Genomic DNA, 56186 nt, shown 5'->3' on the forward strand with positions numbered 1-56186 from the left:
CGAAACGGAGGTCACGGCGAACCTTTCGGGGCAGGAAATTCCGGAACTTATGACATCATACGTCCTATACTGGGGGCGATCCCCAGTTTTCGCATTCAATTTTCTCTTGGGAGCTGCCCATGATTGGCCGCATTGTCACGCCCGAGCGGGTCATTCCGCACGGGCGACTCGTTGTTGAAGACCGCACCATCGAGGCGGTCGAAGAGCTCGATGGTCCCGCCCCGGAGGGTGCCTCGACCTTCGTGCCCGGGTTTGTGGACCTGCACAACCACGGCGGAGATCGGGGAGCGTTCCCTACCGGTAGCGAGGAGGACTGCCGGCGCGCAGCGGCCTTCCACCTGCGCCACGGCAGCACCACCTTGCTGGCCAGCCTGGTCTCGGCCACCGAGGAAGAGATCACCCGTCAGGTGCGGGTACTGCGACCACTCGTGGAGGATGCCACTATTGCGGGAATCCACCTGGAGGGGCCTTTTATTAATGCGTGCCGGTGTGGGGCACAGGCTCCCGACCGTATTCAGCCCGGCGACCCAGAAATGTTCGCGCGGATACTCGAGGTAGCCGAAGGGACCGTGCGGCAAATGACTCTGGCGCCGGAGACCGACCATGTGGATGAGCTGGTTCGTCTGTGCGTGGAGCACAACGTGGTGGTGTCCTTTGGGCATTCCGACGCGGACGCGGAGACTGCTCGACTGGCCGTCCAGCGCGCGGTCGAGGCTGGCGCCACGGTCACTGCCACCCACCTCTTTAATGGCATGCCCCCGGTGCATCACCGCAAGCCCGGAGTGGCCGCAGCGATGCTCACGGCGGCAGCCAGTGGCCAGGCCTGGGCCGAGGTCATCGCCGACGGCGTGCATCTGGCGGACGACACCGTGGACATGGTCGTGGCCTCCGCGCCCGGTCATAGTTTTGCCATTACCGATGCCATGGAGGCGGCCGGCATGCCGGATGGGGACTACCGCCTCGGCCCGCTCGAGGTTGCGGTGGTCGACCGCGTCGCCCGATTGGTCGAGGGTGGGGCAATCGCCGGGGGTACCAGCACGTTGCACGATCAGTACCTGCGCTTTTCCTCCCGTCACGGGGAGGTGGCGGCGGCCAAGTTCGTGGCCACCACTGCGGCCGAGGTGCTCGGTCTGAGCCACGTGGGCCGGTTGGAGCCGGGGGCGGTGGCAGACGTCGTCGAGCTTGCGCCCACCGGGGAGATTCGCAGCGTTATTCGCCAGGGGCAGAAAGTTTCTTAAGGAGTAATCATGGACGTTTTGATTAGGGACACGGCCGACGAGGTGGCCATCACAGCCGCCGACATCATGACCGAGCACGTTCGCAAGGGTGACGTGTTGGGTCTGGCGACGGGATCGACTCCGGTGAAGATGTACCAGGAGCTCATCCGTCGCCACCGCGAGGAGGGGCTGAGTTTTGCCGACTCGCAGGCCTTCTTGCTCGACGAGTACGTGGGACTGGCTCACGATCACGAGCAGAGCTACTACCGCTTTATCCGCGAGAACTTCACTGCGCACGTGGACTTTGTGGACTCACGGGTGTGTAGCCCGAACGGGGCAGCCGAGGACCCGGCCGCGGAGGCGGCGGCGTATGAAGCGCGCATTGAGGCCGCCGGGGGAGTGGGTATCCAGATCTTGGGCATTGGCACCAATGGGCACATCGGGTTCAACGAGCCTGGTTCGTCGCTGCGTTCGCATACGCGGGTGCAGGCGCTGCATCACCAGACGGTGCGAGATAACGCGCGCTTTTTCGATTCGCTTGACGACGTCCCCACGCACGCCTTGACCCAAGGCCTGGCCACGATCTCCTCCTCCCGGCACCCGGTGTTGTTGGCAACCGGTGCGCAGAAAGCGCAGGCGGTGGCGCGCATGGTGGAGGGGCCGTTGAGCGCTTCGTGCCCGGCAAGCGTGTTGCAGCTGCACCCGCGGGTGACCGTCATCGTGGATGCGGAGGCTGCTGCGGATCTGGTTGAGGTCGAGCACTACCGTTATCTGGAGTCCGTGTCCCCCGTAAGGGGGTAACCAAGCTCCCACGACCTGGACATTGTGATTCAGGTTAATTGAATATCTAAAACGCCTGTGAGTCACAAATCCCTGGGGATATGATGTCTGACAAGAGCACATGGGACGTCTGATCTCTGTGCTGTCGGATAGAAAGGGACCTCAGATGCGACGCATAGCAGCAACCATCGCCGTGGCCGCACTCACCCTGACCGGGTGCGCCACCGGCGAGGACAGTGGAGCAAGCGACGGCACCATCAACGCGGCCGTGGCCTACGCCACCACCAACTACGACCCCTCCGCCACCTCATCTGCCCTGGCGCTGGGCACCAACTGGCACGTCATGGAGGGCCTCTACGAGCTCAACATGGCCGACTACTCGGTGTACAAGGGCCTCGCCGCCGAGGACGAGCCCACCAAGGTGTCCGACACCGAGTACACGGTTTCCCTCCGCGAGGGTGCGAAGTTCTCCGACGGCACCGACGTGACCTCCGCCGACGTCGTCCACTCCTTCGAGCGCGCCATGAAGGAGGGAAACCTGTACGCCAGCATGCTCAACTTCATCGACTCGGTGGAGGCCAAGGACGAGCGCACCGTGACCATCAAGCTCAAGAAGCCGTTCTCCTTGCTTCAGGAGCGCCTGGCCGTGGTCAAGATCGTTCCTAAGGACGCCACCGAGGAGCAGCTGACCTCCAAGCCGGTGGGCACCGGCCCCTACAAGTACGAGTCGATCGACGACGCCCGCATCAAGGCCGTCAAGAACGAGAACTACAACGGCACCAAGCCCGCCGGCTCTGATGCCATCGAGTGGGAAGTGCTCATCGACGACACCGCCCGCACCACCGCCCTGCAGTCTGGCTCCGTCGACGTGATGGAGAACGTGCCGGCCGACAACCGCTCCCAGCTCGAGAGCGCCGGCATGACCGTGGAGTCCAAGAAGGGCTTCAACCAGCCCTTCCTCATCTTCAACACCCAGAAGGCGCCGTTCAACGACAAGCGCGTGCGCCAGGCCCTGCACTACGCCATCAACACCCAGCAGCTGGTGGACAACAACATGTCCGGCACCGCCACCCCAGCTTCCTCGTTCCTGCCGGAGAACCACCCGAACTACCACAAGGCAGCCACCCAGTACGAGTACGACCCGGAGAAGGCGAAGAAGCTGCTGGCAGAGGCGGGTGTCGATAAGCTCAACATCACCCTTCTAACCACCGATCACACCTGGATCGAGAACCTAAGCCCCCAGATCAAGAACGACCTCGAGGCCGTGGGCATCGGTGTCACCCTGCAGGCCCAGGCATCTGCCTCGCTTTACGCGGACAACCTCGACCAGGAGAACTCCAACTACGACGTCGCCCTGGCCCCCGGTGACCCCTCCGTCTTCGGCCAGGACCCCGCGCTGCTGATCGACTGGTGGTACGGCAACAACGTCTGGACGCAGAAGCGCTCCTTCCTGCAAGAGTCCGACCCCGCCACCTACCAGGCCATCCGCGCCGCAGTCGACGAGGGCGTGACCCTCGAGGGCGACGCTCAGCAGCAGAAGTGGAACGAGGCGCTCGACATCATCGCCGACAACGCCGTGACCTACCCGTTGTTCCACCGCGAAATGATCACCGCCTACAACGACGAGAAGGTCAGCGACTTCGCGCCGATCTCCACCACCGGCCTGTCCTTCCTGGGAACTAAGACGAACTGACATGAACACACTGATACGACTCATCGGGCGTCGCCTGATCATGCTCCCGGTGATGGTGCTGGGCGTGACCTTCCTGGTTCACGTCATCATGGCCCTGTCACCCGTTGATCCGGCGTACGCAGCGCTAGGCGAAAGCGCCAGCCCCCAAGCCCTCGAGGCCTACCGTGAGCAGCACGGCCTCAACGACCCCTGGTTCGTGCAATTCGGCAGCTACGTTGCCGGCATGCTGCACGGAGACCTGGGCGTGTACGGGCAAGGCAACATGTCAGTGGCAGACAAAGTTTTCACCGCCTTGCCCGTCACTCTCCAGCTCACCCTTTTTGGACTCATCATCGCCGTGGCCGTGGCCTTCCCGCTGGGAATCGTCTCCGCGCTCTACCGTGACCGCCTGCCCGATCACATCATTCGCCTGATCTCGGTGCTGTGCATCGCCACCCCGAGCTTCTGGCTGGCGATCCTGCTGGTCCTGGCCTTCATCGGGAAGCTCCCGGTGGCCGGGCCGCTGCCCTCCGACCCCGCCGGGTGGATGCTGCGCATGCTGCTTCCGGCGTTCGCGCTCGCGGTGCCGGTGATCGGCCAGATGACCCGCATCGTGCGCACCTCCATGGTCGAGGAAATGGATGCCGACTACGTGCGCACCGCCCTGGGCGCCGGCGTCCCGCGCCGGGTGGTCATCTCCCGCAACGTCCTACGTAACGCCCTGATCACGCCCGTCACCGTTCTCGGTTTGCGCGTCGGCTACCTCATGGGAGGCGCCGTGGTCATCGAGATCATCTTCAACTTGCAGGGCATGGGTCGTGTGCTTATCGACGGAATCACCAACTCCTGGGTCACCGTCGTCCAAGGCGCGACCCTGGTGGTGGCGATCACCTTCATCCTGGTCAACATCATCGTCGATCTGCTGTACGTACTCATCAATCCCCGCATTAGGTCGGTGTAACCATGCCTAAATTCACGTGGTGGCGCTCCATGAGCGTCAGCTCCCGGGTTTCCCTCATCGTTTTGGCCCTGGTGGCGCTCAGCGCCCTGCTCGCGCCAGTGCTGGCCCCGTATGACCCCAACGCCATTTCCATGAAAGGCCAGCCGCCGAGCGGCGAGCACCTCTTCGGCACCGACCACTTGGGCCGCGATGTGTTCTCTCGCCTGCTCTACGGTGGCCGCTACTCCCTGACCGTCGGACTGGCCGCCACCGGCCTGGCGCTGATCCTCGGTGCGATCATCGGCTCCGTGGCCGCGGTTTCTGGCCGCCTGGTCAGCGAGACGATTATGCGCATCATGGACATCATCATGTCCGTGCCGGCCATTGCCCTGGCCGCTGTTGCCGTCGTGGTGTTCCGCGACCCGGAGCGCCCCGGTTTCATGCTGCTGGTTATTGTCTGCGCGATCGGTTTCGTCTACACCCCGCAGCTAACCCGCATCGTGCGCGCCAACGTCATGAGCGAGTATGGCGAGGACTACGTCAACGCCGCCGTCGTTTCCGGCGCCCGCGCCCCCTGGATCCTGGTGCGCCACGTGGCGCGCAACTGCGCAGCCCCCATCATGGTGTTTGCCACCTTGCTCGTCGCCGACGCCATCATCCTCGAGGCATCGCTGACCTTCATCGGTGCGGGCCTGCAAGAGCCTGTGGCCACCTGGGGCAACATCCTGTCCTCGGCGCAGCCTGGCGTGCTGCGTGGCGAATGGTGGCAGGCCCTGTTCCCCGGCATCATGATCATGCTGACCGTGCTGTGCCTGAACATCGTCTCCGAGGGCATCACCGACGCCATGGTCGCCGCCCCCAAGGGCAAAGTGGCCACCCAGGCCACCGGCATGCTCGCTGACCCCGTTGCCGCACACCGTGCCCAGGAGCCGGCCCTGCGCCAGCGCCTTACCGACCTGCGCACCACCGAGGCCACCCGCACCGACCGCTTCGTGTCCGACCCCAGCAAGCCCGTCGTGCTCGAGGTCAAGGACCTGTGCATCTCCTTCCCGCGCCACGGCGACGTCAACGTTGTTGACCACGTCAGCTACTCCGTGCGCGCCGGAGAAACCCTGGGTGTCGTCGGCGAGTCCGGCTGCGGCAAGTCCATCACCGCCCTGGCGATCATGGGCCTGTTGGACCCGCGTGCCAAGGTTTCTGGTGAGATCCTCTACCAGGGCCGCGACCTGCTGAAGATGTCGGCCAAGGAGCGCCAAGGATTGCTGGGCCACGAGATGGCCATGATCTACCAGGATGCTCTGAGCGCACTGAACCCGTCGATGCTGATTCGCTCCCAGATGCAGCAGCTGACCTCGCGCGGTGGCACCCGCTCCGCCGAGGAGCTGCTGGAACTCGTTGGCCTGGACCCCAAGCGCACCCTGGAGTCCTACCCGCACGAGCTGTCCGGTGGCCAGCGCCAGCGCGTTCTCATCGCCATGGCCCTGACCCGCGATCCCAAGCTGATCATCGCCGACGAGCCCACCACGGCCCTCGACGTGACCGTGCAAAAGCAAGTCATCAACCTGCTCAACGAGCTGCGCGAAAAGCTCGGTTTCTCCATGATCTTTGTGTCCCACGATCTCGCCCTGGTGGCTGAGGTCGCGCACAGCATCACCGTGATGTACGCCGGCCAGGTCGTCGAGCAAGGCCCGACCACCGAGCTGCTGACCAACCCCCAGCACGAGTACGCGCGCGGACTGCTCGGCTCCGTCCTCTCCATCGAGTCCGGCTCCGGTCGCCTCCACCAGATCCCTGGTGTGGTGCCCTCGCCGCAGGACTTCCCGGCCGGTGACCGCTTCGCGCCGCGTTCCTCGCACCCCGGCTACGGCGAGGACATCCGGCCCGTGCTTACCCCCGTGAGCGAAGGACATTTCTACGCCGCCCTGCCACCTCAGGAGGAACAGCGATGAGCGAACCCATTATCGAGCTGCGCGATGTCTACGTGGAGTTCACATCCCGCACCGGTGGGCTGTTCCGGCCCAACAAGGTCAAGGCCGTCAACGGGGTTTCCCTGGCGGTAGGCCCGGGGGAAACCATAGGTATCGTCGGCGAGTCCGGCTGCGGCAAGTCGACCACCGCCAACGTCATGTGTGGCCTCCAGCAGGTTTCCCAGGGCCAGGTCCTGTTCAAGGGGCGCGACGTTACCAAGCGCACCGCCGCGGATCGCCGTGAGATTGGCCGCGTGGTTTCCGTCGTGTTCCAGGATCCGGCGACCGCCCTCAACGCCCGCATGAGCGTCGAAGAACAACTCACCGACCCCATGCGCGTACACAAGCTGGACGTGTCCCCAGATCGCATCCGTGAGCTGATCACCCGCGTAGGCCTGCCAGAGTCGGTGCTGCACGCGATGCCCGGGCAGCTGTCCGGCGGCCAGCGTCAGCGCGTCGCCATCGCCCGAGCGCTCGCCCTCAACCCCGACGTCATCATCGCCGACGAGCCCACCTCAGCCCTGGACGTGTCGGTGCGCGCGCAGATCCTCAATCTGCTCACCGACCTCAAGAACGACCTCGGCCTGTCGATGGTGTTCATCTCCCATGACATCCAAACCGTGCGCTACGTTTCCGACCGCATTGTCGTCATGAACGGCGGCCGCATCATCGAGCAGGGCTCCGCCGCTGAGCTGCTGTCTAACCCCACGGACGACTACACCCGTAAGCTCCTGGCCGCTGCCCCCTCTCTGCTTCACCCGAAAGGCTAGAAATTCCCATGAGTGCACCCATTCGCGGCGTTGTACCTCCCGTTACCGTCCCGCTTCTCGACGACCGCTCGCTCGACCTGGTTTCCTACCAGCGTCAGATCGACCGCCTCATTGACGCCGGCGTCGACGGCCTCTTCATCCTGGGCTCCACGGGTGAGGTCGCCTTCTCCACCGTCGAGCGTCGCCGCGAGATCATCGCGGCCTCGGTTGATGCCATTGCGGGCCGCGTTCCCTGCCTGGTGGGAGTCGTCGATACGCAAACCGATCGCGTCATCGAGCACATCAAGACCGCCGAGGAGTTCGACATCGCCGGCGTCGTCGCCACCGCGCCGTTCTACGCGCTGGGCGGTATCCCCCAGATTGAGCAGCACTTCCGCCTCCTGCGCGCGGCCACCGAGCTGCCGATCTACGCCTACGACATCCCGGTCTGTGTCCACACCAAGCTGCCCGTCGACCTGCTGATCTCGCTCGCCCTCGACGGCGTGCTGCAGGGCGTCAAGGACTCTTCCGGTGACGATGTCGCGTTCCGGTATCTCTCCCTCGCTAATCGACGCGCCGGCAAGCCCCTATCCCTACTCACCGGCCACGAAGTGTGCGTCGACGCGGCCTACATGGCAGGAGCCGATGGTTGCGTGCCCGGCCTGGGCAACGTCGACCCGGACGCCTACGTTCGCCAATGGCGCGCCTACCAGGAGGGCGACTGGGAAACCGTGCGTACCGAGCAGGACCGCCTGGCCGAGCTCATGCGCGTGGCCATGGTGGCGCGTTCGGCTACCGGTTTCGGGGCTGGCGTGGGTGGCTTCAAGACCGCCCTGGCCTGCATGGGCATCTTCGCCACCAACCAGATGCCGGAGCCGGTTTCCCGTCTCCAGGGCGAGGACGTTCAGCGCGTCGAGGACATCCTCGCCGAGCTTGGTATGGTCTAACGTCAGATGAATTGGGAAGGGGTACGTCTATGACGTTGCCAACGCCGCGACGCCGGCCGCAATCGGTGACCGCAGCCGCCGTGGAAGACATCAAGCGCTACATCCGCGAGCAGCATTTGCGCACGGGTGATCCCCTTCCCACCGAGTCTGAGATCTGCGAGCGCCTGGGATATTCGCGATCGTCCGTGCGCGAGGCGATTCGCATCCTTTCCACGCTGGACATCGTGACGGTGCGCCACGGCCATGGCACCTATGTGTCTGGCATGTCGTTGGAGCCGTTGGTCAACGGGCTAGTGTTCCGCACCGTTCTCGAGGCTGACGACTCCCTTGGTTTCCTAGGCAATGTCGTCGATGCCCGCGAGGCGTTGGATCTTTCGCTCGGTGCTGAGCTGGCGCGATCCGTCGACGGGGAAACCGTGGAGCAGCTCAACGCGCTGGTGGAGAAGATGCGCGAGCGTATCGCCCACGGTGAGCACTTCGCCGAAGAGGACCAGGCCTTCCACCGGCTCCTGGTTTCCCGCACCGCCAACCCCTTGGTGCGCGAGCTGTCTGACGCCTTTTGGCAGGTCCACGACGAGGTCATGCCCCTGTTGCATATGGACGTCGTGTCGGTCGCCGATAGGCAGCGCTCCGTCGAGGCACACCAGGCCATCGTGGACGCTGTGGAGAAGGGGGAAACCGAGGCGTACACGGCTGCGGTGCGGGAGCACTACGCCCCGCTGCGCTCGGTTATTGAGGCACGCGTTTAGCCACCGCCCGCCCGGATTTGTCCAGGAGCGGGTGGTTGTTGCGGCGCACTGTGTCGCCGCGTGACCAGTAGACAGACCCGTCGTCCCCGATATCTATTCGGCCGTTTCGGGGTGGGCGGTCGGGGGAGTCGTCGTTACGCCCGTTGTGTTTTCGGCACAGGGCCACGAGTCCGTCGAGGTTGGTATTGCCGCCGTGTTTCCATGCCGTGACGTGGTGCATTTGGCACTCGGTGGCGGGGGTGGTGCAGCCGGGCCATTGGCACATGAGGTCGCGCCCCTCGATGATGAGGCGTTGTTTCGAGTTGGCGTGTCGCTGGGCGCGGTAGGCGTTGACGGGGCCAACCAACGGCTCGTAGAGGACGGCTACGTGGTCGTCGGCCATGAGTCCCGAAACCAGCTCTGCACCGGTGACGGTGGTGCCATCGGTGGCGGCGAAGATGGTTTCGTCGCCATCGTGGGAGCGCAGGCGCAGCCAGTCGGGAAGCGGGATAATCACCTGGGGCATGAGCGAGTACGGGGCGGGGCCGGTGCTGGTCATGAGGGCGTCGTACATGGCCTGCTCGTAGGTCAACGCGGTGTCCTGGGCACGCAGGCTGCGAGCGCGCGCGTCCAGGGTGCTCAGCAGGCGCTTGATGTCGCGCTCGGGACCGGTGACGGTAAAGGTGCGGTTGCCGTTGGTGTCGGTCGTCTTACCTCCGCGTACGGCTCGCCTGCCTAGGTTGGGGCCGTTGCCGGCATTGCGGGCGCGAACGATGTCGCGGGCTTTGAGGTCGATGTCGTCGATGCTGCCGTCGAGAAGCGCGAGTTCGGCCAACAGCGCATACCGGTCGCCGTGGCGTAAACCGCGCGCATGTTTAGTGATCACCAGGATCCGCTCCAGGGAAGCCTGCGCCAGGCGCTGCCGAGCCAGGGGAGCGCGATGCAGCATCTCCGCCGCCCGCCGATAGCGCACCAGCTGGCTAGCGCTGAAGGTGGCGCGTAGGAGGTCGCTGTCGCCAGCCTCCCGGATGGCCGCGAGCAACCCCAGGCCTTGGGTGCGCAAGATGTCGAGCGGATTCATGGGGCTCACGCTAGACCGCTCGCCGCGCCAACGCCGCCGCCTGCTGTGGATAACTCTTTGTTTAGACTAAGACCTGTGAATTTACGCATTTTTGACACCGCCACCCGCAGTCTTCGCGAGTTTGTCCCCGTCAAGCCGGGGCACGCGTCGGTGTATCTGTGTGGGGCAACCCCGCAGGCCAAGCCCCATATTGGGCATCTGCGTTCGGGCGTAGCGTTCGACATTTTGCGCCGCTGGCTGATCGCCAAGGGCCTCGATGTGGCGTTCGTGCGCAACGTCACCGACATCGATGACAAGATCCTCACCAAGGCCGCGGACAACGATCGCCCCTGGTGGGAGTGGGTCGCCACGCACGAGCGCGAGTTCACCCGCGCCTACAACGCGCTCGGCGTTCTACCCCCCTCGACGGAGCCTCGTGCTACGGGGCACGTCACGCAGATGGTGGACTACATGCGCAGGCTTATCGACGCCGGTTTTGCCTACGCGGACAGCGGTTCCGTGTACTTTGACGTCGCTGCCTGGTCGGCGGCGGCCAACTCGGATTACGGGCACCTTTCGGGAAACCGGGTCTCCGAGATGGAGCAGGGCGAGGGCCAGGCGGCCGGCAAGCGCGGCGCGCAGGACTTTGCCCTCTGGAAGGCCGCCAAGCCGGGCGAGCCGAGCTGGCCCACGCCGTGGGGAAACGGGCGGCCAGGTTGGCACCTGGAGTGCACGGCTATGGCCACCTGGTATCTGGGGGAAACCTTCGATATTCACTGCGGTGGCCTGGACTTGCAATTCCCGCACCACGAGAACGAGATCGCCCAGGCGCATGCGGCTGGTGACGGTTTTGCTAACTACTGGATGCACAACCACTGGGTGACCATGGCGGGCGAGAAGATGTCCAAGTCGCTGGGCAACGTGCTCGACCTGGACAGCATGCTCGAGATCGTGCGCCCGGTGGAGCTGCGCTACTACCTGGGCAGCGCGCACTACCGCAGCGTGCTGGAGTACTCCCAGGAGTCGCTGGTCGAGGCCGCCCGCGGCTACCGACGCATCGAGGACTTTGTGCAGCGCCTGGACATGCCCGAGCCTGGTGAGCTGCCCGCCGCATTTGTCGAGGCCATGGATGAGGACTTGGCCGTACCGCGTGCCCTGGCCGTCATCCACGGCACCGTGCGCGCCGGCAACGCGGCCCTGGCCGAGGGGGAAACCGAGAAGGCGCGCGAGTTGGCGGCCCAGGTGCGTGCGATGGCCCAGATTCTGGGTGTGGATCCTGCTGAGGGCGGCCAGAGGGCGTCGAGAAGCGATGCTGCCCTCGAGGCCCTGGTTTCCCATGCCCTGGAGCAGCGCACCCGGGCGCGTGCGGAGAAGGATTTTTCCACTGCGGACGCTGTTCGTGACATGCTGGCAGCGGCAGGCATTGAGGTCACCGATACTGCCGACGGTCCGCGTTGGGCCCTGATTGAGGAGAAGTAATGGCGAATAACAACCACGACCGTCGCGGCACGCGCAAGACCAACAAGAAGGGTGCGACCAAGGGGTCGGGCGGGCAGCGCCGCCGGGGCCTGCGCGGCAAGGGTGCGACCCCGAAGGCCGAGGATCGCGTCTACCACGCGGCACACAAGCGCAAGCTGGAGCGCCAGCGTCGCGACTCGGGCCGTCACGAGAAGGTCAACGAGACTGAGCTGGTGGTGGGCCGTAACCCCGTCATCGAGTGCCTGCACGCCAAGGTGCCGGCCAACGCGCTGATCGTAGCCATGGGCACCGGCCACGACGATCGCCTGTCCGAAGCGGTAGCGTTGGCCAACTCGCGCGGCATCATTGTGCGCGAGGTGCAGCGCCACGAGCTCGACCACATGACCGGCTCCACCCTGCACCAGGGCGTGGGTCTGGAGATCCCGCCCTACCAGTACGCGGACGTGTTCGACCTCATCGCCAAGGCGGCCGAGGAGCCCAAGCCGGGCATGTTCGTCATCCTCGACAACATCACCGACCCGCGAAACCTGGGCGCGGTTATCCGCTCCACCGCGGCCTTCGGCGGCAACGGCGTGATCATCCCAGAGCGCCGCTCAGCCAGCGTGACCGCCGTGGCCTGGCGTACCTCCGCCGGCACCGCAGCCCGCCTGCCCGTTGCGCGCGCCACCAATCTGACGCGCACGCTCAAGGAGTTCCAGAAGAACGGCTACCAGATCGTCGGCCTGGACGCCGGCGGCGAGCACACGCTGGATACCTATGACGGCGGCACCGATCCCGTAGTCATCGTCGTCGGCTCGGAGGGCAAGGGCATCTCGCGCCTGGTGCGCGAAAACTGCGACGTGATCATGTCCATCCCCACCGCAGACTGGGTCGAGTCCCTCAACGCCTCAGTGGCTGCCGGCGTGGTGCTCAGCGAGTTCGCTCGCCAGCGCCGCCAGGCCTAGAAACCGAAGAAGTCCGCCACCGCCTCGGCGGCCACGATGTGATCAGAGTTCGGTCCCAGGCGTGCGTCCGTGCGCGCGGGGGAGGGGACGACGTGCCCCATGCCCTCGACGGTGATCAGCCGCGCCTGGGTTTCCCCCCAAGTTTCGGTGATCACGCCGGGGGCTATTTCCTCGCGCACAGGATCCGTAGCGCCGAAGGCAAAATACTCGGCGGTTTCGCGCGCTGAGACCACCGTGCCTCGGCCGCGCGCCACGAGCCCACCCTCATACGGTGAGATCGGGTCAGCGGTGCCGTGGATGGTCAAAAACGGGGTGGGCTCTGGCGTGCCCAGCCCGTCGATCAGGTTGTCCGGGGTGGGCAAATTCGCGGCGAAGGTGGCGGCGCCTGCCAGGAGGCCGGGGGTGTCGTGAAGCACACGCAGCACCATGTGGCCGCCGTTGGAGAAACCGCACGCGTAGGTTTCCTCTCCGGCAAGCGCCTCGACGAAGGCGACGTCATCCACGCCGAGTTCGCGGGTGCGCTCGGGCAGGTTGCGGCGGGCGTCGTTGAAGTGTCGCTCCACGCCGTCGAGGTAGCGCACCTTGACTCCCAGGTTGTCGAAGGTGTTGGCGGTGAAACGGCGGGCGACGGAGGCCGACTGCATTGAGCCGTGCAGAAATAGCAAAACGCGGTCGCCCTCACCCACCTCCAGGTAGGTGCGAGTACGACCGCCGATGTCGATGCTATGGCGTGTGGGGGTGATCGTCATGCCGCGATGCTACCTGGACGCGGCGATCCCGCATGCCTCCGATAGCGCGGCAGATGAGGTAGATGAGGAAGGAGATCGTGGTCACGAACACGCTCACCGGCAGCCCGGGAGCGAGTGAGAGCACAATTCCGCCCACCGCGGAGATCTCGGAGAAGATCACCGAAAGCACGACCGTTTTCACCGGCGACGAGGTCACGTGGGCAGCGGCCGCGCCGGGGGTAATCAGCAGAGCCATGACCAAAAGCGAACCCACGATCTGCACGGACTGGGCCGAGGCCAAACCAACCAGCACGGCAAAGATCACGGAGTACAGGCGAACGTTGACACCGCTGGCCTGTGCCATCGCGGGGTCTACCGACGCGAACAACAGCGGGCGCCAGATGAGCACCACAGCGCCTACCACCAGCGCTGTCACCCCGGCGAGCAGCCACGTGGAGGCGCTGGAAACGCCCACGATCTGGCCGGTCAGCAGCGCCATTGCCGTGGTGGAGTTGCCCGGGTACAGGTACAAAAACAGCACGGACAAGCCCAGGCCGAAGCTCATGACCACGCCTATCGACGAGTCCTGTTGGCCCCGGAATCCCAGCACAGCCAAGACGATGGCCGCGGCAATAGCACCCGCCACCGCGCCGAAGCCCAGGTTGAACCCGAACAGCAGGGCGGCGGCGGCACCCATAAGCGCGAGCTCGCTGGTGGCGTGCACCGAGAAGGACATGCGGCGCAGCACAATCAGCGGGGTCATCACGCCAGAGAGCACACCCAGCAGCGCAGAGGCGATCACTGCCTGCTGAACAAAGCCCACCTGGAGCAGGGCATTGGTATCAGCGAAGTAGCTTTCCATCTAGACCACCACCATTCGGCCGTCGAGCTCGATCACGTCGACCTTGGTGCCGTAGAGCTCGCTGAGGACGTCGGAACGCATAACCTCCGAGACGGTACCCAGCGTGTGCCCGTGCGGGGCGAGGTAGAGCACGCGGTCGACTACATGCAGAACGGGGTTAATGCCGTGGGTCACCACGACCACGGCAGTGTTGTGTTCGCGGCGGCGAGCATCCAACAGCGCGACGGCGTCTTGCTGGCGGGCGACATCGAGGCTGAGCAGCGGCTCGTCGGCCAGCAACAGGTCCGGGTCGTTGGCCAAGGCCTGCGCCTGGCGGATCAGCTGCTGCTGTCCGCCCGAAAGCCGGCCCACGCGGTGATCGGCGAACCCTTGGGCGCCGACGGTGCGCAATAGGGCGTCGACACGCTCGCGCGAGGCACTTCTCCCAGTCAACACCCCATGCGCCAGCGAGAGGGAAACCAGGTCGCGAGCCCGCATCGGCAGCTCGGCCTCGAACATGCGTTGCTGCGGGATGAATCCGGTGCGGCCAGACAGCTCCACCCGGCCACGGGAGAGTTGCCGGGTGCCCAGGATCGTGTGCAGCAGCGTTGACTTGCCTACGCCATTAGGGCCGAGCACGGCGATGAACTCACCGGGCTCGACCTCGAGGTTGAGGCCGGACCAAAGGGGGTCTACCGCGGCCTCGGTAAATCGGAGAAGTGGCACTACTTCGTGGCTTCTTCCAGTGCGGAGACAACCTGCTCGAAGTAGTCGAGGAAGTTCACACCCTCCGGTGCGACCTCACCAATCTCGACGATCTTGACGCCCTTTTCCACGGCCGCGTCGTGGACGCGCTTAGTCAGGTCCGTCTCGGTCTGCGGGTTGTAGAGCAGGACATCGACCTCACCGTTGTTGATCTTGTCCAGGAAGGCAGCCAGATCGGCCGCGGACGGGGAGGCGTGGTTCAGCGCGGCCTGCCGGTAGCTATCCGGGGTGACGTCCTCGAGGTGGGAGTCGTCGATGAGGTAGTCGCCGATGGTCTCAGTCTGGGCGACCTTGGCGTGGGGGAGAGCCTCGAGACGGGTGCGCAGATCATCCATGCGGGTGGTCACCGGCTTAGCGTCGGCCTTGGCCTCCGGGGACTTCTCCTTAGCAGCGGTTGCGATGTCCTCCGCGACGGCGGACACGGCATCGACGTCGAACCAGATGTGCTCGTTGCCATCGACAGTCTCGATCGCGTGCTCGTGGTTGTGGCCCTCGTGGCCTTCCGACTCGGCACCGTGCTCGTGCGCGTGGTCGTGGTCGTGCCCCTCGGCATCGTGCGAGTGATCGTGGCCTTCCTCGCCGTGCGCGTGGTCGTGGTCGTGCCCCTCGGCATCGTGCGAGTGATCGTGGCCTTCCTCGCCGTGCGCGTGGTCGTGGTCGCCGTGATCATGCGAGTGCGCCACCAGCGGCAGGGCATGCACGATCTTGTCTTCCTTGCCGTCGTTGACCAGCGGCTCGTACAGCCAAGCGTCATATCCGCCGCCGCCCACCACGACCATGTCGGCTTCCATGCCCTTGGCCAGGTCCGTGGCGGAGGGCTCGAAGCTGTGCGGGTCGATCGCGGAGTCTTCCACGATGGCGGAGACCTCGCCGCCGTCGGTCACCACAGCGGAGACCACATCTCCCCACACGGAGGTGGAGGCCACGATGTCGATGGTGGCGTCCTGCGCGGCGTCCTGGGGCGCAGAATCGGTGGAGCAGGCGGTCAGAGTCAGGCCGGCGATCGCTACGGCCCCGAAGGATGCGATACGAGTTGTCATGCTTTCCACCCTCATGGTATTGGGAAAAGTTGTCAACATGAAAATAAGTTGAAAATGACAGCGATCTACTAACATCGGCCACCATGCACAAGCGTCGCCCGCGGGGCACCCTCGCCTCCCTGGCCGCAGATCTTGGGGTCTCACGCACGACCGTGTCCAACGCCTACAACCACCCGGACCAACTCTCGCCCGCCCTGCGCGCCCGCATCCTGGCTGCCGCCGAGGCGCGTGGTTACCCCGGCCCGGATCCCACCGCCCGCTCCCTGCGCACCCGCCGGGTGGGCTCCCTGGGCGTGCTGCTCACCGAGGACTTGTCCTACGCCTTCGAGGATTACGCCTCCGTCGAGTTTCTGGCCGGGCTTGCCGATTCGCCCTTCGCCCTGACCCTCGTGCCCACCGGCTCCGATGGGGGAAACCGGGGACTCGTGGATTCCGTGGTGGTCGATGGCTTCGTGGTGTATTCGGTGGCCAGCGACGACCCCGGCCTGGCTGCGGTGCGCACCACCGGCCTGCCCTTTGTGGTGTGCGATCAGCCCTACGACGTGGAGGGGCACTCTTTCGTCGGCATTGATGACGCGTCCTCGGCGGCCCTGGCGGCTCGCGCGGTGGCGCAGGCGGGGCACCGTCGCATCGGAATCCTGGCCAAGAGGCTCATGCGTGCGCGTTTCGACGGCCCAGTCTCACCCGCAGAACTTCCCACCGCCGACCTGCATGTCCAGCGGGCGAGGGTCCACGGTGTGCTGGAGGAGCTGGCTGCGTGGGGCGTCGATAAGCGCACCATTCCTATTGTGACCCGCCACCACAACGACGAGGCCAGCGCGGCCGATGGCGCGCGCGAGCTCTTAGAGCGCAACCCCGATCTCACCGCCGTGGTGTGCACCACCGACTCGATGGCGCTCGGGGCGCTGGCGTACGCCCACGATCAAAGGATTGAGGTGCCGCGCGAGCTCAGTATCACTGGCTTCGACGGGATCGAGCTGGCCAAGGCTCGGGGCTTAACGACGATCGCCCAGCCGCTCAAGGCCAAAGGCCGCATGTGCGGGAAGCTGCTGTCCTCCGCGGTCACCGAGCGGCTGAAGGATCAAGCCCCGGCTGACCCCAAGCGGGTCCTGCTCAAGGCGCACCTTATTCCTGGGGCAACTCTCGCCCCGTTAGAGCCATAAGCTTGTCCACTTCGCTGGCGCCGGCGTCGGCCGGCACGGGGGCGGCAAACTTCTGCGGGTCCTGGGAGTAGCCCTTCGCGATCCCCTGAGCGACCTCTTCGCTCAGGTGGTGCTCGATGCCGTTGGGAACGGCCAGGTCCCAGGTGTGAATGAACAGATCCGGGATGAGGAAGCCGCGAATGGCCTCCTCCATGTCGCCGGCCTCCAGCATCTGGCGCACCAGGCCGGCGAAGGCGTGGAACTGGTCCACCAGGTTGTCATGGCGTACGGCAGCGCGCCCGGCCATCTCTGGAAGCCAGCTGGTTACGTGGTCCACCAGGTCGCGGGCATTCCACCCGGCGCAGGCAGTGGGGGCAGTCTCGTCCTTGAGCTGGTACAACACGGCGGCGAAGTGGGCGATGGCCCATTCCAGCCGGCCCGCGGTGTCTTTGGGGTAGGCAACGTGGGCGGTGCGGGCGTCGGCGAGCTCGGTGAAGAACTCGGCAACCGCATCCCGGTCAGCCACGCGCAGGCCGGCGGCGGTTTCTCCCTCACCGACCTTGACGCCCAGGTCGTTTTCCCCCAGCACCCGGAAACCGTTCTCATCTGTCACATCGTCGCCGACAAAGACGGTGGAGGTGGCGCCCAGTTCGGTGCGTGCCTGATCGATCCACGTCCCCTTGGTCACATCGGTGGCAGAGAACTCCACAATGTTTTTGCCCAGCGTGACGTGCACGCCTGGCACATCAAGGGCGCGGGCTGCTGCGAGAACCCGCTCGGCTTCTGCCGGGTCACGCTGCGAAAGCTCGAGCACGTGCGCCACGCGCTGGAAAGGCTTGCGCTCGATGCCCGCGCCGGGCACATCCATGATGGGCGCAAGCTGGCGCTCTACCTCATCGAGCAGCGCCTTCTGCTCCGGGGTGGGCTCGGCGGCCAGCTGCGACTCGTTGCCGTGTGAGCCCGCCATGAGGACGGGGGCGCGCAGCCGGCACACCTGAACCAAGCCCTCCAAGTGGCGCCCGGACAGCACCGCGACCGTGGTGCGCGGCAGCCCCGCCAGGCGGGTCAGGGCACCGAGGCCCTGGAGATTGACCGGAACATCGTAGATATCGGTGGAGAAACCGGCGAGAGTTCCATCGAAATCGGAGACGACGAAAAGGTGATCTGTCTGCGCAAGCTCGGTGGTGTGCATGCCGTCCAGGTTAGACGGTCATGAGGCGTATCGACGGCCCAGTCACCGAGTCGGCATCGCGCCACACCATCTCTGTGGGGCCAGGCCGCAGGATCTCGAAGTTTCGCCCCGGCACCAGCACGTCGGTCATGAGCTGGTGGACGTGCACGCGAGCGCCCTCGCATTGATCCTGCTCCTTGAGCTGCACATCCTGGATTGTGACGTGCTGCTCGTCGAGCTCGATCTTGGCACGCATGATCGCGCAGCCGGTTTGGGTGACCGCGCTGTGCTCGGTCAGGCGGATGTTGGCGGTGCCGGCTGCGGATTCGGGCAGGGCGGAGGGGGCCTCCTCGGTGAGGTAGACGTCGGTGACCTGCCAGGTCTGGCCTATGACCTGATCTTCTTGTGCACCCGAGCTACAACCAACGAGCAGTCCCGCACACAGCGGCGCGATGAGAAGCCTTTTCATTACTGGGCCTTCTTCAGGCTGTCCAGGAATGCTTGCGCCCACAGATCCACGTCGTGCTCGATGACCTGTGCGTGCATGGCGCGCATCCGCTCAGCTGTGACCTCCGGGGTGCGCTTAAGCCCCTGCACCGCCTGCACGATCGCCTGCTTGGCCGACTCCATATCAAACGGGTTGCACAGATACGCCTGATTCAGCTCAGCGGCGGCACCGGCGAACTCGGACAACACCATCGCACCCGAACCATCGCCGTGGGTGGCCACATATTCTTTGGCCACCAGGTTCATGCCGTCCTTAAACGGCGTGACCACCATGACGTCGGCGGCCGCGTAGTAGGCCTGCAGCTCCGGTTTGGGCAGCGACTGATGTAGGTAGTGCACGACCGGGTGCCCCAGCGTGGCAAACCGCCCGTTAATGCGCCCAACAGCCTCCTCCACGGCCGAGCGGGTGCGCTGGTAGTGCTCGATGCGCTCGCGCGAGGGCGTAGCAATCTGCACGAAGGTGACGTCTTCGGGAGCAAGGGCGCCGTCGGCAAGCAACTCCTCCAGAGCGTTGAGGCGCTGCAGGATGCCCTTGGTGTAGTCGAGGCGGTCGACTCCCAGCAGCAGCGTGGTGTCGGCACCGAGCTGTTCGCGAAGCTTTGCGACGTGCGCCTTATCCACCTCCACCAGGTCCGTGGGATCAATCGAAATGGGGTAGGCCGCAACGCCCACCGAGCGACCATCGCTAGAGGTGACGTGGGCGGTGATCTCACGAACGCTGGCGTGGCCGGTGACCTCGAAGGAATCAGGCAGACCAGTGTGCCCACCTGAAACACCGGAGACGCTGCGTACGAGCTGCAGGAAGTTATCCGCGTTGGCCTTGAGATGGAAACCGATGACGTCGGCGCCCAGCAACCCGCGCACGATCTCCTCGCGCCAGGGCAACTGGCGGAACAAATCCGGGGAGGGGAAGGGGATGTGCAGGAAGAAGCCGATGGTCAAGTCCGGACGCATCTGGCGCAGGATGCCGGGGACGAGCTGGAGCTGGTAGTCCTGCACCCAGACGGTTGCTCCGTGCGCGGCGACACGGTCGACCTCTACGGCAAAGCGGTGGTTAACGTCGCGGTACGCCTGCCACCAGGAACGGCTGTACGTCGGGGTGACGATGAGGTCGTGGTAGAGCGGCCACAGCGTGGCGTTGGAGAATCCCTCGTAGAAGCGCTCGAAGTCGTCGCTCGTGAGCGAGACGGGGTGGAGCAGCACTCCGTCGTCAGTGCGGAAGGGCTCGGGGGCGGCGTCGGCCACCCCTGGCCAGCCGACCCAGCAGCCCTGGTGAGCGGACAGCACCGGCGTGAGGGCGGTAACCAAACCGCCGGGGGAGGCGATCCACTTTTCCGTGCCGTCGTCGGCGGTGGTGAGGTCTACCGGCAACCGGTTGGCTACGACGACAAAATCATTCCCGCTCACGCCAGCTCCTTGTTATTCGCTGTCAGCGCTCTTTTTGGTGGTCTTCTTGGCGGCCTTCTTGGTCGTCTTCTTCGTCGACTTCTTCGTGGCCTTCTTGGTCGTTTTCTTCGTGGTCTTCTTGGCGGCCTTGGTCGCCTTCTTGGTGGTCTTCTTTGTCGACTTCTTGGCCGGAGCCTCAGCCTGCTCGGCGGCGATCTCTTCAGCCACCTTCTTGTGGATCAGACCGGTGGGCTCAACGCCCAGCATGCACATCAGCGTGACGGCGTCGAAGTAGTCTTCGGCGTACGTGGATACGATGCGGCGAGCGTTGCTGGCGGTCTCCGACTCGATGGCCTCGATCTCTTCGGCGCTCGGGCGGGTGTCATGGACCTTCGGCGGCACGTAAAACTCCTGATCGTGTGCGGTCTGGATGTAGCAGATAGTTCATTCTACGCTATTTAGCGCGGTCGCTTGGGCATGCGCCCGCGCGTGGAACCGGCACGCTGCGCGCGGGCGAGTGCTTGGAAGGAGAAGCGGCGCGCGCGTCGTAAAGCGGCATAGGGTTTGAACTTTTGCGGGCGACGGATGCGACGAGCTGTCCACTCGCCGAGGACCACTCCGGCAGCCAGCGATCCGCCAATGGCGAGTGCCAAAAAGAGGTTGGTAAAGCCCAGCAGCGTCTGCTCGGTGACCAGGGCGTACATCGAGCGGTAGAGCATGAGGCCCGGTAGCAACGGCGTGATGCCCGAGATCGCCGTAATCAGCGGCGGGATGAGGAAGCGGCGTGCCAATAGGCCACCGGCCAGACCCACCACGGCTGCCGATGCCGCGGAGGCGGTGACCACACCGACGCCCAGGGGAAAGAACACGAAGTAGTACACCGAAGCGCCCAGGATTCCCGCGGCAGCGGAAACCCACACGGCCATGCGTTCGCCGTAACAGCCAATGGCAAAGCCGGCACAAATTACCGCCGAGGCCAGCACCATGACCACGCGGGAGGTGAAGTTGGGTGGACTTGTCGCCTCCATGGGTGGAAGGACGATGCCGGCAAATCCCGCTGCTTTTAGCCCGAGGGCGACGCCTGCCACCACTCCGGCGGTCATGAGGAGGGTGTCAAAGAACCGGGCGGAGCCGGTCACCGCGGCACCCGTCATCCCGTCCTGCAGCGACTGCACCAGGGACAAACCGGCCAGCAGCACGATGATGCAGGAGGCAATGATCTGGCTGGGTTTGATCTGCCACCCTGCCATTTGTGCAAGTTCATAAATGATCGCCGCGGGCAGTGTGGCTACCACTCCGCCGAAGATCTGCAGGAAGAAGTCGGGCATTCCGCGCCGGGCCAGCACCTCGTTCATGACGATGATCACCAGCGACGTGATAAACGCGACCGCGGCGACGAACAGGCCACCACCCAGCAGGATCGCGACGGAGCCACCCAAGAGGGCCCAGCCCCACATGGCCGTTTTGAAGCCATAGTCACGCGGGCGCGCCTCAATCTCATCGAGCACGCGCTCGGCAACCGCCGGGGTGGTTGCACCAGCCTGGATCGAGCGGATCAGGCGGTCGACCTCGGCGAGCTTGGAAAAGTCGGTCTCGAACTTTCGGGAGACGCGGAAAATCTGCACCGGGGTGCGCTCGTCATTGCCGATGGTGGTCGCGATCGTGATGGTGTTGAACGTGATAGCGATGTGGCAGTACCACAGACCGTACGCAGCGGTCACCGCGCGAATCTGGGCGCGGACGTCCTGGTTTCCCGTGCCCGAGGACAACAGGATGTCTCCTACACGCGCACCGATCTCCATGATTCCGGCCACCTGCTTGGGGTCCTGCAGGTCGATCGGCGCCAGGGGAGAGGGCGGCGGAGCAGCACGGGCGGTATCGACTGTTGCGAGTCGGCCGGAGCCGGGAAGAAGCGCACTGAGGCGCTGAAAAACGGACACGGGCGGGCCACCACCGTTCACCTAGGACCACAAATAAAACTGCTGTGAACTCTAGTTGGTTGGGCAAGTGTGGGTTTCACTCGCGCGTCGGTTACACTCTCATCTCAGCCGAGAATGCTGCAATCGCTTCTCGACGATGCTGGAGTGGCGCAATTGGTAGCGCAACGGTCTTGTAAACCGTAGGTTGTGGGTTCAAGTCCCATCTCCAGCTCCAAAACCCCAGGTTAAACGCTTGGGGAATGTTTCGCCCTTAGGGGATTGGGGGTAAAGCCTCCAAAAAACCGCCTAAAAAGCGGCACTCTTTATCAGGCGGCCGGCCTAGCGCACGGAAGTCACCCGTCCACCCTCAGGCGTTTAAAACCGCTTAAACAGCGAATCTGACCAGGCGTTTTGCCTAAAACCCAACGGCTGCGCGCACCTCAGGGGATACGTCGTTTACATCCGCGACCTTGAGGATCAGGTCAGGCGGGCCGAAGCGCTTCAGGAACATCTCACGCGCCTGGTCAATGGGGACGTCACGATCAGCGCAGTTGCAGATGAAGTCCTGCATCTGATCACTCAAATCAGCTGCGTCGACGTCAATCAGAAACTTCGACGTCGCGGAAAAGATCTTTTCCCCGTCAAACTTCACCACTGCGACTTTGTCTCCAACGGAGTAGACCCAAGCAGTGCCCTCGGCACGATCCTCGCGCCACACCGCATAATGCTTAGACGGCAACATCTCAAGCCCCATTGGCTTGTACCTTCCAGGCATCTTGACCAATCACCTCCATACACAGGTTCATAAGATCGACTGCTCTAGGTTCGCGACAATTTCAAATTTGCGCGCTCAACCAGCACAAATCTTAGTGACTGCAGAAGTTCCCACAGCGAACAACGCCAAACCGATGTTGATAAAGAGTCATGACGTGGGGCTAACCGGTTCAGGCCGAGCTCCACAACGCTAAACGCCCCGTACCAGCCGGCAGGTACGGGGCGTTTGGTTATGTATGCGAGGAGAAAAGCGGATTACTTCTCAGCAGCCTCGGTTGCGGTCGTTGCAGTGGTGGCTGCCTCGGTGGTCTCAGCCGCGTCGGAAGCGGAGGAGAGGTCAGCGGAGGTAGCGGAGTCGGCAGTGGTCGCAGCGTCAGAGGCGGTTGCGGCGTCAGATGCCGAGGAGGAGTCAGCAGCGGAGGAACCCAGGTCCAGTACGTCGCCCAGGGTGCCGAAGATGGACTTGACCAGGCCAGTCCAGTTGTTGTCGATGGCGGCGGTGACGATGCCGCTGACGTTCTCTCCGAGGCCAGAAACGAGATCAGACATGATGTTTACCTTCCGGTCGATGAAGTGTGAATCGCTTCGAATTTCTTGTTCTTCGAGGCGATGACTTCACTCTGGCATCCGGTCACCGGGCGGCGCTATCTACTTTTGGACCCTGATTGTGTGATCCACCTGAGATGCACTTTGCGCCCTCGTTGGATCTGCGACAAAAGCCAACACAACCGCGCCTGCTGCCAAAATTATCCCGATTCCAATTACTCCATAGCGGTCACTCCCACCACCCAGGGAAACCATTGCGCTAAACGCCAAGGGCGCTAGCCAGCTGACTGCCCGCCCGGTGGTGGTGTAGAACCCGAACATCTGGCCGCTGCGCTCTGCCGGGGCGATGCGGGCCAATAGCGACCGGGACGAAGATTGGGCGGGACCCACAAAGACGCACAGCAAAAGGCCCAGGATCCAGAAGGCCACCGGTCCATCGACCGCGAAGAGGAGCCCGGCACATGCGATGAGCGCCAGCAAAGAGGCCATGATGACGGATTTGGGGCCGAATCGGTCGTCGACAAGCCCTCCCAGCAGCGCACCAACGGCGGCGGTGATGTTGGCGGCGATGCCGAATATGAGCACGTCAGCGGGTTTTAATCCGTACACGCTGACGCCGAGGATCGCGCCGTAGGTAAATACTCCGGCGAGGCCGTCACGGAAGATGGCAGACGCGATGAGGAAGCGGACTGCGTTGCGGTCCAGGTGCCACAACTGCTTGAGTTCGCTCCAGAGTCGCCGGTAAGAATCCGCGATGCTGCCGGGATGCGTGGACGCCGGCGTGGACTCGGGGACGAACAGCAATAGCGGGATTGAGGAGAGCCCGAACCAGGCTGCAGCCACGACCGCGACCACGCGGATATTCAACCCATTTTCCGTGGGAATGCCCAGCACGCCGCCGTCGCCCGAAATGAAGAATACGTAGCACAGCAGTAGGAGAACTATCCCGCCTACGTATCCCATGGCCCAGCCGAAACCGGAAACTCGACCGACCGTTTTAGGCGTTGAAATCTGGCTCAATTGGGCGAAGTAATTCACCTCGGCGCATTCAAAAGTTACTGAGGCTAAAGAAAGGAGAAATAGACCCAGCCAGAAATACTGCGGGCCGGTATTGCTGACCAAAAACAGTGCCGCCATCAGGGCGACGGTGATCCACGTCCATACGCCCACCGCTCGTTTACGGCGACCGTGCAGATCGCTTCTCTGCCCCATCATCGGGGTTATCAGGGCCACGGCGATGCCTCCGAGCGCCAGCGCGAAGGAAAGCCACTGGGCGGGGGTGAAGGCGCTGTGGATCTGCGTACCTACGGACTCCACGAGGTACACGGAGAAGATGAAGGTGATCAGCACGGCGTTGAACGCGGCGGAGCCGAAGTCCCACACCGCCCATGACACGACGGCGCGGTTTCTCATGGGCACCAACTTTAGCGTCTGACCAGCAATCTGGCGTGACGCCGAGGAAAAGAGAACACTGGGGGACTGCATTATCCGCGAATTTTTTCTCAGGACGGTAGCTATGGCTAGAAATTTTGCCCAGCAACTGGTGGAGACCCTCGAAAAGCAGGGGGTCAAGCGCATTTATGGCTTGGTGGGAGATAGCTTGAACCCCATCTCGGATGCGGTGCGCAAGTCCTCCATCGAGTGGATCCACGTACGTAACGAGGAGGCCGCTGCCTTCGCCGCGGGTGCCGACTCCCTGACCACCGGCGATCTCGCCGTGTGTGCCGGATCGTGCGGCCCGGGAAACACCCACCTGATCCAGGGGCTTTACGACGCCCACCGCAACGGCGCCAAGGTGTTGGCTATCGCCAGCCACATCCCCAGCCTGCAGATCGGCACCTCCTTCTTCCAGGAGACGCACCCGGAGTACATCTTCCAGGAGTGCTCGGGTTACTGCGAGGTCGCACACTCCGCTGACCAGGGCGCTCGCATTCTGCACAATGCCCTGCAGTCGACGATGGCCGGAAACGGCGTGTCCGTGATCGTGGTCCCCGGTGATGTTTCGGGCCTGGAAGCTGCAGATGACACCTTCACCGATTCGGTGATCGCTCAGGGCCGGCCAGTGGTCTACCCGGACGCTCGCGAGGCTGCTCGCCTGGTTGACGCGATCAACGAGGCCAAGACCGTCACCCTCTTCTGCGGTGCCGGCGTGGCCAACGCGCGCGAGCAGGTCTTCGCGCTGGCCGAGAAGATCAAGTCGCCGATTGGCCATGCCTTTGGCGGCAAGCGCTTCATCCAGTACGACAACCCCTACGACGTGGGCATGTCCGGTCTGCTCGGTTACGGTGCCTGCACCGAGGCCATGCACGATGCGGATCTGCTCATCCTGCTGGGCACGGACTTCCCGTACCAGGATTGGCTGCCGTCCAAGAACGTCGCGCAGATCGACGTCGATGGCTCCCACATCGGTCGCCGCACCACGGTGAAGTACCCCGTCGTGGGCGACGTTGCCGCCACATTGGACAACATCCTGCCGCACATTGAGGAAAAGACCGACCGTTCCTTCCTGGACAAGAAGCTGCGCGAGCACGCCGATGCCCTGGAGAACGTGGTGGAGGCCTACACGCGTAAGGCCGATGAGCTCAAGCCCATCCACCCGGAGTACGTGGCTTCTCTGGTGGACGAGCTGGCCAGCGACGACGCGATCTTCACCGTGGATACTGGTATGTGCAATGTCTGGGCGGCGCGTTACATCACGCCGAACGGCAAGCGCATGGACATCGGTTCCTACAAGCACGGCACCATGGCCAATGCGATTCCGCAGGCCATCGGTGCGCAGGCTGCCAACCCCGACCGTCAGGTGGTGACGTTCTCTGGTGATGGTGGAACGGGCATGCTGCTGGGAGAGTTGCTGACCGTAAAGCTGCACCAGTTGCCGATCAAGATGGTGGTGTTCAACAACTCCACCCTGGGCATGGTCAAGCTCGAGATGCTGGTGGCCGGCCTGCCACACTTCGGCACCGACCACGAGGGCGTGAACTTCGCGCAGATCGCCGAGGCAATCGGGATCAAGTCCTTCCGCGTGGAGGATCCGGCGCAGCTGCGCGACACCTTGGCGCGTGCCATGGCGCACCCCGGCCCGGTGCTTATCGACGTCGTCACCGACCCCGATGCCCTGTCTATCCCGCCGAACATCACGTGGGACATGATGATGGGCTTCTCGCGCGCAGCGGCCAAGACCGTCTTTGGTGGTGGCGTGGGAGCGATGATCGACCTGGCTCGCTCGAACCTGCGTCACATTGGAGCAGCGGCAACCATCGAAAAGAACAATTTGCTGTGAAAACCATAAGATTTCGTGCGCAAATCGATTAGCCGTACTAGTGTCCGGTTTTATGAAACGGATCACAATTGCGGTTGTAGCCGCGTGCGCAGGTTTATTGGCTAGTTGTTCGGGAGCGGATAACGCAGCTCAGCCGGGTGGTGGCGCTGCCGGTTCCGGCGGCTCCTCGGCTGAGCTGAAGGCCATCACGGACAATGCGGACTTCGCGTCCAAGATGAACTGCTTCGAAATGCCTGACTCCGTGGCAGGAAAGACGACCCTGACGTGCAGTTCCAAGCCGGAGTCCGGTCTGACTGCCGCCTACAAGTTCGCCTCGAAGAAGGACTTCGCCAGCGCCGAGGAGTTTGGAAACGCAGACGTCGATGCGAGCGTCGAGCAGACTGCCCAGGCTGATAAGTCCATGAGCGAGGACCAGCTCCGGCAGGCATTCTTGGGTTCCCTTTTCATTGTGGATGGCGAACAGGTCGTGGGTACCTGCACTGGTATGGAGGATGCGTGCCAGCAGGGGGTTGAGCCCCTCAAGATGACCTCCAAGCCGCACCCTGAAAACACCTCGAAGCAGGACATCGACGCCTACTACCAGCAGCAGGAGGACCAGAAGAAGGCGGACGAGGAGAAATCCAAGGCCGAGGCCCAGCTCTTCGACCCGAATGCCCCGCTGGCCCCGTACGCAGGCTTCAAGTCTGCTACCGAGGCCAGGGCGTCCATCAACAAGCTTGACCCAGAGGCCAACTGCTCCACCAAGCAGTTTAAGGATGGCGAGGGCGTCGATTGTGGCCTGTCCATTCTCGCGCTGGGCAAGGACAAGAAGTTCCTGCAGGACAGCGGCATGAACAAGGAAGAGACCCACACCAACATCTTCTTCGTCGAAAAGGACGGCTGGACCATGGCCTGCCCGGAGTACAAGAAGGGGCTGTGTGAGAAGGTCGCGGAGTACGCTGGGGCAGAAGTAAAGCCGGAGTAGCATTCAGCTAACCGTCAGAATGCTTTCAGTCCACCAGCAGTGCAAAGGTGTTAACTAGCGTCATGTCTGAGAACAACGCCGCCATTAAGGTCCTCGTCGTCGATGATGAGCCCAACATCGTCGATCTGCTCAACGTGAGCCTAAAATTCCAGGGTTTCGAGGTCTCTACCGCTGACTCCGGTCAGCAGGCCCTGGAGGTGGCGCGCGAGGTGCGTCCCGACGCCTTCATCCTCGACGTCATGATGCCGGGCATGGACGGCTTTGAACTGCTGGGAAAGCTCCGCGATGAGGGCCTAGATGGTCCGGTTCTGTACCTCACGGCTAAGGACGCGGTGGAAGATCGCATCCATGGCCTGACTATCGGTGCGGACGATTACGTGACCAAGCCCTTCTCTTTGGAGGAAGTCATCACCCGACTGCGCGTGATCCTGCGTCGTGGTGCGGTGGGCGAAGAGTCCGAAGGCGATGGCACCATCCGCTACGCCGACCTGACCCTCAACGATGACACCCACGAGGTGACCAAGGCGGGGCAGATCATCGAGCTTTCTCCCACCGAGTTCAACCTCCTGCGTTACCTCATGCTCAATGCCGAGGTGGTGTTGTCCAAGACCAAGATCCTGGACAATGTGTGGCACTACGACTTTGGCGGCGACGGCAACGTCGTCGAGTCCTACATCTCCTACCTGCGTCGCAAGATCGACACCGGTGACACTCCACTGATCCAGACCGTGCGCGGTGTGGGTTACGTGCTGCGAACCCCGCGCACCTAAAGCGGCCGGCTAGTCATTGTGACGTCGGCAGAAAACCCCTACCAGGGCAGAGAAGCAACTCCGGAAACCCCGGCCGTGCGCCGGGTCTTCAGCCTGCAGACCCTCTTGGTGGTCATCATCGTGGTGATTTCCTCGATTGGTCTGATCGGCAGCTCTATCGCTGTGACCACCGTTATGCGTGGCGTTCTCATGGAGCGCGTGGACACCGATCTATCCGCCAGCCTCGAGGGATGGGTGAGAAACCCTGAGCTCTACGAGTCGGGCGTAGCCGTCGGCCCACCCAGCGACTTCGCTGTCCTGCAAATTACCTCCACCGGGCGCCAGGTGTGGCTGAACTATGGGGATACGCGCCCTAACTTCGGGGAATTGCGTATCGACGCCGGCCCGACCACCGTCGACTCGTTACCCGGGTCACGGCAGGATGTGGAATGGCGTGCCATGGGGGTGACCACCTCGGACGGGGTCACCATCGTCGCTAAGTCCCTCGAGCGCGAGAACCTGATGATCCGTGCTCTCGTGCTTGCCCAGCTGTTCATCGCCCTGATCGTCCTGGCGCTCATGGCGATGGTGGGCGCGTTATTTATTCGCCGCGCGCTTACGCCCTTGCGAGAGGTAGAGCTGACCGCCCGCGCCATTGCTGCCGGAGACCTGGATCGCCGTGTGCCTACCTGGCCGGAGAGCACTGAGGTTGGTCGGCTTTCCGCGGCACTGAACGTGATGCTCGCGCGCCTGCAGCGATCCATTGAGACTCTGCAGCATAAGGAGGAGCAGATGCGCCGGTTTATCGGCGATGCTTCCCACGAGCTGCGAACCCCGCTGACCAGTGTGCGTGGTTATACCGAGCTGTACCGCTCGGGGGCGACGGATGATGTGGACAAGGTCTTTGACAAGATCGATGCCGAATCCGGACGAATGAAGCTGCTGGTGGAGGACCTGCTCGCGCTCACCCGCGCCGAGGGCTCTCGGCTCTCATTGCAGCCGGTCGACTTGCTCGAGGTCGCGCTGGCTGCCCGCGGTTCCGCTCGAGCCGCCTTTGCCGGCCGTACGGTTGAGGTGGTCAATGAGGCCGAGACGATGCCAGTGGTCAACGGCGATCCCGATCGCCTACACCAGGTGCTGCTGAACCTGATCACCAACGGACTGCGACATGCGGGCGAGGACGCAGAGGTCACGGTCACCTTGCGCAATGACGATCGCGACGTAGTCCTCGAAGTCCAGGACAACGGCAAGGGGATGGCACCCGAGGTGTCCGAGCACATCTTCGAGCGCTTCTACCGCGAGGACTCCTCCCGCTCCCGCGGGGCAGGTGGCGGTTCGGGCCTGGGCTTGGCGATCGTCAAGTCCCTGGTGGAGCAGCACGGCGGCACCGTGGTCGTTGATTCCACCCTGGGTGAGGGCTCGACCTTCCGGGTGAGGCTGCCGCGGCTGCTCAACCCGGAAAACGCTCAGCGCTAGACCCGCTCGAGCGCGGTACGGATCTTTTCGGCGGCGCGGTCCATCTCGTCTGCATCCGTCTCGTCCATCGCCATCACAGAGGAGAGGTCGTAGCCGGCCATGCCATTGGCTGGGAAGACATGGATGTGCGTATGAGGAACCTCAAACCCGGCGATGACCACACCGGCGCGCTCGCAGTCGAAGGCAGACGTGATTGCCGCGCCTACGCGCTGGGCGACGGCGGAGACCTTGGCCCAAACGTGCGGATCTAGGTCGGTCCACTTGTCCACCTCGGCCACTGGAACGACCAGGGTGTGGCCGTAGCGAATCGGCTCGACGGTGAGAAAGGCGACGACGTCCTCGTCGCGGTAGACAAAGCGGCCCGGGAGCTCGCCGTTGATGATTTTGGTGAACACGCTACTCATACTCGCTAAGTCTAGGATGAGTGACTATGAAAACTCTCGTCTTAGGTTCCGGCGGGCGCGAGCACGCCCTGGTCGCTGCTCTGCACCGTGATGCCCACACCACTGACCTGCACTGCGCGCCGGGCAACCCTGGCATTGCCCAGCTGGCCACGTGTCATGCAGTGGACGCTACTGATGCCACTGCCGTAGTGGCTCTCGCCAAGGAGCTAGGCGTGGAGCTGGCCGTGATCGGCCCGGAGGCTCCGCTGGTGGCCGGTGTCTCTGACGCTCTGCGCGAGGCAGGCATCGCTGTTTTCGGCCCGTCTCAGGCAGCCGCTCGTCTCGAGGGCTCGAAGGCCTTTGCCAAGGAGGTCATGGAGGCAGCCGGTGTTCCTACCGCCCGGGCGCAGGCTTTGCACGTCGATACGCGAGAAGAAGACATTGAGGCTGCGCTGGACGCTTTCGGTCCGACGTACGTGGTCAAGGATGACGGTCTGGCTGGCGGCAAGGGCGTGGTGGTCACCCCGGATCGCGGGCAGGCGCGGGCCCATGTGGATGCGGTTCTCGCGGCTGGAAATCCGGTGTTGTTGGAATCCTTCCTGGACGGGCCCGAGGTTTCCCTGTTCTGCCTGGTCGATGGCACCACGGTGGTTCCGCTGCTGCCGGCGCAGGATCACAAGCGTGCCTACGACAACGACGAGGGCCCCAACACCGGAGGCATGGGTGCGTACACGCCGCTTCCCTGGCTTCCCGAGGGCGGCGTCGAGCGGATCGTGCGCGAGATTGCCCAACCGGTTGCCGAAGAGATGGTGCGTCGCGGAACTCCCTATCAGGGGCTGCTGTACGTCGGCGCGGCCTGGGGTAGCGCCGGCCCGCAGGTGGTCGAGTTCAACGCTCGCTTCGGCGATCCCGAGACTCAGCCGGTGCTGTCCCTGCTGCGCTCCTCGCTGGGCCAGGCGCTGCACGCGGTAGCGACGGGAACCCTGTCAGAGATCCCCGCGCTGGAGTGGGAGGATGCTTTTGCTGCCACCGTGGTCGTGGCCGCTGAAGGCTATCCGGAATCCCCACGCAAGGGGGACCCCATCTCGGGGGAGGGGCTTAACGACGCCTCTCAAGCCATCCATGCCGGTACCAAGCTCGACGGTGAGCAGCTGGTCAGCGCCGGTGGACGCGTGCTCAGCGTCATGGGCAAGGGAAAGACCTTGCAGGACGCCTTGGCCGCGGCCTACGAGCGCGTGGATCGCATCAACCTGCCGGGCTCCTTTGTGCGCCGCGATATCGGAGCCAAGGCTGCGCGTGGTGAGGTGCATATTCCCTCCGTGCAATAAGCTCGTAAGCCGTGGCTACGAAGAAACCGATTACAAACGTCCTCGCGCACCGGTATGCCTCCCACGGGATGGCAGAAATCTGGAGCCCCGATACCAAGATCGTCTTGGAGCGCCAGCTCTGGGTAGCTGTGATGAAGGCGCAGCGCTCCATGGGGATCGACATCCCCGCTGCTGCCATTAGTGCTTATGAAGGTGTGCTGGATCAGGTCGATCTGGACTCCATCGCCGAGCGCGAGCGGGTAACGCGCCACGACGTGAAGGCCCGCATTGAGGAGTTCAATGCGCTGGCCGGTCACGAGCACATCCACAAGGGCATGACCAGCCGCGACCTGACCGAAAACGTCGAGCAGCTGCAGATTTACCGCTCTTTGGAGCTCGTGCGCGATAAGTCGATTGCTCTGGTTGCACGTGTCGGCGAGCGTGCCGAGCAGTACCAGTCCCTCGTCATGGCAGGGCGTTCCCACAACGTTGCCGCCCAGGCAACCACTCTGGGCAAGCGTTTTGCGTCCGCCGCCGACGAGATTCTGACTGCTCTGGCGCGTATCGACGATCTGCTCAACCGCTACCCGCTGCGCGGCATCAAGGGCCCGATGGGCACTGCTCAGGACATGCTGGACCTGGTGGGTGGCGACAACAACAAGCTCGCCAGCCTGGAACGCTCCATCGCTGACTTCCTGGGCTTCCGCTCTGTCTTTGACTCTGTGGGGCAGGTGTACCCGCGTTCGCTGGACTTCGATGCCGTGTCCGCCCTGGTGCAGCTCGGTGCCGGACCGTCGTCGTTGGCCACCACGATTCGCCTCATGGCAGGCAACGAGACGGTGACCGAGGGCTTCAAGGAGGGCCAGGTCGGCTCCTCCGCCATGCCGCACAAGATGAACGCACGCTCCTGCGAGCGCGTCACCGGTTTCCAGGTCATCCTGCGTGGCTACCTGACCATGGTCTCTGACCTGGCCGGTTCTCAGTGGAACGAGGGCGACGTGGCGTGCTCTGTTGTGCGTCGAGTAGCGCTGGCTGACGCCTTCTTCGCCATCGACGGAATGCTGGAGACCATGCTCACCGTCCTCGAGGAGTTCGGTGCATTCCCCGCCATGATCGAGCGGGAGCTCGAGCGTTACCTGCCGTTCCTGGCCACCACCCGTCTGCTCATGGCGGCCGTGCGCGCGGGCGTGGGGCGCGAGCAGGCTCACGAGATCATCAAGAAGCACGCGGTTGATGTGGCGCTGAACATGCGCGAGAACGGTGGTGAGCAGGACCTGGTCCAGCGCTTGGCGGCGGACAGCGCATTCCCATTGGGGGAGGCGGAGCTCGAGCAGGCGCTGGCGGATCGCCACGCCTTTATTGGAGCAGCGGAGCCCCAGGTTGCTCACGTACTCACGCGCATCCGCGAGCTGGTGGGCGATCACCCGGAGGCGGCTAACTACCGCCCCGGAGAGATCCTCTAGTTAGACCAGACAATGGGGCCGGACGGGATGGTCTCCTCGTCGCCGTCGAACTTGGCGCCGGTGGGGCCGTCGTTGGCTCCGGTGTCAAAGCCCACGGCGGCGGCCTTGTAGGTCTTGCCCACCTCCGGGTGGAAATCGCCGATGCGGTCCTCTTCGGGGATGCCGCAGGCAGTCTCGAGGAATCCCGCGGACATGGGCAAAAGCTCGTTGGCGAAGTCGTAGCCGGAGGTATAAACCTTGAAGTCCGGCTCCTTCACCGTGGCGTCGGCCGGCGTTGCCTTGTCGGCGGGGCCGAGGTAGACGGCGTCGATCATGACGCACTTGATCTCCGAGAGCTGGTCGTAGCCCTCGCCCTTCGCCAGGGGACCGCCGACGTGCTTTTCGGCATCCGCCTTGCTTACAGTCTTGATCTCGGTGGGTGCTACCGCCCAGTCAAAGACCTGGTCCTTGTGGTTCTTCACGCCGACTCGCAGGAGCTGGCCCAGCGGCATCTGGGTATCCGGCGCGGCGTACTCCTGCGGCACGTTGGCCGGGATCGGGTGAGATGTCGTCGTCTCTGTCGTAGACGTCGCGCTGGTTTCCGTGGTGGTGGCGGCAGTCGTGGGAGCCGCGGTGGTAGAGCTGGCCTCAGCGGTCTTCTCGTCGTTTCCAGAGCAGGCGACCAAGCCTGCTGAGGCGACGAGTACTGCGCCCATTGCAGTGCCAAATCGAATAGCGCTGTTCATAGTAAAGCCTTTCGATAGACTCGAATGTGATGCAGGCCATAAGCTCGCCTGTGGCATAGATCATATACAGGTGGCTCGTTCGCGTGCAGGGGGCCACAGGAATACAATCCCCTTTCATGCGCCCTGAGCTGTCCGAGTACAACCACCTTTCTGCAGGTAAGGTCCGCGAACTCTACGAGATCGACGATGATCATCTGCTGATGTACGCCACTGATCGAATTTCAGCGTACGACCATGTTTTGACCCCGGAGATCCCCGATAAGGGGCGCGTTCTCACGGCAATGAGCATGTTCTTCTTCGATCAGCTTGACGTGCCCAACCATCTCGCAGGTGATGCCGAGGACCCCCGCATCCCGGAGGAGGTCCTAGGACGCGCGCTGGTGGTGAAGAAGCTGCGCATGCTTCCCTTCGAGTGCGTGGTGCGTGGTTACCTCACCGGCTCTGGCCTGGTGGAGTACCGGGAGAACCAGCAGGTGTGTGGAGTTCCGCTGCCCGAGGGACTGACGGAGGCCTCCAAGCTCGAGGAGCCCATCTTCACCCCGGCCACCAAGGCGGAGCTGGGTGACCACGACGAGAACGTGCCCTTTAGTGCGGTTGAGGATCGCCTAGGTGAGGCCCGCGCCCAGGAGCTGCGCGAGACCTCCTTGGAGATCTACCGCAAGGCCGCCGAGATCGCCGAGCGTCGCGGCATCATCCTGGCCGATACCAAGTTCGAGTTCGGCCTGGACAGCGACGGTACGCTCACGCTTGCCGACGAAGTACTCACCCCCGACTCCTCCCGCTACTGGCCGGCCGAGGGCTACCGGGAGGGGCAGGTCCAACCCAGCTTTGACAAGCAGTACGTGCGCAACTGGCTCACCGGGCCGAAGTCTGGATGGGACAAGAACTCGGATGTTCCGCCACCCGCCCTGCCTGGAAGCGTGGTCGAAGCAACTCGGGAACGCTACATCGAGGCGTACGAACGACTCAGTGGTGAGAAGTTCTGCGAATGGGTCGGCAAGTGCGTGTAGTCAGCGGTTCTTAACCGTTGAGGTGTGCAGGGGCGTCGATACGCGTGTGTATCCTCGCCCCCATGTCACAACAACTCCCACCCATTGCCGCGAAGAAGCCTGTCACCCGCACGTTCCACGGACGCGAGTTTGTGGACAATTACGAGTGGCTGCGGCAGAAGGATGCTCCCGAGACTCGGGAGTACCTGGAAGCGGAAAACGCCTACACCCAGGAGCAGACTAAACACCTGGAGGCTCTCACCGAGGAGATCTACGGCGAGATCAAGTCGCGTGTGAAGCAGACGGACATGTCCGTTCCCGTGCGCTCGGGGGACTGGTGGTACTACGGGCGCACCGAAGAAGGCAAGAGCTACGGGCAATCCTGCCGCCTGCCGGCCTCGGCTAGCGCAGACCCCTGGACCCCGACGGTGATTGAAGAGGACACTCGCCCCGCCGACGAGGAAATCTTGCTGGACCTCAACGAGATGGCCGAGGGGCACGAGTTCTTCTCGCTGGGTGCCTCGAGCGTGACGGTCTCGGGGCGTTACCTGGCGTACTCCGTGGATACCGAGGGCGACGAGCGTTTCACGCTGTACGTCAAGGATCTGGAGACGGGACAGCTGCTGGACGACGTCATTACTGACGTCTTCTACGGCGCGACGTGGGCCGGGGAGGAGTACCTCTTCTACCAGCGCGTGGACGCGGCCTGGCGCCCGGACACCGTGTGGCGTCACCGCATCGGCACCCCCAGCGAGCAGGATGTGTTGGTTTACCGCGAGGACGACGAGGCGTTCAACGTGGGAATCGGGGCAACCCGCAGCGAAAAGTTCCTCATCATCGAAAGCGGCTCGAAGATCACCACCGAGGTGCGTTACACCTCCGTGGATACCCCGGAGGCAGAATTCGAGGTGCTGTGGCCGCGCGAGGCCGGTGTGGAATACGCCGTGGACCATGCGGTCGTGGCGGGGGAGGATCGCTGGCTGGTTACCCACAACGCCACCGGCCCTAACTTCGCCGTCGCCGAGTGCGCCGTGGGCACGCAGCTGCCGGCATTGCGCGAACTGAACGAGCTCGTAGCGCACGATGACGACAAGCGCATCGAGGGCGTGGACACCTTCGCGGAGCACATCGTCATGGACTACCGCTCCGGTGCTATCGGGCGGGTAGCCATCATGCGGCTGAGCTCGGACGGATTTACACAGTTCGAGCCCGTGGAGTTCGACGAAGAGCTGTACACGTGTGGGGTTGCGGCCAATCCGGAGTGGGAGGCCCCGAAGTTGCGGTTGACCTACACCTCTTTGACTCAGCCCACCCAACTGTTGGAGCTCGAGGTGGCCACGGGCGAGCGGGAAGTGTTGAAGTCTCAGGAAGTGCTCGGCGGTTATGACCCCGCGAAGTACACCGCCTACCGCCTGTGGGCTACCGCCCCCGATGGGGAGCAGATCCCACTCTCGGTGGTGCATCGAGTCGACCTCGATGTGAGCTCGCCCCGCCCCACGCTGCTCTACGGTTATGGGTCCTATGAAGCCAGCATGGATCCGACCTTCTCGGTCTCTCGCCTCTCCCTGCTGGATCGGGGGATGATCTTCGTTATCGCCCATATCCGCGGTGGCGGAGAGATGGGACGGCGTTGGTATGACAACGGCAAGGGATTGAGAAAAAAGAATACCTTTACCGACTTCATTGCGGCTGCTGATGAATTGATCAAGCGCGGCATGACCGAGCCGAAACTATTGGTCGCCGAAGGCGGTTCCGCCGGCGGAATGCTGATGGGTGCAATCGCCAATATGGCACCCGAGAAATTCGCGGGCATCCAGGCGATCGTCCCCTTCGTCGATCCACTGACGTCCATGCTTATGCCCGAGCTTCCGCTTACCGTCACGGAGTGGGATGAGTGGGGGGACCCCTTCCATGATCCCGAGGTCTATGACTACATGGCCTCCTACGCGGCCTACGAGAACGTATCGGCGCAGGATTATCCGGACATTCTTGCGGTGACCAGTCTCAATGACACCCGCGTGCTCTATGTGGAGCCGGCAAAGTGGATCGCCCAGCTGCGCGCCACGGCAACCGGTGGGCAGTTCCTGCTCAAGACGGAGATGGCCGCCGGCCATGGTGGAGTGTCGGGCCGTTATGAAAAGTGGCGCCAGACGGCCTTTGAGTACGCCTGGGTTATCGACAAAGCAAAGGCGGGGGTGAATTCCACCAATTAATGCGATAGCGCGGCGTTATGATGAAGAAAAATGCCTGGGATGGAAAGGCCCTCAACATGTCTTCATCAACACCGCGGAAAGACCGCACCCACTGGCTCTATATCGCAGTGATCGTCGCGGTTATTGGTGGCATCATCGTGGGGCTTGTGGCGCCCGACGTGGCGAAGGAACTCAAACCGCTGGGAACCACCTTCGTCAAACTCATCAAGATGATCATCGCCCCGGTCATCTTCTGCACCATCGTTATTGGTGTGGGATCCGTGCGCAACGCCGCCACAGTCGGTAAGGCCGGCGGTATTGCCCTGGGTTACTTCCTCACCATGTCCACTTTCGCCCTGGCGATCGGCTTGTTCGTCGGTAACCTGCTCAAGCCGGGCGAGGGTCTGGACATCGCTGGCTCGAGTGGCGAGGGAGAGAAGATCCTGGAAAAGTCCGCCGAGGGCTCGCACGGTCTGGTCGATCAGATCCTGCCGTCGACGTTCTTCTCAGCATTCACTTCTGGCTCTGTGCTGCAGGTCCTGTTCATTGCACTCCTGGTGGGCTTTGCGGTACAAGCCCTGGGCAAGGAGGGCGAGCCGATTATCGGGGCGATCACCAAGCTGCAACAAGTGGTGTTCAAGATCCTGTCGTGGATCCTGTGGCTGGCCCCGATTGGTGCCTTTGGTGCGATCGCCGGTGTGGTGGGAGATACCGGTATGGAGGCCGTGATCCAGCTGGGCATCCTCATGCTCGCCTTCTACATCACGTGCGCGATCTTCGTCTTTGGTGTGCTGGGGTTGATCCTCAAGGTGGTCACCGGAGTAAACATCTTCTCGCTGTGCAAGTACCTGGGACGCGAGTTCCTGCTCATCGTGGCCACCTCCTCCTCGGAGTCCGCGCTGCCCAACCTCATGCGCAAGATGGAGCACCTAGGCGTGGACCGCTCCACCGTCGGCATCGTCGTTCCCACCGGTTACTCCTTTAACCTCGACGGCACCGCGATTTACCTGACCATGTCCGCGATCTTCATCTCCGATGCGATGAACATGCCGATGAGCCTGAGCGAGCAGGCCGGCCTGCTGGTCTTCATGATCATCGCCTCCAAGGGCGCAGCCGGTGTCTCCGGCGCTGGCCTGGCAACCCTGGCCGCCGGCCTTCAGGTCCACCGGCCAGAGCTGCTCAACGGCGTGGGCGTCATCGTGGGCATCGACCGCTTCATGTCCGAGGCCCGCGCTCTGACCAACTTCGCCGGCAACTCTGTGGCCACGCTGCTGGTCGGTCGCTGGACCCAGACCGTGGATCTGGATCGGGTTAAGGAGGTGCTGCGTGGCGACGACCCATTCGTCCCCGCAGTGGAAGGGGAGCACGCTCACTAGCCCAGCGCATTCGCCTTAGGCGTGCGATAATGTCCGCCGTGTCAGGCAAACTTCTCGTCTCCGTCTCCTCGATCTTCCACGACACCGTGGAGCACGTAGACGCACTGCTTGCCAAGCTTGACGCGGCGGACATTCCTGTCTCGCTGCTTGTCGCCCCGCACATCGATGGCAGCTGGCATCTGGCTAAGGATAAGCAGGTGCGCACATGGCTGAAGAAGCGTTGCGACGAAGGCCGCCCCCTCATCCTCAACGGCTTTGACAAGGCCGTGCAGGGGCGACGCGCAGAGTTCGCCTCCCTGGATGCCTACGAGGCACGGCTGCGCTTGAAGGGCGCGACGCGGCAGATGAGCTCGCTGGGGTTTGAAACGCCTCTGTTTGCACCCCCGCGTTGGCGCATGTCCGCCGGAACGCTCTCGGTGTTGCCCGAGTTCGGATTCACGCTCGCGGCCTCTACCAAGGGCATCCACAACCTACGCAACCAGGACTTTTATGCCTGCCGAAACCTCTCCATCGGCGAGGGCTTCGGAGCTGCGTCCTGGTGGCGCGCCGGGGTCATTCGGGCCGCCGAAAGAGGAGCCGCCCGCGGCAACTCGATCCGCTTGTCCATCTCAGCGAGGAACTTGCGGGATAAGAAGACCGTGAAGGACTTCGTGGGTGCTGCGCGGGCGGCGCGTGCGGCGGGCGCTCAGCCCGCCGACTATGCGGCGTTTCTCTAGCTCGAGCTAGAGCCGCGGGAGGACAGCGAGGACAGCGACGGCAGCGATGAGGAGCCGAATAGGCTGGACAGGCCAGACTGGCCCTGCTCAGGCTGCGGCTGTGGCTGCGGCTCCGGGGCCGGCTGGCTGGTGCCGCCCAGGTTCAGTCCAACCTTGATCGGGTCGTGGTCGGAGGAACGGAAAGGCGAGTCGTCGTAGACATCGACGGCGTTGTAGTTGCGGCGCGAGTACTCAAAGGCAATCGACTCGTCGGCGTTGATGTTCCACACGCGTGCGTCAGCGACAAGTTCCTGAGCCTTCGGGTTAGCCAGGGCGTGGTCCAGGGAGCCTTGCTGGCCACCGAACAGGTAGGTCGGCTCCTCGCCCAAGTTGGCAAAGCCGGCCTCCTCGAGCACCTTGACGGAATCCTCCTGGGAGTAGGAGTTCAAATCACCCAGGATGAACACGGGCTGATCGGCCCAATCGCTCTGCGCGTTGAGGTGGCTCAGCAGAGCCTTGGCCTGGGAGACGCGCAGGTTGGCGTTGTTACCCTGGCCGTCGCCGGTGTCCTTGTCGTCGAAGGCAACCGAGCCCTTGGACTTGAAGTGGTTGGCCACGGCCACAAAGGTGGAGTCACCCTGGGTGGACTTGAACTGCTGGGCGAGCGGCTGGCGGGCGGTGCCGGTGAATGCGCCGTCATCGAAGATCCGGGACTCGCCGACCGGCTCGACCTTGGCCGGATTGTAGATGAAGGCCACGCGGATCGCGTCCTCGCTGGCCGGCAGGGTGGCCGGGGACTTGGCGTAGGCCCAGCGCTGCTCGCCGGCGGCGGCGTTGAGAGCATCGACCAGCTGGGCAAGGGACTCGTCGCGACGCGAGACATCACCCGTCACGGTAGCGGTGTTTTCGATCTCGGAGAGGGACACGACGTCAGCGTTCATGCGGTTGATCGCGGCGACGATCTTGCGCTGCTGATCCTCGAAGGCCTGCTGGCTGTAAGCGCCGCGCACGTCGCAGTTGCGGGCGGTGACCGGCGCCCCCTTGGAGTCGGTGTAGGAATCGCAGCCCGGCACGTCCTCGCCGAGGGTGGTGAAGTAGTTGAGCACGTTGAACGCGGCGATCGAGGTGTCGCCGGCCACCGAATCCATCGCGGACAGCTCGGCCTCGCGGGAGTTCTGCCAGGTGATCGGCAGATCCGCGGTGTTGGTGTTGCCGGTCACCGGCTGGGTCGGCTGCAGGCGCCACTGGTCGTGGTCGAAGTCGAGCACCACCGGGTGGGCAAAGTCGACGCCGTCGCCCACGCGCAGCGGGGCCGTAGTGGTGCCGCCGTTCTGGATGAGGTAGGGCAGCGGGGTCTGCTGGTCGCTGCGGCTGTAGTTACGGGTGCGGCCGTCATCCAGAATCAGGCGGCGGGCATCATTCTCGGCTTGCATGGCGGTTGCCTCGGCGCCCGGCGTCACCACGTCGGTGGGCTGGCGCAGGGGAGTGGTGCCGTCGACAAGCCCGACCTCGCCGTAGCTGTTGATCTGGTAGTTGTCCGTCACCGTGTACTGGCCCGTGATGTTGAGCAACATGTGCTCGAGCGGCTCGCGCTCGGCGGGCAACACGGTGATGTCCAGCGGGGTCACCGGGTCCAGGCCCTGTGCGGGGGAGACGGTGACGTCCTTGAGCTGGGTGGTGCCGTAGTGCTCGCCGGCGGTGCCGGTCACGGTCACTGCCTGACCCACGGTGGGGTACACGCCCTGGGAGCCGAGGTACACGAACAGCGCGCTGGAGGCGGTGGCCGCCGGGTCCGGTGTGCCGGCGGTCTGGATGATGAATCCGTCCTTGCCGCCCTCGTTGTACACCGCGGTGACGATGCCCTCGGTGGTGACCACCTTGCCGTCGAACGGGGTAGTCTCGCCGGTTCCCTGGATCTCGGAGATCGGCAGGATCGCGCCGGGCTCGACCGGGGTGACTGGCTCAGTCGGGTCAGTGGGATCGGTCGGGTCTGTCGGCTGAGTCGGGCCGGTAGAGCCGCTGCCCTGCGGGGTCGGAGCACCGGCCACGAAGTCAGCCTGGTTGTTGTCCGTGTCCGCGCCCGGGTTGGTGCGCTGGATGGAGGTCTTGTTGGAGGTCCCCACTGCCGGAGCGCCCTCGAACTCGGCGGCATCTCCCCAGCCGACGAGGTCAACGGGGTTGCCAGAGGCGTCGAGAAGCGTTGCGACGGCCTTAGTACCAGAGAAGTTGAAGCTACCCTCCTCGTCCGCAGCCGGGAGTGCGGTGCTGGGGTTCGCGCCCGCAGCGCCTTGGATGAGGTAGTAGCCGCCGGCCGGGATGGTACCGGTCAGGGAGTGCAGTTTGCCGGTGTTTCCGGCGGCCGACTGCTGGTCGATGGTCCAGCCCTTGAGGTCGATGGGCTGGTCGGTGGGGTTGAACAGCTCAACAAAGTCGTTGGAGAACACGGAACCGGAGTTGCCGCCTCCGCCGTACACCTCCGAAATAACGACGGTGCCTGCAGGGGCAGCGAGGGCAGTGGGGACAACAGCCAGTGGGGTGCACACGCCACAGGCCACGGCCAGTGCGAGGGGACGAAGGCTCACAAGTTCTCCTTGGATGACAGCTCGAGCATGATGAGGACGGAACGTGATTTTTATATGCCGAAAATTATTACTCCGCTGGGCGAAACATTTGGAGATCCTGGGAATTCCACATGGTGTTCACGCTGTTTTTACCGAAGTGTCATCTAGGGAGCCTCGGGGATGAGTTCGCGCCCCGGTCGCGTTATTCCTCCGCGGGCTTTGCCGTTTAGACTTGTCCACCGTGTGAGCACTCACCACGGGTCGCGGCCAGCGGCCCGGCTGGATACGCAAACGTTAGGAATTCCATGGCCCGTGTAGTTGTCAATGTCATGCCGAAGGCGGAGATCTTGGATCCGCAAGGAAAGGCTGTTATCCAGGCGCTTGGGCGCATCGGTGTCTCTGGAGTGATGGATGTGCGCCAGGGCAAGCGCTTCGAGATCGAGGTCGACGAGACCGTGACGCAGGAGCAGCTGGACCACATCGCCTCCACCCTCCTGGCCAACACCGTGATCGAGGATTACACCATCGAGGTGACCCAGTGACGGCACGCATTGGCGTAATTACTTTCCCCGGCACGCTTGACGACGTCGACGCGCTTCGCGCGGTCCGCCTAGCCGGTGCCGAACCCGTATCGCTCTGGCACGCAGACACTGATCTCTCCGGCGTCGATGCAGTCGTTGTGCCTGGCGGCTTCTCCTACGGTGACTACCTGCGCGCCGGGGCTATTGCAGCGATTAGCCCGATCATGACCTCCGTGGTCGAGGCAGCGCGTAAGGGCATGCCGGTGCTGGGCATCTGCAACGGCTTCCAGATCCTTACCGAGGCCGGACTCCTGCCGGGTGCCATCACTCGCAACCAAAACCTGCTCTTCCACTGCACGGACACCTACCTCGAGGTGGCCAACGCCTCGACGGCGTGGACCAGCAACTACGAGCAAGGCCAGCGCATCTACGTGCCGGCAAAGCACGGCGAGGGGCGCTTCCAGGCAGATGCAGCCACCGTGGACATGCTCAACAAGGAAGGCCGCGTGGTGTTCCGCTACACGGATAACTACAACGGCTCGCTGGACGCCATCGCTGGTATCTGCAGCGAAAACGGTCGCGTAGTCGGTCTCATGCCGCACCCGGAGCACGCCATCGAGACGCTGACCGGACCGTCCGTCGATGGTCTGGACATGTTCACTTCCGCCCTGTCCGCTATCACCTCTTCTGTTCGCTAGGAGTCGCACATGACTGTTCACAACGACACCGTGGCCGCCGCGGTTGACTCCCCGGATCAGGAGCAGCCCTACGCTCAGCTCGGCCTGAAGGACGACGAGTACGCCCGCATCCGTGAGATTCTGGGTCGCCGCCCCACGGACGCGGAGCTCACCGTCTACTCCGTGATGTGGTCCGAGCACTGCTCCTACAAGTCCTCCAAGACGCACCTGCGCTACTTCGGCGAGACGGCCACCGAGCAGATGAATGCCAAGCTGCTGGCCGGTATCGGCGAGAACGCCGGCGTGGTCGACATCGGAGACGGCAACGCGGTGACCTTCCGCGTGGAAAGCCACAACCATCCCTCCTACGTGGAGCCCTACCAGGGTGCGGCCACCGGAGTGGGCGGGATCGTCCGCGACGTTATGGCCATGGGCGCTCGCCCGATCGCCGTCATGGACCAGCTGCGCTTCGGCCCGGCCGATGCCCCGGATACCAAGCGTGTGCTGCCGGGTGTTGTCCATGGCGTGGGCGGATACGGCAACTCCCTGGGTCTTCCCAACATTGGTGGCGAGACCGTCTTTGACGCCACCTACGCCGGAAACCCACTGGTCAACGCCCTGTGTGTGGGCACGCTGAAGGTGGAAGACCTCAAGCTCGCCTTCGCCTCCGGCGTGGATAACAAGGTCATGCTCTTTGGCTCCCGCACGGGTCTGGACGGCATCGGTGGCGTGTCCGTGCTCGCTAGCGAGACCTTCGAGGATGGCGCCGAGCGCAAGCTGCCGGCCGTCCAGGTCGGCGATCCGTTCGCAGAAAAGGTGCTCATTGAGTGCTGCCTCGAGCTCTACTCCGCCGGCGTGGTTGTGGGCATCCAGGACCTCGGTGGTGCGGGCCTGGCCTGTGCCACCAGCGAGCTGGCCGCCTCCGGCGACGGCGGCATGCGTGTGAACCTGGACGCCGTCCCGCTGCGCGCTGCCGAGATGTCCGCCGCTGAGATCCTGGCCTCCGAGTCCCAGGAGCGCATGTGCGCCGTGGTCACCCCAGAGAACGTGGACAAGTTCCTGGCCATCTGCGAGAAGTGGGACGTCACCGTCGCCGAGATCGGTGAGGTGACCGACGAGAAGGATCGCTTGGTGATCACCCACAACGGTGAGGTTGTCCTGGATGCCCCGCCGTCGACCATCGCCGACGAGGCCCCGGTCTACGAGCGCCCCTACGCCCGTCCGGATTGGCAGGATGACCTGCAGCGCGAGCGCCCGGTTACTCGCCCGGACAGCCTGGCCGCCGCGTTCAAGGCCATAGTGGCCTCCCCGGCGCTGTGCTCGCGCGACTACATCACGCAGCAGTACGACCGCTACGTGCGCGGCAACACGGTCCAGGCGCAGTATGCCGATTCCGGCGTGCTGCGTATCGACGAAGAAACTTCCCGCGGTGTTGCTATCTCCGCAGATGCCTCCGGCCGCTACACCAAGCTAGACCCGAACATGGGCGCTCGCCTGGCCCTTGCCGAGGCCTACCGCAACGTCGCCGTTGCAGGAGCGACCCCGGTTGCGATCACCAACTGCCTCAACTTCGGCTCCCCGGAGAACCCCGACGTGATGTGGCAGTTCCGTGAGGCCGTGCATGGGCTTGCCGACGGCGCCGTCGAACTTGGCATCCCCGTCTCCGGCGGCAACGTCTCCTTCTACAACCAGACCGGTGACGAGCCGATCCTGCCGACCCCCGTGGTGGGCGTGTTGGGCGTGATCGACGACGTGCACGAGACCATCCGCCGCCCACTGGGTTCCGTGGACGAGCCGGAGACGCTGCTGGTCCTGGGCGAGACCCGCGATGAGTTCGGTGGCTCCATCTGGCAAGAGGTTGTCGGCGACGAGCTCTCCGGCCTCCCGCCCCAGGTGGATCTGGCCAACGAGGCCCGCCTGGCTGACTTCTTCCAGGGCGCCTCCGCCGGCATCACCGCTGCCCACGACGTATCCGAGGGTGGCATCTTCCAGGCCGTCTTCGAAATGGTTCAGGGAACTGGCCGCGGCGTGGAGCTGGACACGACCGGAATCCATGAGGACGAATTCGTCGCCCTGCTTTCCGAGTCCGCCTCCCGCGTGGTCGTCGCCACCACCAAGGATCACGCCGACTCGCTGGTGCAGCGCGCACAGGACGCGGGCGTGCCCGTGGCCGTCCTGGGCTCCACCAACGATTCTGGGGTCTTCAGCGTCAACGACACCACTCAGGTAGCGATGGCCGAGCTCGAGCAGGCCTGGGCCGCCACCCTGCCCGACCTGTTTAGCCACGCAGTAGGAGCAAACTCCGTCGTGGAGTAACGCTTAACGACGCCTCCTCGCACACCAAACCGCCCCGCAGCGCTAATGCCGCGGGGCGGTTTTTGCGATGCGGGCTCGATTCGGCGGAGGCTTTTTCGCGCTTGTTGCCGCGAAGGATCCATCCGTAGGCGTAAACCTCTAAATGGAGGCAAACCTCTAAAGGAATAGGACCAAAGGGCTCGATTATTGCGCGTAAAGCTCTAAAGGGCGACTCCTTTGAGCCGATTCCTTTAGAGCTCTGTGCTCAAACGGGTGCGACGCACAAACAGCCCCCGCACACAAACAGAGCCCGCTCCCGCCAACTCTGCAAGAGGAGCCGGCCTAGTCGATGTTGCGCGGCTGCACCTGCTCGATGAGCGGCAGCGGCGAGTATTCCGCGCGCAGGTCGCGCAGGATGTTCGCGTGCTCGGCCAGGCGCTTGTCCTCCTCAGTCCTGGGAACGAACTGCCGGGCCGGGAGTGGGTTGCCGTCGAGGTCCACGCCGAGGTAGGTGACGGTGGCGTGGATGGCGTCGCTAAGCTCTTCGCGTCCCCCGCGCGGGTCGCCGGAGCGCACGTGGATAGACATCTGCATTGAGCGGCGGTCGGTGCGCATAAGGCGCGCATCCACCTCGATGAGATCGCCGATAGCGATGGGCTTGTAAAAGCGGATCCCGCCGGCGTAGACAGCTACCGTGCGCTCCCCGGAGAACTCCATGGAGCATGCGGTGCCTGCCTCGTCGATCCACTCCATAGCGGTGCCACCGTGCACCTTGCCGCCCCAGTTCACGTCGGTGGGCTTGGCCAGGAACCTGGTGATCAGACGGGGAGCGTCCGAGTCATCGGAGTACGTCTGCTTCTCCATCTCGGCCTGGATGGCCTCGCGCAGCTCGATGCGGGTGCGCGCGGCTTCCTCCACGCGCCTTTCCTCCTCGGTGGAGGGCACAAAAGGCTCGACGGCCGTGGCCTTGCCCGTCTTGGTGTCCTTAGCCACGAAGATGACCAGGCAGTCACAGGCGCGGGTGAACACACCCTCGCGCGGATCGGCGGAGAAAACCTCGTTGACGATGTGCATGGAGGAGCGGCCGGTGATCGCGATGCGCGAGCGCACTTCCACCAGGTGCCCGGAGGGGATGGGGCGGCGGAAGTGAATGTGGCCCACGTAGGCCGTCACGCAGTAAGTACCGGACCATCCGACCGCACACGCGTAGGCCGCCTTATCGATCCATTCCAAAACGCGCCCGCCCGACACACCTTGTGCACCGGACTGGATCACGTCCGTCGGATCGGCCATGAATCGCAGGGTAATGCTGGGAGATTTCGTAGTAGTTGGCACGATTTCCCAGGGTAATGGAGTCGCGTAGCATGCAGGGCATGGCATCCAGGATTGATCCCGCCGAGACCCGTGCTGCCGTGAGTGCAGTCCTTGCCTGGCTGGAGGATGAGAGCCAGCCCGCCCCCTCGCGCGCCGAGCTCGCCCTTGCCGTGCGCCTGACCGCCCGTTCTCTGGCGCAAGACGCCCCGGGTCAGTCCGTGGAACTGCGCGTACCCCCATTTGTCGCTGTCCAGTGCATCGATGGTCCGCGGCATACTCGTGGCACCCCACCCAATGTGGTGGAGTGCTCGCCGCGCACGTGGCTGCAACTTGCCACGGGGAAAGTGAGTTGGAAGCAGGCGATTGAGGGTTCGCTTATCGACGCCTCCGGCCAACGGGTTAACGAATTAACCCATTGGTTGCCGGTCCTTACGCCTTAGGCGCTAAAGTGAGCGCCGTGACCATTCAGGACTTGCATGACGTACATGCCAGCATCCTCGACGAAACAGAACCCCGTGAAGAATGCGGAGTTTTCGGAGTCTGGGCCCCAGGCGAGGAAGTATCCAAGCTCACCTACTTTGGACTCTTCGCTCTGCAACACCGCGGTCAGGAAGGCGCCGGAATCGCGGTGGGCGATGGCGACCGCATCGTGGTGTTCAAGGAAACCGGATTGGTTTCCCAGATTTTCGACGAGTCGGTGCTCGGAGCCCTGCAGGGCGATGTAGCCATCGGCCACACGCGTTATTCCACCGCCGGTGCCGGTTCGTGGGACAACGTTCAGCCGATGTTTCGCACCTCGCCTGACGATACGGACATCGCGGTGGGGCACAACGGCAACCTCACCAACTATGTGGAGCTGCAGGAAGAGGCCGCCGAGCGTGGTCTGATCACGCAGTCCGCTGACGGTAAGGAGCAGGGTTCCTCCTCCGATACCGCCGTGATGTCGGCTTTGCTGGCCGCTGATGTCCATGATGGGGTCAGCGTGTTGGATTCTGCGCGTCAGCTCCTGCCTCGCCTGCGCGGCGCATTCTGCCTGACGTTTACTGACGGCCACACGCTGTACGCCGCGCGCGACCCGCACGGCGTGCGCCCACTGGCGCTGGGTCGTCTAGATAAGGGCTGGGTTGTGGCGTCGGAGACGTGCGCACTCGACATCGTGGGCGCATCGTTTGTCCGCGAGATCGAACCCGGTGAGCTGGTTGCTATCGACGAGGCCGGGGTTCACTCCGAGCGCTTCGCCGAGACGACTAACCGCGGATGCGTATTCGAGTACGTATATCTGGCTCGCCCGGATTCGACCATTCGGGGGCGCAACGTTAACGCAACCAGGATTGACATTGGGCGTCGATTAGCGCGTCACTTCCCCGCGGAAGGCGACCTCGTGATCCCCGTGCCGGAATCGGGCACCCCCGCCGCAGTGGGTTATGCCCGCGAGTCGGGAATCCCGTTCGGCCAGGGCTTGGTCAAGAACGCTTACGTGGGGCGAACCTTCATTCAGCCCACGCAGACGCTTCGTCAGCTGGGCATTCGCCTCAAGCTCAACCCCTTGCGTGAGGTCATCGAGGGCAAGCGCTTGGTGGTTGTCGACGACTCCATCGTCCGCGGCAACACGCAGCGCGCCCTGATTCGCATGCTCCGGGAGGCTGGCGCGGCTGAGATTCACGTGCGCATCGCCTCGCCACCGGTGAAGTGGCCGTGCTTCTACGGCATCGACTTCGCTAGCCCAGGGGAGCTGATCGCCAACAATGGTTCGAGCGAGGACGTCGAAGAGGTTGCCGAAAACATTGCCAAGGCAATTGGCGCCGACTCGCTCGGATTTGTCACCGTCGACGAGATGGTGGCCGCAACCGAGCAAACCACCAACGATCTGTGCACTGCGTGCTTTACCGGTGACTACCCGCTAGGCCTGCCGCAGGGCAGCGCTAACGCGGATGCCGTGCGTCGCATTCAGTCTCAATACGCCCAGACCACCTCGAGCCAGGAGCAGTAGAACACCCATGACCGATTCCGAGCACAACCCCGTTTCCTACGCCCAGGCCGGAGTGGACATCGAGGCCGGTGACCGCGCCGTCGAGTTGTTCAAGCCGCATGCCAAGCGCGCTACCCGCCCCGAGGTGCGCGGCGGCCTCGGCGGATTTGCCGGCCTGTTCGCGCTGGGCAAGTACAACGAACCGCTGCTGGCTGCCGGCTCCGATGGCGTGGGCACCAAGTTGGCCGTGGCGCAGGCCATGGACAAGCACGACACGATCGGCATCGATCTGGTGGCCATGTGCGTTGACGACCTCGTGGTCTGCGGCGCAGAACCGCTGTTCCTGCAGGACTACATCGCCGTGGGCAAGGTCGTGCCGGAAAAGGTCGCCGAGATCGTCTCCGGCATTGCCGAGGGTTGCGTGCAGGCCGGCTGTGCCCTGCTGGGCGGCGAGACCGCCGAGCACCCGGGTGTGATGAACGCCGAGGATTACGATGTCTCTGCCACCGCCGTCGGTGTGGTCGAGGCCAGTGAGCTGCTGGGGCCTGACCGCGTGCGCGAGGGGGATGCCATCATCGCCATGGCGTCGTCGGGGTTGCACTCGAATGGCTACTCGCTGGCGCGCCACGTGCTGCTGGATACCGCGGGACTGCCGTTGGACGGACACATCGATGAGCTGGGTCGCACGCTCGGCGAGGAGCTGCTCGAGCCGACGCGTATCTACGCCAAGGATTGCCTGGCGCTGACCAGCGAGTGTGCCGTGCGCACGTTCTGCCACGTCACCGGCGGCGGCCTGGTGGGCAATATGGAACGCATCATTCCGGAGGGTCTGACCGCTCGCATGGAGCGCTCCACCTGGACGCCGCAGGAGATCTTCCGCACCATCTCCACCGTGGGCAAGGTCAGCCGCGAGGAGATGGAGAAGACCTTCAACATGGGCGTGGGCATGGTCGCGGTCGTGGCAGCTGAGGATCGCGATCGCGCCCTGGCCATGCTCACGGCCCGCCACCTGCACGCCTGGGAGCTGGGCGAGGTCGTTGCCAGCGAGGCCGGCGCCGCTCGTGCCGAGCTGGTGGGCGACTACCAGCGCAGCTAAGTCACGCGGGGACGACTAAAAGCCCCGCGTGCATTTCGCGCAGGCGGGGCTTGAAAATCGGGAGTGGGGTAGCGCTAGTTGCGCCCGCCCCAGTCGTCGTAGTCGGAGTAATCGTCCTGGTCGTTCTCGTAATCACGAGACGGCTTAGAACCAGCGAGCTCGCGTTGGAGCGAGTCCAGGTCCATATCGGGAGAGTTGTACTTCAGCTGGCGAGCAACCTTGGTCTGCTTGGCTTTCGCGCGACCGCGACCCATGGTCTGACCCCCTTGAGGTGTTAGGACCGATCCAGGGCATTCGGATGGTCCATCGACTGGCATATGTGTGAAATCCTGTAACACACCATAGCCAATAGTTACCCGAAATGTCCCACCGGCCCCCTCGGCCGGGGCACTTAGCGCTGTGAGCGTAGCTTTTCCACGGCGGCACGCCCGGCCTTGGCACCTTCATCCTGGGGGAGTCGATCCTTATCCACGGCCACGGCGGTCTCTCCCACATGCAACTGCGCAGAGTTGAGCGCGCTGCGCTTGACCAGGCCAAGTGCGATCGGCCCCAAGTCGTAGTCGTGCACTACCGTTCCAATTCGGCCGACGGCGCGCGCGCCCACGGTGATCGGTTCGCCTGGCGATGGTTCTTGGGGTGAAGAGCCGTCGAGAAGCAGCAACACGAGCAGGCGCGGAGAGCGGCCCAAGTTCTCCACCCGAGCCACGGTCTCCTGTCCGCGGTAGCACCCCTTGTTCAGGTGGACGGCACCAAGGTGATCCCCACGGCCAATAAACAGGTGGGCCTCGTGGGCGATGGACTTGTTGTCTAAGTCGATGGCCAACTCGGGTTCCAGGGCTCGAACACGCTCGGCGGTGAAGGCCATCAGGCCGGCGGGTGCGATTCCCCGTTGCTTGAGATCGGCGAAAACATCGCTCAGCTGCGCTCGGGGGACGAGGAGGTCGATGCGCGGTGCGGCCGGCCAGGGCACTCGTCGCGTGGCGACGACCCCCTCTAACCCCGAAATTTCCTGCGTAGAGGGACCCAGGATGGTCACCACACCGAGGTCGGTGAGCTCAATGGTTACCTGGGACCAGAACACCATCTTCTGCAGGAAAGACAGCAGGCTCTCCTGCTGAGCTGCGGGAACATCCAGATAGAAGATGTCGCCGGCTCGCACTACGTCCGCGTGATGGAGCACATGGCCCTGAATATCCAGATCAAGAGCGCTGGCGGAGAAACCATCCTCCGCGTCGTCGAGCTTCTGGGAGAGCAGGTTGTTAAGAAACTGGCCTGCTTCCGGGCCGCTGACCGCGATGACACCGCGCTGCGAGCGATCGATGGCGCGCGGGGAGCGCTCCAGCGCACGCTGCTCGCCCAGTGGATCGCCATAGTGCCAGGCCACGCCCTGTGCGTCGAGGGCATCGAGGGCGGTGTTGCCGGTAGCCTCTGGGCCCGCGGGTGCGACGCGTTCGGTGGCTCCCGGAAGTGAGAGTAGGGCAGAACGATAGCTAGTCACATCAGCCATCGTATTCCTTGCTGCCGGTGCATAATAAGGCCCATGGGTCCGAAGTCTCCGATCACCTACATCATCGAACCGTTTGGGGGTTCCGTACGGCGGCACAATCCGGCGCTGCCGCACCTCTACTTCGATGACGCGGCGGTCACGCGTGGCGACGGTGTATTCGAATCCCTCCTCATCACCGAGGGGCGTCCCGCGAACCTGGCGCGGCACATGCGCCGTTTCGCCCACTCGGTAGAGCAGCTGGACCTGCCCAAACTCCACTGCGAGCAGTGGGAGGAAGCCACCAGGCTCGCAGCGCAAGAATGGGCACAAACACACGGGGATGCCCAGGCGCGGTGCACCTGGACACTTTCGCGGGGGCGAGCAAGCACCGGGTTGGCCACGGCGTGGCTCGTGCTCGAGGGGCTAAGCCCCTCCGTGGAGACGCTGCGAGCAGAAGGCGTCAAGGCGATGCTTACTTCTCGGGGAATGACTCCGGACGAAAAGCCTCCGAAGTGGATGCCGCAAGGAGCTAAAACGCTGTCCTACACCATGACCGCCGCCGCGTTGCGCCACGCCCGCGAGAATGGGTGGGACGATGTGGTGTTTACCAACGAGCGCGGTACACGATTGATCGAGGGGGCAACATCCTCCCTGGTCGTGGTGCGTGCCGGCAAGAAGCTGCGCACCCCTCCGGCAAGCGAAGGGGGCCTGGAGTCCACCACGGTCGCCGCTGTGCGCGAACACGCCGAGGACGCGGGGTGGCGGTTCAAGGAGCGCGTGTTGCCCCTGGACTACGTGCTCGAATCCGATTCCGTGTGGCTGCTGAGCTCTACCCGTGGAGCTGTGCGTATCCGCCGGCTAGGGGAGCACAAGCTCAAAGCTGGGGAGCTGGACGACAAGGCTCAGTCTTTGTTTGAGCAAGCGCTGTGCGCGCCTTAGGCGGGGTTAGCCAGCGACGCGCTTGAGCTGGGCCGACAGGTGCGGCACCATCTCGCCGTCCTGCTTGGCACGCTCGTCTACCCAACCCAGGTCGTTGTTGGGCATCAGACCGTAGAGGCGCTTGCCGGGGCCCAGGTTCTTGGGGCCCTGCTCAGTGACCATGGTGGAGGCGGACTTAATCTCCCACGCGCGCTCGTTGTAGGGCTCGCCGTACATAACCTCCACCGCACCGGTGGAAAGGGCAAAGGTCACCTCGATCTCATCCTTGGCAGAGATACGCCAGAACCCAGTCTCTCGCTGGTCGGGGCCGGTGGGGTTGCCCTGGTCGTCGATACGCCAGATGCGGGACTCGTACGTCAGGTAGTCCTCGCCGTCGTGGGCGAAGATGATCTGCTGGCCAAAGTTGTATTGCTTGCCATCCTCGACTCCCTGGCCTTCTCCGCGCCAAACTCCAACGAGCGGCAGGAGCGCGAGCAGGGCGTCGTGAAGGCTGGGGCCCTGACGCAGGTTTGCGGTGTCGTCGGGGACGGGCAGCTCGCCAAGATCCAGGCCGGGGATGTTGCGGTGTGCAGTGTTCTTGGACTGCTCGGCAGCGAGGTTGATGGCGTCGTTACCGTTGAGAGCCTGCGGCACGTTCGGCTGCTCGCCAGCTGCGGCAGCGGCGTCGGCCGGAGTATCAGGGGTGGAGTTCTGCTCAGTCATGCCCACCAGACTAACGCGTGGTCGCTGCTGGCAGCTCACCCGCTTCCGTCTTGTCCCTCCACGCGGAGCTGTCCTCGTCGGCCGCGTCACCCGTATCCAAGGGCGCTAGGTCGCCCGGACGCACGACGATGTTCTGGCGCTGGGTCTCAAACACGATGGAGCCAGCAGACACTGAGACGTTGGACGCCTGACTAGACAGTGGAAGCCTGCGGGTATCCATAGAGAAAGTGAAGGCATCGGCGGCCTCTTGTTCGCGGCCGGCGGGCGCGTCTTGCACTTCACGGACTCGCATGTGGAAGGTTGGGCTTTCTAAACGCAGGTCAACCACCACGGTGACCTTGTCCTCAAAGCCTTTGGGGGTGCCGGTCAGCTTGGCTTCAGACGCCACGCCACCGGCCGGAGAGATGTCGTAGGGGTTTGAGATGTCCAGGTCAGTAATGCCGAGCAGCTGCCCAAAGGCCACCCCGTCGAGAGAGACGGTGCGCTTGAAGAGCTCTCCGGGCGCGCCATAGAGGTCGCCGCTCAAAGCCTGCTGCGGAGTGACGTGCACGCGGTTGATCTCGGTGCGAGCATTGACGATGCCCAGATCCTCGACGTTGATGTCCAAGGACGTCACCGTCACCTGGGGGATCTCGCCCGTGAGAAGCGCCGTAACGTATGGAACCCCGCCGACGTACACTGCCGGGCTCGTTGCCAAGTCTGCGGATTCCTCCACCGCGGAGGAAATCTTTGCCTCCACGCGCATCGCAATTGCGCTATCGATCAGCCAGCCCAGTAGCCCAACAAGCGCCACAATTGCGACCCACCGAAGCGGGCGGGGCAGCGGGCGTGGGGACGAATCCCGGTCGGCTTCCTGGATGGCATTCACCCACCTAGTTTTACCCGATAGGGTGGGCGACATGACTGACGTGACCCTGACCTGGACTAATCCCGATCCTTCCCAAGCGCATGACTTACTGCGTCAGGCGCGGGAGACCGATGGCGTCGAGGCGCTCTCGGAACAGTTTGTGCTGGGGCTTGACGACGCCTCCCGTGCCCACCGGCACCTGTTAGCTACATCGGGTGATGTGCTGGTGGGGCTGGCCGCAGTCGATGGCTCCGGCGTAGAGCTGATTGTATCTCCGGAGTACCGCGGGAAGGGGATCGGTGAGCGTATGACTCGCGCGGTGTTGGCCGAGGTAGAGGGGGCACAACTATGGGCGCACGGAAACCTTCCGGCAGCTCAGCGCCTAGCCAACAAGGTCGGCGCAACCCCGGGCCGTCGCTTGCTGGTTATGGCCATCGAGGAAGAGAAGCTACAAGGCACGACGTATGAGGCTCCGGAGGGGTTTGAGCTTCTGGGGATGGATGAATCCGCCCAGCGCTTCGGACAAGAGGAAACTGGCGGCGAGTGGCTGCGAGTCAACAATGACGCCTTCTCCTGGCACCCTGAGCAGGGAGGCTGGGATGAGAACCGCCTTGCGCAGGCCCGGGCGGTCGACTGGTACGAGCCTGCCGACCTACTGATGCTGTGGGATACGAGCGCGAAACCCGCACAGCTAGCAGGTTTTCACTGGATCAAGTGGCAGTCGCCAACAGAAGGCGAGGTCTACGTGGTCGCGCTGTCCAGCGAGTATCGGGGGCGCGGGCTTGGTGCGCCACTGGTCAATGCTGGGGTGGCCCGCCTGCTGGAGGGTGGCGCGCAGCGGGTAATCCTCTACGTGGAGGACGATAACGAGGCAGCCGTGCGGCGCTACCGCGCCAGTGGCTTCGAGGTGGCCGAGGAACACGTGGTGTACAGCGTCAGGTGATGCCACATCGGATTAGAGGCTGCAACTCATTCCCAACAAGTGTTGCCGTGGACACATTTTTTCTAACGCTCATTTCCCTGAAAAGTCCCTGAGCTGCGTTATTGAGTTTCTTGGGAACTTGCCAAACGGTAGTTAACTATTTGTTCACTCAATGTGACCACTGGGGTTAACGTGGCGGCTCTAACTTAGCCTTTCGTGAGCACGAAGCCGTGCGAATCTCATGCGCAAACCGCCTATGAGGTTGGTGTGGCTGCGCCCCAGATGGCCCTGAGGGGGGTCGAGTTAAGGCGTTGCTCGGAAAATCTACGACTCATTCCGTCAAGGAAAGGCATTAACCGTGACCCGTAACCTCAAGCGCGCAGCTACCGTCCTGGGCGTCGCCGCCGTGACCTCCGTTGGCCTGGTGGCCTGCTCCGACTCCAACAACGCCGGCGGCAACGATGGCGCCGACGTTGTGGTTCCGGAGGGCCTGTCCGGCGCTACCGGTACCCTGGCTGCCGAGGGTGCTTCTTCCCAGAAGAACGCCATGGAGATCCTGGGCCCGATCTACTCCCAGGCTGTCGAGGGTGCACAGTTCAACTACACCTCCTCCGGCTCCGGTGCCGGCCGCAAGGCTTTCATCGGCAACCAGGTCGCTTTCGCTGGTTCTGACTCCCCGCTGAAGGAAGAGCAGGTTGAGCAGGCCAAGCAGCGTTGCGGTGGCAACGAGGCATGGCACCTGCCGTTCGTGATTGGCCCGGTCGCCATCGCCTACAACCTGGAAGGCGTGGACGACCTGAACCTGTCCGTAGACACCATCGCCAAGATCTTCAAGGGCGAGATCAAGAAGTGGAACGACCCGGCAATCGCTGGCGAGAACGAGGGCGTCGAGCTCCCGGACGAGAACATCGGCGTTGTCTACCGCTCTGACGAGTCCGGTACCTCCGACAACTTCCAGAAGTTCCTCAAGGCTGCTGCCCCGGACGTGTGGGAGACCGAGGGCCAGGAATTCCCGCAGGCCGTGGGCGAGGGTGCTGAGGGCTCCACCGGTGTGGCAACCCAGGTCAAGAACATCCCCGGTGGCATCACCTACGTCGAGGCCGGCTACGCCAAGCAGAACGACCTCGGTGTCGCCAACGTCGACTTCGGCTCCGGCCCGGTTGAGCTGACCGACGAGGCTGTGAACAAGACCCTGGAGAACCTGGAGTTCAAGGGCGAGGGTCACGACATGGTCGTCAACTCCGATGCTCTGTTCAGTCAGAAGGCTGAGGGTGAGTACCCGCTGATCCTGACCACTTACGAGATCGTCTGCTCGGCTGGTTACGACGAGAACACCGCTAACCAGGTCAAGGACTTCCTGACCGTTGCCCTGGAGAACCAGGACGCAATCGCTCAGTACGGCTTCGTCCCGGTCAAGGGCTCCCACCACGATCGCCTGGCTGAGGCCATCAAGGCCATCAACGCCTAATTGCGAATGACGCGCTAGGGCGGCTCGACCGCCAGCACACATCGCGCTGACCTGCAGTGATGAGTGCTCGCACAAGCCCCCGAACGTCTCTCGAGACCGTTTGGGGGCGCTCGCACGTTTAGCTTGGTGCCGCCTCAGCGCGCCACCTTCCTGCGAACATTTAAGGATTACACACCTATGGCACACGAACCTCGGGATAACGAGGCCCACGCTGGAGAGGGCGCGCTTCATTCCAGCGGCATCCCAGCCACCGGTCGAGTAGACGGAGACGATCGCGCTGCTGGCACGGCTGCTGGTTCAACCCGCACCGCCGTCGCCGAGCACGAGACCCACGAGGGCGCGCAGCGCATCAAGGAATCCAAGAAGTCCGGTTCGGTTAAGCGTCCTGGTGACCGCGTATTTGAGACCCTCTCCACGGGTTCGGCCACGCTGATCACCATCCTCATCGCCGCAATTGGTATCTACCTGGTTCTCAGCGCTGTTCCGGC

The 56186-nt window shown here is 63.7% G+C and carries 53 protein-coding genes and 1 tRNA gene (2 of these 54 cut by a window edge); 32 read left to right on the forward strand and 22 right to left on the reverse strand.

From position 1 onward, the window contains the following. Positions 1-15, reverse strand: partial view of an ROK family protein gene (locus FHE74_RS08515; protein ID WP_139466086.1) — the 5' portion only. Its footprint begins 930 nt before the window's first position; only the first 15 of its 945 coding nucleotides appear in the window; its start codon is at positions 13-15; the stop codon falls past the left edge of the window. A 104-nt stretch (positions 16-119) separates the two neighbouring features. On the opposite strand from FHE74_RS08515, the gene FHE74_RS08520 reads away from it, so the two are divergent. The 8 genes from FHE74_RS08520 to FHE74_RS08555 all read left to right on the forward strand — a co-directional run bounded on the left by FHE74_RS08520 (position 120) and on the right by FHE74_RS08555 (position 9021). Further along, the gene (locus FHE74_RS08520) at positions 120-1238 is read left to right on the forward strand and encodes an N-acetylglucosamine-6-phosphate deacetylase (protein WP_139466087.1); all 1119 of its coding nucleotides are present in this window, start codon (positions 120-122) and stop codon (positions 1236-1238) included. A 9-nt stretch (positions 1239-1247) separates the two neighbouring features. Continuing rightward, complete coding sequence (gene nagB, locus FHE74_RS08525; RefSeq protein ID WP_139466088.1) at positions 1248-2018, forward strand: glucosamine-6-phosphate deaminase; 771 nt, start codon at positions 1248-1250, stop codon at positions 2016-2018. Positions 2019-2163: 145 nt separating this feature from the next. Further along, positions 2164-3690, forward strand: coding sequence for an ABC transporter substrate-binding protein (locus tag FHE74_RS08530; RefSeq protein WP_139466089.1), 1527 nt, complete (start codon positions 2164-2166; stop codon positions 3688-3690). 1 nt (position 3691) lies between these two features. Next, positions 3692-4630, forward strand: a complete 939-nt coding sequence (locus FHE74_RS08535; RefSeq protein WP_139466090.1) for an ABC transporter permease — start codon at positions 3692-3694, stop codon at positions 4628-4630. A gap of 2 nt (positions 4631-4632) precedes the next feature. After that, a complete protein-coding gene (locus FHE74_RS08540) occupies positions 4633-6558 on the forward strand; it encodes a dipeptide/oligopeptide/nickel ABC transporter permease/ATP-binding protein (protein ID WP_139466091.1) in 1926 nt (641 codons plus the stop codon). Beyond that, positions 6555-7346 carry an ABC transporter ATP-binding protein gene (locus FHE74_RS08545; protein WP_139466092.1) on the forward strand — a complete coding sequence of 264 codons (792 nt, stop codon included), beginning with the start codon at positions 6555-6557 and terminating at the stop codon, positions 7344-7346. The genes FHE74_RS08540 and FHE74_RS08545 overlap by 4 nt, the downstream gene beginning before the upstream one ends. Before the next feature lie 8 nt (positions 7347-7354). Further along, positions 7355-8272, forward strand: coding sequence for a dihydrodipicolinate synthase family protein (locus FHE74_RS08550; RefSeq protein ID WP_139466093.1), 918 nt, complete (start codon positions 7355-7357; stop codon positions 8270-8272). Between the two features lie 29 nt (positions 8273-8301). Next, positions 8302-9021: a FadR/GntR family transcriptional regulator gene (locus FHE74_RS08555; RefSeq protein WP_139466094.1), complete on the forward strand. Its 720-nt coding sequence runs from the start codon at positions 8302-8304 to the stop codon at positions 9019-9021. Here FHE74_RS08555 and FHE74_RS08560 read toward each other — a convergent pair. Further along, positions 9002-10081, reverse strand: coding sequence for an HNH endonuclease signature motif containing protein (locus FHE74_RS08560; protein ID WP_139466095.1), 1080 nt, complete (start codon positions 10079-10081; stop codon positions 9002-9004). The genes FHE74_RS08555 and FHE74_RS08560 overlap by 20 nt on opposite strands. A gap of 75 nt (positions 10082-10156) precedes the next feature. Between FHE74_RS08560 and cysS the strand changes: the two genes are divergently transcribed. Both cysS and rlmB read left to right on the forward strand, forming a co-directional pair. Further along, positions 10157-11539, forward strand: coding sequence for a cysteine--tRNA ligase (gene cysS, locus FHE74_RS08565; RefSeq protein WP_139466096.1), 1383 nt, complete (start codon positions 10157-10159; stop codon positions 11537-11539). Then, positions 11539-12483, forward strand: coding sequence for a 23S rRNA (guanosine(2251)-2'-O)-methyltransferase RlmB (gene rlmB / locus FHE74_RS08570; protein WP_139466097.1), 945 nt, complete (start codon positions 11539-11541; stop codon positions 12481-12483). The genes cysS and rlmB overlap by 1 nt, the downstream gene beginning before the upstream one ends. Here the strand turns inward: rlmB and FHE74_RS08575 are convergent. From FHE74_RS08575 to FHE74_RS08590, 4 genes are read right to left on the reverse strand one after another with little or no spacing between them, the layout of a single operon-like run. Continuing rightward, positions 12480-13232, reverse strand: coding sequence for a CE1 family esterase (locus FHE74_RS08575; RefSeq protein ID WP_246049243.1), 753 nt, complete (start codon positions 13230-13232; stop codon positions 12480-12482). The genes rlmB and FHE74_RS08575 overlap by 4 nt on opposite strands. Further along, positions 13207-14073, reverse strand: coding sequence for a metal ABC transporter permease (locus FHE74_RS08580; RefSeq protein WP_139466098.1), 867 nt, complete (start codon positions 14071-14073; stop codon positions 13207-13209). The genes FHE74_RS08575 and FHE74_RS08580 overlap by 26 nt, the downstream gene beginning before the upstream one ends. Next, positions 14074-14778 carry a metal ABC transporter ATP-binding protein gene (locus FHE74_RS08585; RefSeq protein ID WP_139466099.1) on the reverse strand — a complete coding sequence of 235 codons (705 nt, stop codon included), beginning with the start codon at positions 14776-14778 and terminating at the stop codon, positions 14074-14076. Then, on the reverse strand, positions 14778-15857 hold the full coding sequence (locus FHE74_RS08590) for a metal ABC transporter solute-binding protein, Zn/Mn family (protein ID WP_246049244.1): 1080 nt from the start codon (positions 15855-15857) through the stop codon (positions 14778-14780). Before FHE74_RS08590 ends, FHE74_RS08585 begins: the two co-directional genes overlap by 1 nt. A gap of 83 nt (positions 15858-15940) precedes the next feature. Here FHE74_RS08590 and FHE74_RS08595 point away from each other — a divergent pair, with 83 nt between their 5' ends. Beyond that, a complete protein-coding gene (locus FHE74_RS08595) occupies positions 15941-17020 on the forward strand; it encodes a LacI family DNA-binding transcriptional regulator (RefSeq protein ID WP_139466100.1) in 1080 nt (359 codons plus the stop codon). Here the strand turns inward: FHE74_RS08595 and otsB are convergent. From otsB to thrE, 5 genes are read right to left on the reverse strand one after another with little or no spacing between them, the layout of a single operon-like run. After that, positions 16983-18191: a trehalose-phosphatase gene (gene otsB / locus FHE74_RS10840; protein ID WP_139466101.1), complete on the reverse strand. Its 1209-nt coding sequence runs from the start codon at positions 18189-18191 to the stop codon at positions 16983-16985. The genes FHE74_RS08595 and otsB overlap by 38 nt on opposite strands. Before the next feature lie 10 nt (positions 18192-18201). Next, complete coding sequence (locus FHE74_RS08605; protein WP_139466102.1) at positions 18202-18639, reverse strand: META domain-containing protein; 438 nt, start codon at positions 18637-18639, stop codon at positions 18202-18204. Further along, complete coding sequence (locus FHE74_RS08610) at positions 18639-20084, reverse strand: alpha,alpha-trehalose-phosphate synthase (UDP-forming) (RefSeq protein WP_139466103.1); 1446 nt, start codon at positions 20082-20084, stop codon at positions 18639-18641. The genes FHE74_RS08605 and FHE74_RS08610 overlap by 1 nt, the downstream gene beginning before the upstream one ends. A gap of 12 nt (positions 20085-20096) precedes the next feature. Continuing rightward, the gene (locus FHE74_RS08615; protein WP_139466104.1) at positions 20097-20465 is read right to left on the reverse strand and encodes a hypothetical protein; all 369 of its coding nucleotides are present in this window, start codon (positions 20463-20465) and stop codon (positions 20097-20099) included. 56 nt (positions 20466-20521) lie between these two features. Further along, positions 20522-22003: a threonine/serine exporter ThrE gene (gene thrE, locus FHE74_RS08620; protein WP_139466105.1), complete on the reverse strand. Its 1482-nt coding sequence runs from the start codon at positions 22001-22003 to the stop codon at positions 20522-20524. Positions 22004-22141: 138 nt separating this feature from the next. Here thrE and FHE74_RS08625 point away from each other — a divergent pair. Next, positions 22142-22217: transfer RNA gene (locus FHE74_RS08625), tRNA-Thr, on the forward strand. Between the two features lie 180 nt (positions 22218-22397). Here FHE74_RS08625 and FHE74_RS08630 read toward each other — a convergent pair. The 3 genes from FHE74_RS08630 to FHE74_RS08640 form a co-directional block, all read right to left on the reverse strand. After that, positions 22398-22736 (reverse strand): hypothetical protein, encoded by a 339-nt coding sequence (locus FHE74_RS08630; protein WP_139466106.1) that lies wholly within the window; start codon positions 22734-22736, stop codon positions 22398-22400. Between the two features lie 275 nt (positions 22737-23011). Then, the gene (locus FHE74_RS08635; RefSeq protein WP_139466107.1) at positions 23012-23305 is read right to left on the reverse strand and encodes a beta-class phenol-soluble modulin; all 294 of its coding nucleotides are present in this window, start codon (positions 23303-23305) and stop codon (positions 23012-23014) included. A 99-nt stretch (positions 23306-23404) separates the two neighbouring features. Continuing rightward, on the reverse strand, positions 23405-24715 hold the full coding sequence (locus FHE74_RS08640) for an MFS transporter (RefSeq protein ID WP_139466108.1): 1311 nt from the start codon (positions 24713-24715) through the stop codon (positions 23405-23407). Positions 24716-24818: 103 nt separating this feature from the next. Here FHE74_RS08640 and FHE74_RS08645 point away from each other — a divergent pair, with 103 nt between their 5' ends. From FHE74_RS08645 to FHE74_RS08660, 4 genes are all read left to right on the forward strand, one after another. After that, positions 24819-26582 carry a pyruvate dehydrogenase gene (locus FHE74_RS08645; protein WP_139466109.1) on the forward strand — a complete coding sequence of 588 codons (1764 nt, stop codon included), beginning with the start codon at positions 24819-24821 and terminating at the stop codon, positions 26580-26582. 52 nt (positions 26583-26634) lie between these two features. Beyond that, positions 26635-27546: a hypothetical protein gene (locus tag FHE74_RS08650; RefSeq protein ID WP_139466110.1), complete on the forward strand. Its 912-nt coding sequence runs from the start codon at positions 26635-26637 to the stop codon at positions 27544-27546. 62 nt (positions 27547-27608) lie between these two features. Further along, on the forward strand, positions 27609-28316 hold the full coding sequence (locus FHE74_RS08655) for a response regulator transcription factor (protein WP_139466111.1): 708 nt from the start codon (positions 27609-27611) through the stop codon (positions 28314-28316). 18 nt (positions 28317-28334) lie between these two features. Beyond that, positions 28335-29771 (forward strand): sensor histidine kinase, encoded by a 1437-nt coding sequence (locus FHE74_RS08660; protein ID WP_246049245.1) that lies wholly within the window; start codon positions 28335-28337, stop codon positions 29769-29771. Here the strand turns inward: FHE74_RS08660 and FHE74_RS08665 are convergent. After that, the gene (locus tag FHE74_RS08665) at positions 29768-30175 is read right to left on the reverse strand and encodes an HIT family protein (RefSeq protein WP_139466112.1); all 408 of its coding nucleotides are present in this window, start codon (positions 30173-30175) and stop codon (positions 29768-29770) included. The genes FHE74_RS08660 and FHE74_RS08665 overlap by 4 nt on opposite strands. Before the next feature lie 26 nt (positions 30176-30201). Here FHE74_RS08665 and purD point away from each other — a divergent pair, with 26 nt between their 5' ends. Next, positions 30202-31482: a phosphoribosylamine--glycine ligase gene (gene purD / locus FHE74_RS08670; RefSeq protein WP_139466113.1), complete on the forward strand. Its 1281-nt coding sequence runs from the start codon at positions 30202-30204 to the stop codon at positions 31480-31482. Between the two features lie 11 nt (positions 31483-31493). After that, complete coding sequence (gene purB, locus FHE74_RS08675; RefSeq protein WP_139466114.1) at positions 31494-32924, forward strand: adenylosuccinate lyase; 1431 nt, start codon at positions 31494-31496, stop codon at positions 32922-32924. Here purB and FHE74_RS08680 read toward each other — a convergent pair. Continuing rightward, positions 32921-33649, reverse strand: coding sequence for a hypothetical protein (locus FHE74_RS08680; RefSeq protein ID WP_139466115.1), 729 nt, complete (start codon positions 33647-33649; stop codon positions 32921-32923). The genes purB and FHE74_RS08680 overlap by 4 nt on opposite strands. Before the next feature lie 116 nt (positions 33650-33765). Between FHE74_RS08680 and FHE74_RS08685 the strand changes: the two genes are divergently transcribed. From FHE74_RS08685 to FHE74_RS08700, 4 genes are all read left to right on the forward strand, one after another. Continuing rightward, on the forward strand, positions 33766-34659 hold the full coding sequence (locus tag FHE74_RS08685) for a phosphoribosylaminoimidazolesuccinocarboxamide synthase (RefSeq protein WP_139466116.1): 894 nt from the start codon (positions 33766-33768) through the stop codon (positions 34657-34659). Between the two features lie 62 nt (positions 34660-34721). Continuing rightward, on the forward strand, positions 34722-36851 hold the full coding sequence (locus FHE74_RS08690; RefSeq protein ID WP_139466117.1) for a S9 family peptidase: 2130 nt from the start codon (positions 34722-34724) through the stop codon (positions 36849-36851). Positions 36852-36907: 56 nt separating this feature from the next. Next, positions 36908-38206, forward strand: a complete 1299-nt coding sequence (locus FHE74_RS08695) for a cation:dicarboxylate symporter family transporter (protein WP_246049246.1) — start codon at positions 36908-36910, stop codon at positions 38204-38206. Between the two features lie 38 nt (positions 38207-38244). Next, a complete protein-coding gene (locus FHE74_RS08700; protein WP_139466146.1) occupies positions 38245-38922 on the forward strand; it encodes a DUF2334 domain-containing protein in 678 nt (225 codons plus the stop codon). Here the strand turns inward: FHE74_RS08700 and FHE74_RS08705 are convergent. After that, positions 38919-41483, reverse strand: a complete 2565-nt coding sequence (locus FHE74_RS08705; RefSeq protein ID WP_246049247.1) for an ExeM/NucH family extracellular endonuclease — start codon at positions 41481-41483, stop codon at positions 38919-38921. The two genes, FHE74_RS08700 and FHE74_RS08705, sit on opposite strands and share 4 nt — an antisense overlap. Positions 41484-41767: 284 nt before the next feature. Between FHE74_RS08705 and purS the strand changes: the two genes are divergently transcribed. From purS to purL, 3 genes are read left to right on the forward strand one after another with little or no spacing between them, the layout of a single operon-like run. Further along, positions 41768-42004: a phosphoribosylformylglycinamidine synthase subunit PurS gene (gene purS / locus FHE74_RS08710; RefSeq protein WP_139466120.1), complete on the forward strand. Its 237-nt coding sequence runs from the start codon at positions 41768-41770 to the stop codon at positions 42002-42004. Beyond that, positions 42001-42681: a phosphoribosylformylglycinamidine synthase subunit PurQ gene (purQ, locus tag FHE74_RS08715; protein WP_139466121.1), complete on the forward strand. Its 681-nt coding sequence runs from the start codon at positions 42001-42003 to the stop codon at positions 42679-42681. The genes purS and purQ overlap by 4 nt, the downstream gene beginning before the upstream one ends. 9 nt (positions 42682-42690) lie before the next feature. After that, positions 42691-44976, forward strand: a complete 2286-nt coding sequence (gene purL, locus FHE74_RS08720) for a phosphoribosylformylglycinamidine synthase subunit PurL (protein ID WP_139466122.1) — start codon at positions 42691-42693, stop codon at positions 44974-44976. Between the two features lie 321 nt (positions 44977-45297). Here the strand turns inward: purL and FHE74_RS08725 are convergent, their stop codons facing one another. Further along, a complete protein-coding gene (locus FHE74_RS08725; protein WP_139466123.1) occupies positions 45298-46335 on the reverse strand; it encodes an acyl-CoA thioesterase in 1038 nt (345 codons plus the stop codon). Here FHE74_RS08725 and FHE74_RS08730 point away from each other — a divergent pair. Genes FHE74_RS08730 through purM form a run of 3 tightly spaced genes read left to right on the forward strand, consistent with a single transcriptional unit; the run spans position 46329 to position 49334 of the window. Then, positions 46329-46709, forward strand: coding sequence for a sterol carrier family protein (locus tag FHE74_RS08730; protein ID WP_139466124.1), 381 nt, complete (start codon positions 46329-46331; stop codon positions 46707-46709). The genes FHE74_RS08725 and FHE74_RS08730 overlap by 7 nt on opposite strands. A 23-nt stretch (positions 46710-46732) precedes the next feature. Continuing rightward, positions 46733-48259 (forward strand): amidophosphoribosyltransferase, encoded by a 1527-nt coding sequence (purF, locus tag FHE74_RS08735; protein WP_180339727.1) that lies wholly within the window; start codon positions 46733-46735, stop codon positions 48257-48259. 7 nt (positions 48260-48266) lie between these two features. After that, positions 48267-49334, forward strand: a complete 1068-nt coding sequence (gene purM, locus FHE74_RS08740) for a phosphoribosylformylglycinamidine cyclo-ligase (RefSeq protein ID WP_139466126.1) — start codon at positions 48267-48269, stop codon at positions 49332-49334. A gap of 74 nt (positions 49335-49408) precedes the next feature. Here the strand turns inward: purM and FHE74_RS08745 are convergent, their stop codons facing one another. Both FHE74_RS08745 and ygfZ read right to left on the reverse strand, forming a co-directional pair. Further along, complete coding sequence (locus FHE74_RS08745; RefSeq protein ID WP_139466127.1) at positions 49409-49588, reverse strand: DUF3073 domain-containing protein; 180 nt, start codon at positions 49586-49588, stop codon at positions 49409-49411. Positions 49589-49725: 137 nt separating this feature from the next. Continuing rightward, positions 49726-50841, reverse strand: a complete 1116-nt coding sequence (ygfZ, locus tag FHE74_RS08750) for a CAF17-like 4Fe-4S cluster assembly/insertion protein YgfZ (RefSeq protein WP_139466128.1) — start codon at positions 50839-50841, stop codon at positions 49726-49728. A gap of 33 nt (positions 50842-50874) precedes the next feature. Between ygfZ and FHE74_RS08755 the strand changes: the two genes are divergently transcribed. Beyond that, positions 50875-51759, forward strand: coding sequence for an aminodeoxychorismate lyase (locus FHE74_RS08755; RefSeq protein WP_139466129.1), 885 nt, complete (start codon positions 50875-50877; stop codon positions 51757-51759). Between the two features lie 6 nt (positions 51760-51765). On the opposite strand, the gene FHE74_RS08760 is transcribed toward FHE74_RS08755, so the two are convergent. Both FHE74_RS08760 and FHE74_RS08765 read right to left on the reverse strand, forming a co-directional pair. Further along, a complete protein-coding gene (locus tag FHE74_RS08760; RefSeq protein WP_139466130.1) occupies positions 51766-52461 on the reverse strand; it encodes a heme-binding beta-barrel domain-containing protein in 696 nt (231 codons plus the stop codon). 10 nt (positions 52462-52471) lie between these two features. Beyond that, a complete protein-coding gene (locus FHE74_RS08765; RefSeq protein WP_246049249.1) occupies positions 52472-53329 on the reverse strand; it encodes an LmeA family phospholipid-binding protein in 858 nt (285 codons plus the stop codon). Between the two features lie 31 nt (positions 53330-53360). On the opposite strand from FHE74_RS08765, the gene mshD reads away from it, so the two are divergent. The 3 genes from mshD to pstC form a co-directional block, all read left to right on the forward strand. Further along, positions 53361-54251, forward strand: coding sequence for a mycothiol synthase (gene mshD, locus FHE74_RS08770; RefSeq protein WP_139466131.1), 891 nt, complete (start codon positions 53361-53363; stop codon positions 54249-54251). A gap of 337 nt (positions 54252-54588) precedes the next feature. Further along, a complete protein-coding gene (pstS, locus tag FHE74_RS08775) occupies positions 54589-55698 on the forward strand; it encodes a phosphate ABC transporter substrate-binding protein PstS (protein ID WP_139466132.1) in 1110 nt (369 codons plus the stop codon). A 177-nt stretch (positions 55699-55875) separates the two neighbouring features. Continuing rightward, positions 55876-56186 carry the 5' portion of a phosphate ABC transporter permease subunit PstC gene (pstC, locus tag FHE74_RS08780; protein WP_246049250.1) on the forward strand. The gene runs 811 nt beyond the window's last position, so 311 of the gene's 1122 nt are visible here — the first part of the coding sequence; it begins with the start codon at positions 55876-55878; its stop codon lies beyond the right edge, outside the window.

Source organism: Corynebacterium tapiri (assembly GCF_006334925.1).
In the GTDB taxonomy this organism is placed as follows: domain Bacteria; phylum Actinomycetota; class Actinomycetes; order Mycobacteriales; family Mycobacteriaceae; genus Corynebacterium; species Corynebacterium tapiri.

Excerpts from the sequence above, each read along its gene's own strand:
- FHE74_RS08725 (WP_139466123.1), bottom strand. The coding sequence starts at position 46,335 with ATGCCATGCCCTGCATGCTACGCGACTCCATTACCCTGGGAAATCGTG.
- purD (WP_139466113.1), top strand. The coding sequence starts at position 30,202 with ATGAAAACTCTCGTCTTAGGTTCCGGCGGGCGCGAGCACGCCCTGGTC.
- FHE74_RS08680 (WP_139466115.1), bottom strand. The coding sequence starts at position 33,649 with ATGAACAGCGCTATTCGATTTGGCACTGCAATGGGCGCAGTACTCGTC.
- rlmB (WP_139466097.1), top strand. The coding sequence starts at position 11,539 with ATGGCGAATAACAACCACGACCGTCGCGGCACGCGCAAGACCAACAAG.
- FHE74_RS08655 (WP_139466111.1), top strand. The coding sequence starts at position 27,609 with ATGTCTGAGAACAACGCCGCCATTAAGGTCCTCGTCGTCGATGATGAG.
- FHE74_RS08650 (WP_139466110.1), top strand. The coding sequence starts at position 26,635 with ATGAAACGGATCACAATTGCGGTTGTAGCCGCGTGCGCAGGTTTATTG.
- FHE74_RS08555 (WP_139466094.1), top strand. The coding sequence starts at position 8,302 with ATGACGTTGCCAACGCCGCGACGCCGGCCGCAATCGGTGACCGCAGCC.
- FHE74_RS08695 (WP_246049246.1), top strand. The coding sequence starts at position 36,908 with ATGTCTTCATCAACACCGCGGAAAGACCGCACCCACTGGCTCTATATC.
- FHE74_RS08560 (WP_139466095.1), bottom strand. The coding sequence starts at position 10,081 with ATGAATCCGCTCGACATCTTGCGCACCCAAGGCCTGGGGTTGCTCGCG.
- FHE74_RS08640 (WP_139466108.1), bottom strand. The coding sequence starts at position 24,715 with ATGAGAAACCGCGCCGTCGTGTCATGGGCGGTGTGGGACTTCGGCTCC.
- FHE74_RS08575 (WP_246049243.1), bottom strand. The coding sequence starts at position 13,232 with ATGACGATCACCCCCACACGCCATAGCATCGACATCGGCGGTCGTACT.
- FHE74_RS08630 (WP_139466106.1), bottom strand. The coding sequence starts at position 22,736 with ATGGGGCTTGAGATGTTGCCGTCTAAGCATTATGCGGTGTGGCGCGAG.
- FHE74_RS08745 (WP_139466127.1), bottom strand. The coding sequence starts at position 49,588 with ATGGGTCGCGGTCGCGCGAAAGCCAAGCAGACCAAGGTTGCTCGCCAG.
- FHE74_RS08595 (WP_139466100.1), top strand. The coding sequence starts at position 15,941 with ATGCACAAGCGTCGCCCGCGGGGCACCCTCGCCTCCCTGGCCGCAGAT.
- FHE74_RS08690 (WP_139466117.1), top strand. The coding sequence starts at position 34,722 with ATGTCACAACAACTCCCACCCATTGCCGCGAAGAAGCCTGTCACCCGC.
- purM (WP_139466126.1), top strand. The coding sequence starts at position 48,267 with ATGACCGATTCCGAGCACAACCCCGTTTCCTACGCCCAGGCCGGAGTG.
- FHE74_RS08685 (WP_139466116.1), top strand. The coding sequence starts at position 33,766 with ATGCGCCCTGAGCTGTCCGAGTACAACCACCTTTCTGCAGGTAAGGTC.
- mshD (WP_139466131.1), top strand. The coding sequence starts at position 53,361 with ATGACTGACGTGACCCTGACCTGGACTAATCCCGATCCTTCCCAAGCG.
- FHE74_RS08540 (WP_139466091.1), top strand. The coding sequence starts at position 4,633 with ATGCCTAAATTCACGTGGTGGCGCTCCATGAGCGTCAGCTCCCGGGTT.
- nagB (WP_139466088.1), top strand. The coding sequence starts at position 1,248 with ATGGACGTTTTGATTAGGGACACGGCCGACGAGGTGGCCATCACAGCC.
- FHE74_RS08760 (WP_139466130.1), bottom strand. The coding sequence starts at position 52,461 with ATGACTGAGCAGAACTCCACCCCTGATACTCCGGCCGACGCCGCTGCC.
- FHE74_RS08645 (WP_139466109.1), top strand. The coding sequence starts at position 24,819 with ATGGCTAGAAATTTTGCCCAGCAACTGGTGGAGACCCTCGAAAAGCAG.
- otsB (WP_139466101.1), bottom strand. The coding sequence starts at position 18,191 with ATGCACACCACCGAGCTTGCGCAGACAGATCACCTTTTCGTCGTCTCC.
- FHE74_RS08605 (WP_139466102.1), bottom strand. The coding sequence starts at position 18,639 with ATGAAAAGGCTTCTCATCGCGCCGCTGTGTGCGGGACTGCTCGTTGGT.
- purS (WP_139466120.1), top strand. The coding sequence starts at position 41,768 with ATGGCCCGTGTAGTTGTCAATGTCATGCCGAAGGCGGAGATCTTGGAT.
- ygfZ (WP_139466128.1), bottom strand. The coding sequence starts at position 50,841 with ATGGCTGATGTGACTAGCTATCGTTCTGCCCTACTCTCACTTCCGGGA.
- FHE74_RS08665 (WP_139466112.1), bottom strand. The coding sequence starts at position 30,175 with ATGAGTAGCGTGTTCACCAAAATCATCAACGGCGAGCTCCCGGGCCGC.
- FHE74_RS08550 (WP_139466093.1), top strand. The coding sequence starts at position 7,355 with ATGAGTGCACCCATTCGCGGCGTTGTACCTCCCGTTACCGTCCCGCTT.
- FHE74_RS08590 (WP_246049244.1), bottom strand. The coding sequence starts at position 15,857 with ATGACAACTCGTATCGCATCCTTCGGGGCCGTAGCGATCGCCGGCCTG.
- FHE74_RS08545 (WP_139466092.1), top strand. The coding sequence starts at position 6,555 with ATGAGCGAACCCATTATCGAGCTGCGCGATGTCTACGTGGAGTTCACA.
- FHE74_RS08530 (WP_139466089.1), top strand. The coding sequence starts at position 2,164 with ATGCGACGCATAGCAGCAACCATCGCCGTGGCCGCACTCACCCTGACC.
- FHE74_RS08755 (WP_139466129.1), top strand. The coding sequence starts at position 50,875 with ATGGGTCCGAAGTCTCCGATCACCTACATCATCGAACCGTTTGGGGGT.
- FHE74_RS08635 (WP_139466107.1), bottom strand. The coding sequence starts at position 23,305 with ATGTCTGATCTCGTTTCTGGCCTCGGAGAGAACGTCAGCGGCATCGTC.
- FHE74_RS08730 (WP_139466124.1), top strand. The coding sequence starts at position 46,329 with ATGGCATCCAGGATTGATCCCGCCGAGACCCGTGCTGCCGTGAGTGCA.
- FHE74_RS08580 (WP_139466098.1), bottom strand. The coding sequence starts at position 14,073 with ATGGAAAGCTACTTCGCTGATACCAATGCCCTGCTCCAGGTGGGCTTT.
- FHE74_RS08520 (WP_139466087.1), top strand. The coding sequence starts at position 120 with ATGATTGGCCGCATTGTCACGCCCGAGCGGGTCATTCCGCACGGGCGA.
- FHE74_RS08535 (WP_139466090.1), top strand. The coding sequence starts at position 3,692 with ATGAACACACTGATACGACTCATCGGGCGTCGCCTGATCATGCTCCCG.
- purL (WP_139466122.1), top strand. The coding sequence starts at position 42,691 with ATGACTGTTCACAACGACACCGTGGCCGCCGCGGTTGACTCCCCGGAT.